The following is a 55,939-nucleotide window of genomic DNA, read 5'->3' as shown; positions in this document are numbered from 1 at the left end:
CGCGCCACACGAAGCCGGTGGAGCAAGTGTGCGGGCCGTACGGGCCGGAGACCCAGCGTGTGTACTTCACGTTGTTGTCATGGGTGGTCTGGTCCCGGATGGCGGGGGTGACGCAGACGAGGTCACTCGGCCGGGCCTCCCGCCAGACGAAGCCCTGCACGCAGGTGTCCGGGCCGGGGGCGTCGGCCGTGGCGGCGTCGGCGGGAACGGTCACGGCGAAGCCGGCGACGGCAAGAACGGCCAGGCCGAGGGAGGCGCGCTTCACGGTGCGGTTCAGGGTGCTGTCCATGCTGTGCTCCTGAGTGCGGATGCTGTCGATCCGGCCGTTTCCTCCGGGTCCTTGTGACTCAGTGATACCTCCGCCCGCTTGCCTGCCACTCGATCGGCGCTTGCCGTACGCCTTGCAAGCGTCGTGCAAGGGCGCAGGGCGCGGCGCACCATTCGGCCGCCGTCCATTCCCGAACAACTGCCCGCTTTCCACGTCCGGGGCGGTCGCCGCGTACAGCTGGGGCAGCGCACCCTGATCCGGGGGCTGGGCGGGCGGGGTGAGGATGCGGCCGGACAACACCTTCACCATGCCGATTCGGCCCCGCCTCCGGCTCCGGCCCCAAGATCAAGGACTCGCTGGCGGTGTTCACCGGCGGCATCAACATCGGCCCGTACGAGGCGGCCAAGCACATCGCCGGCATCACCGCCCGCGAGCTGTCCATGGTCCGCAACCGGCACATCAATCCGAAGAAGCCGAATGCCGCGATCGCCGACGTGGTCAACGCCTTCGCCGAACTGGACGTGGTCAAGGCCTGGGGCGACGGCAGCACGGTGACGGCCGACGGCACGCAGGTGGACACCTACATCGACGATCTCCTGGCCGAGACCAGCATCCGGTACGGAGGATTCAGACGTTCACAGCGGTGGCCGTCTCACCTCCGGCCGGCGACCGAGCCGGAGATCCCTGGAGACGTGAGGCTCGGCGAGTGTTCCGCGGCTGGGCCATGCGATGTCGTCAACCGCGAGAAACGGCTCGCCGGCCACGGTCGCGGGGGTTGCCCCGGTGAACGCCATGACGTCCCGATGCAGGTGGGACTGGTCGGCGTAGCCGGCGTCGGCCGCGACTTGAGCCGCGCCTTCACCCGCGACCAGGCGGTGGGCGGCATGGTCGAAGCGGACCAGCTTCACGGCGCGCTTGGGCGGCAGGCCGAGCTGCGACCGGAACCGGGACCACAGCCGCTTACGGCTCCACTCGACCTCGGCCGCGAGTCCGTCGACTCGGGCCAGGCCACGGCCGCCGACGATCCGATGCCAGGCCCAGGCCACCTCCGGGTCCACCGGCGGCCCCGCCTCATGCCGGCGGGCGAGCAGCGCGTCCATCAACGCGAAGCGATCCTCCCAGGAGGAGACATCGCCCAGTTGCTCACGGATCCGAGACACCTCCCGGCCCCACAGGTTCTCGAGGGCCACCACGGCGCCGTCCAGGTCGGCGGGGGAAACGCCCAGAACCGCGCGTGCGATCACCGGGGACAGGCGCACCTGCACGCACTCGACGTTCTCACCCCGCGCCCAGACCGCGCCTCCGGACCCGACCCCGGGCCCGGCCACGACACTTCCCCGCTGCTGCCGCCCGGCAACATCGTCCACGACGGGCGAACCGGCGCCGAACTCCAGAAGCAGCGTCACGGCCGGATGCGGGACCATCCGGAGCGCGTCCAGGTCACGGATACGGAACCCGGCCATGGTGACACCGGCCACCCGGCTGGGCCGCCGCGGGCACGCGACGCCCCACACAGCCGCATCATGCACGAACGTCCGCACCGTCCCATGCTAGCGAGCCGACGGAGGGGAACATTTGTCCAATCCACCGGCGCGCACCGGCGGCGACAGTGGGCTCATGACTATTCCTGACGGCGGACCGCACGTGAAAGGCGACGCCGAGGCCACCGAGAGTTCGACCCTGCCCCTGGACGGCGGCGACATCTACGTGTGCCAGGACGGCCCCCGCGACGCCCCCGCACTCCTGCTCATCCACGGGTCCGCCTCCTCGACCCGATCGTGGGACCCGCTGGTTCCGCTGCTGACCGGATCCCACCGCGTCATCCGGATCGACCTGCTCGGGCACGGCCGGTCGGCCAAACCGGCCGGCCGCGGCTACGCGCTCCCGGACCAGGCACACAGGATCGGCGCGGCCCTGGACCGGCTCGGCGTCGAGCACGCCATAGTCGTCGGCCATTCCAGCGGCGGCGCGGTCGCCACCGCCCTCGCCGAGCAACGACCCGACCTGGTGACCGCGCTCGCGCTCATCAACACCGGCCCCAGCCTGGACGCCTTCATCGCGCCGGAGTCCGCCGCATTCGGACCGTCGCAGTGGCCACCGACCGACGAGCAGCTCCGCCAGTTCGCAAGCACCGGTTTCAGCCGCGCGGGCTACCAGATCCCGCACGAGCTCCTGGACGAGGTGCGCGCCATGACCTACCACACGCTCACCACGACGATGCAGGCCACCCGTCACTACATGGAGCAGCAGACGCTCCCGGAGCGGCTGACGGTCCTCGGCAAGCCGCTACTGGTGATCTTCGGCGAGGACGACCGCAGATGGCGATCCTCATCCGCCGCCGACTACCGCGCCGTTCCGGGCGCGAAGGTCGAGTTGCTGCCCGGTCTCGGGCACTCGCCCCTGCTGGAGGATCCACCGCGGACCGCCACCCCTCTGCTGGCCTTCACCGCGATCCACGCCGTACGGGTGGACTGAATGAAAAGGAGGGGCGCCATGCGGATTCTCGTCTCGGGCGCCAGCGTCGCCGGTCCGGTCCTGGCCTACTGGCTCACGAGATACGGCTTCGAGGTCACCGTCGTGGAACGGGCCCCCGTGCTGCGCAAGACGGGCGGGCACGCGGTCGACCTGTTCCGGCCCGCGATGAACATCTCGGAGAAGATGGGCGTGCTCCCGCGCGTGGAGGAGCGGGCCACCGGCACCAACCGGATGACCGTCTACCGGGAGGGCGCACGGCGTCCCGTCCGGGTGGACCTCTCCAAGATCTTCAGCTCCACCTCCGACCGGCACGTCGAGATCATGCGCGACGACCTGAGCGAGATCTACTACGACGCCGCGCGCGACGACGTCGAGTACGTCTTCGGCGACTCGATCAGCTCGATCTCGCCCGACGGCGAGGTGCGGTTCGAGAACGCCGCGCCGCGCCGCTTCGACCTCGTCGTCGGCGCGGACGGGCTGCACTCCAACGTGCGCCGCCTCGTCTTCGGCAAGGAGTCCCGCTTCAGCGCCTTCATCGGGGCCTACCTCGGGGTGCTGACCCTGCCGAACGTCTCCGGGCTCGACGGCGAGCTCCTCATCCACGTCGGCGTCGGCCGTACTGCCGGCATGTACGGCGCGCGGCACCTCGGCGACGCGCGGGCGTTGTTCCTGTTCCGGAGCGAGCGCGAGCTCGACTACCACCACCACGACGTGCCCCGGCAGAAGGAGCTGCTGCGCGGTGCGTTCGACGGCATGCACCCCGACGTGGACCGCTGGCTGGACGAGCTCGACCGCACCCCGGCGTTCTACTTCGACTCGATCACCCAGCTCCGCATGGACACCTGGTCGCGGGGGAGGGTGACGCTCGTCGGCGACGCGGGCTACTGCCCCGGCCCGGCCGTCGGCGGCAGCACCAGCCTGGCCGTCGTCGGCGCGTACGTCCTCGCCGGGGAGCTGGCGCGGGCGGGCGGTGACCACGAGCGCGCCTTCCTCGCCTACGAGCGCGCGATGGCGGAGCACGTGCGCGGCAGCCGCGCGGCCGCGCTCAGCGCGGCGAAGACCCTGATCCCCACCTCACGCCTCGGCGTGCGGGGACTGGCCCAGGGCGCCCGCCTGATCTCCGCCCTGCCCGCGGGGCCCAGCCGAGCCCTCCTCCGCCTCACCACCAAGAGCGCACGCCTCTACAACTCCATGACCGTCGACGACTACTCGCCGTCGCCCGCCGCATCACGAGGTCGGGTCGGCCTCGCGGGCGGGCTCGGGGGCGGGCTCGGGGTGGAGTGAGGAGTGCTCGCCGCCCTGCTGCCAGCCCGGCTTGCGGAACTGGTAAAGAAATAGCTGAGACCATCCAACGTGCGCACACGCGGCGCATCACGTCGGGCCGTCGTCACTCCGGAGCACATCATCGTTGCCGTGCCCCACGTCGGCTGGGGCCGTATGATCGTCCTGGTCAGAGACATGACCGCCCCTTTCTCCCGTACCTGGTCCGCCCCCCTGGTGGGCGCGCTGCCGACAGCGAGCAGGACCGGCGCAGCCAGGGTCGGCAGACATCTGGTCATCAAGCCACTACCGCTTGTAGCGCCGACGCGCGATATGGACGGTGATGTCGGCGGCAAGCTCGACCGTCTCAGGCAGAACCTGCATGATCCGGCTGAACACCTCCTCTTGCTCCAAGGCCGGCAGTACGAGATAAGCCGAGATGGTCGAGAGATGGCCGATGTAGTCGCGGGCACTCAGGGTCAAGCGCCGCTCGATCACGGTCTGCTGGACATCGGCGAACCACTGCGACCGCTGGAGTTCCGTACCCGGCCACTGCATGTCGTTCTCCGAAGGCGTCCCATCGGGAGACGGAACCTCGTCGCTCGCCAAGAACGGCGACCGTGCCACGCGAACGGCTTCCTTCACAGCCGGGTCAGCTAGCTGGATCGGCCCGCCGAACGAGGCGAACACGCCACCCGGCTCCAGTAGCGCGGCCACGCGTGACCACCGATCCTGCGGGTTGGTCCAATGCAACGCTGCTGCCGCATAAACCAGCCCGTACCTCTCGCCCGGTCGCAGGTCCTCGAACGCGGCTTGCATGGTTCTAACGTTTGCCGGCACGTGCTTGCGCAGCTCGGCGAGCATGGCCCCATCGGGCTCGGTCGCGGTGACAGTGACTCCTCGTTGAGCGAACAGGCGGGTTGCTTTGCCTGTCCCAGCACCAATTTCGAGGGCAGTCTGAACCGGCTGTGCCGCGTACGCCATCACCATGTCGAAAAGCTCCACGGGATACCCCGGCCGAAACCGTTCGTACGCTTCCGCCATCACTCCGAAGCTCAATGCGCGATCAGACATGCCAAGCATCCTGACATGGCGGCGAGAGCTCGCACTCCCTCCCCGATCCACCTGGGATCTGCCTTTGATACAAGACCCACATGAAGACCGTCCTCGGCCGCAAGGCAAACACCGTCAACGCCCACCTCACCGCCCTGGACCACTTCTTCATCCAGCTCGGACCCGGCCCCGCGATCGTCCGCCGCGACGACGCCCCCAAGCTCGCGCCCTGCGCCCTGGACGCACGCCAGCAGAAGCGCTTCATTCTGACCTGCGTCGGATCGACATCGCGCGGCTGTTGACCCGTGGAGGCGACGGCGATGCCGCCTACGACATACTCACCCGGCTGTACCCCGCGGCGGTGAAGCGCGGTACAACCGGGCTCCTCGGCGATGCCGTGGCCCTGTCGGCGGTGACCAGCAACGACTGGGCCCCACACACACAGAACCCCAGGAAAGATCCCTTATCGTGCGTTGCGTATCCCGAGAATGTATGCCGCAGTAAGCACAACGGCGCGGTCTTCGTCATGTGACAGATCTGCGAGGGCACGTGACGCTGTGATTCCCGGGATATCCGCGAGCGCCTGTGTCAGCCGTCGACGTGCAGACGATTCAACGGTGCCGTGGGCGAGGCGATCAACGAGCCTGGTAGCGATCTGATCCGCCAACGCGGGACGACTCGCCAGCGCGCTCAGTGCATCGGCTGCATCGACGTCATTCGTCCCCTCGACGACCATATCGATGAGCGTCGGGACCGCGTCGGCTACTCCACGTGCCCCGACCGCCAGAGCCGCATACCTGCGGACCACGATGTCGGGGTTCGCAAGGGCGTCCTGCAGCAGTGCGGTCGCCTCACCGTTCGGAATCTCAGCGATGGACTGGACCGCACGTTTCCGCACCTCGGCCACTGGTGAGCCGAGACCCTCCGCCAACAGCGCCAATCCGCCATCGCCCAATTGCGCCAAAGCCCACCGAAGAGCTCCGGCGACGTTCGGGTCCGTCTCGCTCAGCGCTGCCTCGACCAGTGCTTCCACTGGCACCGGCACCTCTTCAACCGAGGACAAGGCCGCGCGCTGGCGCTTTCCGGCGTTCTTTGACCCCAACGCCTGGAGGAGTGCAACGGTCTGGAGGACGTCCTCCCAGCCGGCGGGTTCCGCAGCACCGATCCGACGCAGACGCGTGAGCAGCTCCGTCTCACCCGCAATGCGTTCTCGCGTCTGACGGATGAGGTCGTCGACGAGCTCTGAGGGTGTGAAGCCGGGATCATCGAGCGCGCGCCTGACTTCACGTAGCGACAGCCCCAATGACCGCAGGCTCTCGATATGGAAGATCCGCCGGATGTCCTCGCTGGAGTACTCTCGATATCCAGCGTCGGTACGACCCGTTGGCCGCACCAGGCCGAGCGAGTCGTAATGCCTGAGCATGCGGGCACTGACCCCGGACCGTCGTGCCACATCACCGATCAACACTGCCCATCACTCCTCCTGACTGGTCCTGCCGAGGGCTACGACGCGCTTCGCCTCCTCGATCGCGAACTCAAATCCGGCATCCGGGTCGCGCAACAGCCGTTCCGTGGCGACCGCGTGCGCGCGCACGCGAGGGTCGAGATCCGTCATCGCAGCGCGCAGAGTTGGCAAAATCACCTCACCGAGCGCGATCAGCGCCCGGCTGAGGCTCAGCTGCATCTCACGTTCGCCGCGCCCGAGCTGTGTCGACAATACTGCGGCCAATTCGGGCTCTTCACCTTCGGGCACGAGCACGACCGCTGCCCGCCAAGCGCTCCGCGCCACCTCATCGTCGGCGTCGGACAGAAGCGCCCGTGTGATCGCCGGCCACGCTTGCCGATCCCCGATCTTGGACAGCGTGTGCAACGCCTGACTTCGTGCCTGCGCACGCTCCGAGCGGACTTCATTGAGAAGCTCTGGGACCGTCATTGATGCCGAGTGGCGAGTGAGTGCCCACGTAAGCATGTCACGCACGTGGAATTCGGGTTCGATCGCGCATCGTTCGATGAGCTTGTCGATGAACCGCGGGTCGGGGGTCGTGCCGACCGCTAGCGCTGCCCGCAGCCGCACTGACGAGCGGCTGTCCTCCAGCCCCTGGAAAGCTCGAATCGTATCCGTGTCCTGTTGCGGCATGGCCATCGGGACCACCTCCTTGGCAACAGTGAAGACCTTGTCACCGTGTCAAGGTCAAGCGGGGCCACGCCGCGAGATCACCAGGCACCCTCTGTCCACCGAGCTCGGTGCTTGTCAAGTCATATGAGACGTACGTGCCGTTATGAGGCACGTACACGTGTACGCCGATATCACAAACGTCACGAATCACGAATGGCGATCCCCGCTCGCGCCGGCGGGTCCGGCTCGCCGCCATCCACTTTGCCACCTGGAACGCCGATCTGCTCGGCAACGCCAAGGAACGCCCGCTCATCAGCGGGTCTGGAGTTGCCCCGGTTCGGTAGACACATCAGGGCTTTCGGCTACGCGGCAGCATAGTCGTCTTCTTGAATGGGCTTGAGGGCTTGGCGTCGCTCATATTCGGCCGGGCTGAGCTGGCCGTTAGCGGAGTGACGGCGGCGTGGATTGTAGAAGCCCTCGATGTAGGCGAACACCGCGCGCCCGGCCTCTGACCTGGTGTGGAAAGCACGCCGGTCGATCAGCTCGCACTCCAGCGAGGCGAAGAAGCTCTCGGTGATCGCGTTATCAAAGCACGTGCCGGTGCGGCCGGTGGAGGGGCGCACGCCGGCCTGCGCACACCGCTGGCCGAACGCAATCGACGTATATTGACCGCCCTTGTCGCTGTGATGGATCACCCCGGCGTCAGGGCAGCGCTGACCAACCGCCATCGCCAGGGCATCGGTGACCAGTTCGGTGCGCATGTGCTCGGCCATCGCCCAACCAACGATCCTGCGGGAGAAGACATCCAAGACGACCGCGAGGTAAAGGAAGCCCTGCCACGTCGGCACATACGTGATATCGGCGGTCCAGATCCGGTTCGGCTCGTCGGCTTCGAACGTCCGCCTCACCAGGTCTGAGGCGGCAGCCGCCTTCCTATCCGTAATCGTCGTGCGACAGCCCCGACGCCGAGACACTCCGGCCAGCCCGGCCGCGCGCATCAGCCGGGCCACCCGCTTGCGGCCCACGTTGTCCCCGTCGATCTGGCGCAGGTCGGCGTGGATGCGCGGCGCTCCGTAAATCTCATCGGAGGCCTGATAGTGAGCGTGGATCTTCTCGGTCAGCTCCGCATCGCGACGGGCGCGAGCCGACGGGCCGCGCCCGGCCCAGGCGTAGTAGCCCTGGCGCGACACACCCAGCACCCGGGCCAGCAGGGAGACGCCGTGGTGGTCTTTCTCCGCATGAATCAGCCGGAATCTCATCTCGGCCGATCCGTCTCCCGCGCGAAGAAAACCGCGGCCTTACGCAAGATCTCCTTCTCCTCGCGCAGCAGCTTGACCTCACGACGCAGCCGGGCCAGCTCGTCTTTTTCGGCGCTGGTCAGCCCGTCTTGGCGGCGGCCGTCATCCAGGTCGGCCTGGCGCACCCAGACACGGATCGACTGCGCGGAGGGCTCGAATTCCTTGGCGAGCTCCTCCGGCGACCGTCCCGCGCGCACCAGCTCCACCATCTGCCGGCGAAACTCCGGCGGATAGTTGTTCGGCACAGTGGACTCCTTCTTCCGGGAACCAGGGTTCCTCAGAAATCAGGTGTCCACCAAACCGGGTCAACTCCAGGTCTGGGCCCCGAACACTTCTGCGAAAGTTTCCGTCGGCCCGGTTCCAACATCCAGACGAGCACCCGGAGATGTGACGATGTGATCGCACCCCTACGGCCGCGGCAGCCGCCGGAACGGATCGACGCCGCTGTCACCCGGCGCCGGTGGCAACCGGGTGTCTCGGCGTCCGGTGCGCCGTTGCCGCGCAATACGCCCCCATGTCTCACACAGTCCGCGATCGGATTCAACGCCTACGACAGCGTGGTTCCGACCAAAAAAGCACCACCGTCTAACGTCGAGCGATCCTTCTTGGAGAGTGAGCCTTCAGTCCTTTGTAAATGATCTTGAACTCGACCGAACGCCTTTACATTGTAGATTAATAACTTTAAGGCAGCGCCACCATGCGTCCAACTGAGCGCGGCACCGCCACTGTCGTGGACGAGGACGGCGTCCGAACCGCCAGACTGATGATCACGGTTGGACGGCGGGACGCCGCGCTCACCGCCCCTGTTGCCATCGTGCCGGCGGTCAGCCGGCCACCCCTCGCTTGCTCTCGACATCCTGTCGACCTCGGCCGGTCCCCCGGGAGCACCGGTGGTGCTCAGGTTGGTGAGATCGATCTGCGACAACTGCCGGCGATCCGTTGTTGTTCGACGTTTGGGTTTCTGGATGGATCAAAGGGCTGGGCCGTTGGCCTCAACGGCCACCTGGACAGGGGAACCCTGGTGACGTTCAAGCGTGCGGCCCCGGCGGAGGGTCACCGATCTTCTTGATCGGGCTTGCCGTGAGCCTCGGCCGAAAGGTCCTGCCAGTCGGCCCAGGTCTTGAGCCGGTCGGCGTAGGCCTGCTGGAGCATCGGGTAGAAGCCCAGGCCGAACAGCACCCGCAGGGGCGGGTTGCCGGAGTCGACGAGCTTGAGGAGTGCCTGGGCCGCGGCGGCCGGGTCGCCGGCGGGCTGCCTTCCGGCGAGCGCGCCGAGGCGCCGGCGGAGAGCGTCGTAGGCCGGGTCGGGCTGGGCCATGTGGCCGTTGGCCAGCGGATCGGGGTTCTTGCCGTCCCTGGTGGCGAAGCCGCCGGGCTCGATGATGGTCACCTTGACGCCGAAGTCGGCGACCTCGCCGGCGAGGGCTTCGTTCAAGCCCTCCAGGGCCCACTTGGAGGCGTGGTACGCGCCGCCGAGCGGCATGGCGATGACCCCGGCCGCCGAGGACAGCTGGATGATGTGCCCCGAGCGCTGCTCGCGCAGGTAGGGCAGCGCGGCCTGGATCACCCACACCGCGCCGAACAGGTTGGTCTCCGGCTGGTCGCGCAGTTGCCGCTCGGTCAGCTCCTCGATTGCGCCGATCTGGGCATAGCCGGCGTTGTTCACGATGACGTCCAGTCGGCCGAAGTGCTCCTTGGCCCGCTTGACGCTCTCGAAGACCGCGGCCTTGTCGGTCACGTCCAGCTGAAGCGGGAGCACCGCCTCGCCATGGGCGGCGACCAGGAAGACGTCCTCCAGGAAACCTGGCTGACGATGCGGAGTTCGCGGCGTTCCGCGGGCGTGGGCAGACCGCGTACGAGCACGCGTGGGAGATCCGTGACATCCACGGCTACCGCGCGCCGCCGCAACATCCGCGGCCGCTCGTCGATGAACAAGGCGGAACTCAAGCGCAAGCTCGGGCGCTGACACCGACGAGCAAACCCCCGGCCTCACTCGAACGGCCGAGCGGCTTGGCGCCAGGACGCACGTGGTCAGAAAGACTGGAGCCGGGCGTGCAGGAGGCAGAATTCGTTGCCTTCTGGGTCGGCCAGGACGTGCCGGCTCTCGGTGCCGGTCTGGCCGACGTCGACGGTCCTGGCGCCGAGAGCGAGCAGCCGCTCCAGCTCGGCGTCCTGGTCGCGGTCGGTGGCGTTGACGTCGAGGTGCAGTCGGAGCTTCCCGATCCGCGGGTCGCTGCTGGGGCTGAGGACGAGGGTGGGCTGCGGGCCGCCGAAGCCGGCCTCGGGCGGCCCGATCTCGATGCTTCCGTCGTCCTCCCGGCCGAGTTCGACGTAGCCGAGGACCTGGCTCCAGAATGCGGCGAGCCGGTCGGGGTCGGCGGCGTCGATGACCAGCTCACTGATGCGGCATGCCATGCCCGTCAGCGTACATAGACAATCTGAGAGTCGATCACCGGCCGCGTGCTGGAGGGCGACGCGCTACGCGATCGCGTTTTGCTCGGCGGTGTCGCTCTCGGATTGCATCCATGGCCGTCGAGCCATCGGGTGGCGAGAACCTGGCTCCCCAAGAGCCCCATCCTGGCCAAGCACCTGCACTCCTCCGACGTCTCGCCCAGTTGCTCGACGGTCTTGCCGATCCCGATCCTGTGGCTGCGCACGGTGTCGGGCGCGGATGCGCTGGATAACCGACAGTTATCACGTATATGAACCTGTGGTCATCATGAAATGTTCAGCATGGCCGTTGTGGTCCGAGTTGCCGGACGAGCATCCATTGGAAGCCTGGAGGATCCTTGGGGGTGAAGACCTTGGCCCATCCTGCCGGCGCGGCCGGCTCGTCGAGTACGACGATCAGGTCGGTTCTCTTCTTGAACCTGATCGGGGTCGTCTGTGCGTCCGGGGAGGGGTAGACGCCTGCAGGTCTGTTGTCGATCACATTGGCGCAGGTTGACGGGGTGAAAACTGAGGGGATCTTGCTGCCTCCACTGAAGACGACGATCGCGATCACTACGCTGACGGAGCCGGCCAGCCCACCACCGGTCCACCACAGGCCACTTCGTCGACGGGGTCGCCCCGGCCACGGCGTGCTCGTGTGAGCCTCGCGCCGACGAGCCCGCCCGTTCGCGGCCGCCTGTTTTGCTTCGTCTCGTGCGGCTTCGTGGAGTCGCTTCCATCGGCGCTTGCCATCTTTCTCGGCCGAGAGGTCGGGTTCCCGATCGAGGTCGTGGTCGGCGCCCAGCACCCGCACGAAGGTGAAGAACACCTCGAATTCCTTGGGCAGGGGTGGGAGCCCCACGGGCTCGTTCCGCCAGGGATCGATCCAGGACTGAGCCGTGCTCCGGGGAAGCGGGGGAGAAAGTTTCCATTCCTCTGCGCGGCGACACAGCGCCTGCCCTTGGGGCTTGTCATCGCCCTCCCATGCCACCCGCAAAGGTGCCCAGAGACGCTCCAGCGCGGGTCGCGGGAACTTCCTATCTTCCGCGTTCATACGCCGATATCTACCGGCTGATCGTCACATCGGAATGTGAATCTGGCATTTTGCTCCGCCAAGTCTGCCAGGTGCGCAGGGCGGTCCCGACGACCTGGCACGACCTGACATCTGGAATTTCCGTGGAGCGGCCCTCAGAGGCCAACCTCGAAGAGCAACGGGAAGTCACCCCGGCTTTCCCGAAGCGAGTTTTTCGCCGCATAAGCGGCGAAAAGCTCATATTCGACGATTGAGCGGAAGGGTTTCGATGGGCACCATTCCACCCCCGGATCCGGAGCAGGCGCCGCCCCCCGCACGGGAGCGACCGCCCGAGCCTGAGGCCTCTTCCTGGATCGGGGAGATCGCGCGGACGGTCCGGGAGTGTGTCGACAGCACACCCCGGACCGTCCGCCTGTGCGTCGTCATCGTGGTGGCCACCGCGTGCCTGGCCTACTTCAAACAGCTGCTGTGACGCGCAGATGATACCGAGACCCCAGGCCGGGCCACTCCCCCGGCGTCGGATACCCGCCTTCTCTAGATCACGGGGCCCCACCCGGAAGGAGGTGCTCCGGCCTGGGGCCTTCGCGTGCCGACCATCCTCCCGGCCGGGTTCCTGTTCACGAGACGACACCCCGGCTCCGGTCGGGCACACGTTTTTCGCCGGCCGACCCCGTCACCACCGAGGTCCACCTCCAGGTGCGCAACGGCCCGAAGACCACCATCATGTGCCTGGACGACCGCCTGCGCGTGGCGCCCTCCCGACTCTGACGGGCGACCTGAAGCAACTGCTGGAGCTCGTCTGCCTGAACGGATGACCGAATAGGACATTACCTATCCAATGGGAGAAGATGCCATGCTTGAGATCTACCAGCGTCTCGTTGACCTGGTAGGGCCCGAGCAGGCCCACGCGATCTGGACAGCGCTCATCGAGCACGCCCAATTCTGGGCCACCCTGCAGTGCGCCGGCACGGACACCCTGCCCGACCAGGCCTGGCTCCACCTCGACGACATTCCCGCCGACCTCCACGCCGCGATCCGTCAGATCCTCATCGACGCGCTTCACGCCGCCGATTGACGCCACACGCGAAAAGCGCCCGACATGATCGATGAGGAACCGCGGGCCGAATTGCTGCGCCGCAAGGATCTGCCGGCCATCGTCGCCCGGCTCTGCCCGGCTCACCCCGCCCTGCGGCGACGCCCCCGTGAAAGGGGTTAACACCAGGGTCGAACTCGTCGAAGCCAGGTGTACGGTCGAGTCCAGGGTCGGATACTCAGGCGAGGTAGCCGCCGTCGATGTTGAGGACGGTGCCGGTGATGAAGGACGCCTCCGGTCCAGCGAGGAACGCGATGCCCGCCGCCACCTCCTCCGGCCTTCCGAAGCGGCCCATGGCGTTGGCCGCGCGCTGGACGTCCGCGAACGGTCCCTCCGGGGAGTTCATGTCAGTGGCCACCGAGCCAGGTTGGACGACGTTGACGGTGATGCCCCGAGATGACAGGTCCCGGGCCGCAGCCTTGCTGTAGCCGACGACCGCGGCCTTGGTCGCGGCGTAGTCGGCGACACCGGCGAATCCGGGACGGGTGGCCAGATGGGATCCCACGGTGATGATCCGCCCATCGTTCTCCATGATCCGGGCGGCCGCCCGGATGCCCGCGGTGACGCCGCCGACGTTGACGGCGAGCTGCCGGTCGAAGGCCGCGAGGTCGCCGTCAACGTCGTCGACCCTGCCGGTGACGTACACCGCGGCATTGTTGACCAGGACGTCCAGCCGTCCGAAGTTCGACGCGACAGCACGCACAAGGTCGCCGACCTGTTGCGGGTCGGCCTGATCGGCTTGGTAGGCGGCGGCCGGCGCGCCGGCGCGTTCGAGCTCGGCTACCATCGCCCCTGCCTTGCTCTCGGAGGCGGCGTAACTGATCGCCACCGCGGCTCCCCTGGCGGCCAGCGCGCGGGCCGTCGCCGCTCCGATGCCGCGTGATCCGCCGGTCACCAGAGCGACCTTGCCCATCAGAACCTTGCCTGTAGCGTCATCCATGAATGTTCTCCTTGTATATCGATCGGGTGCGAGGAGGCGATCAGGCTGTCGCCGGCGATCCAGATCGGCCGGATCGGGGAAGCCCGCCGATGGCCTGACGGCGTCAGGTGTCGGCGGGTGCGGGGGTCATCCGGCTGTCGCGTCGCAGGATGTACATCGCGACGGCCAGGCCGGTCAGGGTCAGGACGGCGCCGACAAGGTAGATCGACCGCAGTCCCGGCCCGTCGCTGATGATCCATCCGCCCAGCCAGCCGGCGAACGCGGCGGCCAGTTGGAAGGCGGAGGCGTTGACCGCCACGGCCAGCGTGGGAGCCGCGTCGGCCGTGGTCAGGACGCGGGTCTGCATGCCGGGAATGATCGCGAACGCGAATACTCCGATGACGAATGTGAGGACCGCCGCCGGTACCTGCACGCCGCCGGCGAACCAGAAGAGGGCCAGCGCGCCGGCCAGCGCGGCGAGCAGGCCGGTCACTGACGGCATCAGCGCCTTGTCCGCCAACCACCCGCCGAGGAAGTTGCCCGCCACCGCGCCGGCGCCGTACACCAGCAGCAGCACCGGGACGGTTCCGGCGGTGAACCCACTCACCACGGTGAGCAGCGGTGCGATGTAGATGAAGACCGCCACGACTCCGACGTTGCCTACGGCGGTCAGGACGATCGCGAGCTGGACGTCACGCCTGGCGAACACGCGTAGCTCTCCGAGAACCGATCCGGTCGAGGCCGCCGGCAGGGCCGGGACGAACCGCAGCACCATCAGCAGGGCGGCGACGCTGGCCGCCGCGACCACCGCGAACGTCGCCCGCCAGCCCAGGTGCTGACCGATGAACGTGCCGATCGGAGTACCCAGGATCATGCCCAGGTTCATGCCCAGGGCCACCTTCGCCACGGTGGAGGCCTGTCTGCCTGCGACGGCCGTCGAGACGGCGGTGGCGATGGCGACGGCGAAGAACGTGGCCACGACCAGACCGGCGACGAATCGTGATACCAGGAGAGCGGCGTAGTTCGGCGCCAGAACCGAGCCCAGGTTGCCGGCCACGGATACCGCGATGAGTCCCACGATGAGAGGTTTGCGGGCCAGCCGCGCCGTCAGGGCGGTGACCAGGGGACCTCCGACGATCATGCCCAGTGCGTAGGTGGTCGCCAGCTGGCCCGCCGCCGACACCGACACCGACAGGTCGGCGGCCACGTCCGGCACGATGCCGGCGATCACGAACTCCCCGGTCGTAAGGCTGAAGACCACCAGCATGAGGGAGAAGACAGGAGGTGACACTCAGAAGCTCCAAATAATTCGAGTCTTTATTATATGAGTTGTAACTATAACAACTCGAAGCATGGACGCTACACTGGCGGCATGGCAAATCCGGACCTGTCGTCGGCCGCCGAGTTCGATCGAGACGTGTGCAAACTGGTCCACCAGGTCGCACAGACGCTTGATATCCATGTCCGGCGAGTCGCCGAGGAACTGGGCATCACCCCGACCCAGGTCGTCGCGCTCCGGGAACTGTCCGACCCGATCACCGCGCGCGAGCTGGCCGACAGAATGGTCTGCGAGCCCTCGAACGTCACGTTCGTGCTCGACCGGCTCGAACAGCAGGACCTGATCCAGCGTCGGCCGCACCCGACCGACCGGCGCGCTAAGCAGATCGTGCTCACGCCGGGTGGCCGGCGTTACCGGTCCGACGTGCTCGAACGGCTCAACGCCCAGTCCCCGCTGGCCCCGCTCACCGCCGTTCAGCAGGATTCCCTGCGCGACCTGCTACAGGCCCTCCTCGCGAAACGTTAGGCGCCACCAGCAATCGGGGCCCGCACCTCCCGAGCGGATCACCGCGGTGGCGGAGGGAGATGACCATAGGGAAGAGCATGTTCGGTTACCTCGCCGCGTGGGTGGCGCCGCTCGACGGCGTGCGCGAGCTGGAGACCGCGCCTGTGATCCGCACGGTCAAGCGAGCGGGCGCCCTCCTGTCCTGATGCTCAGCCCGCGTCCGGCCGATGCCTCGGATCCGGAGAGGCATTCACGCGGGCGCGGGTGGGGACAGAGCACGGACGGATCATCCCGCCTCACCGCCGGGCCACTCGGCGACCCGGCGTCTCTCCCCTTTTGGCCTCCCTGTAGTCCCAGGGAAATTTCCAACGGATTTGCCTGACCTGCACCGATGTAGGCCTGTTCCGCTTGTTGATCACTTCCGATACGGTTCGTACGGTCCTGACCGGCGGCCTCGGGTCTCGATGTGGTGAAGGTGCGGAGGGCGGCTGGTGTTGGTCTGGGACGATCTGGGACATGGCGCGTGGTGATGGTGGGCGGTAGGGACGGCCGGGGCGAGCCTGACTGGCGGCCGGTGAGCGACGTGGACATGATGACCGCGGTCGTGCTGGAGCAGTTGGGTGCCAACCGTGAGCAGGTGCGGGCCCTGGAGCCGGCGCGGCGCTCTCCGCATCTGCTGGATGACCACACCGTTGAGCGGATCAAGCAGGTGTTCGGGGTGCAGCGCGATGACCTGTGGCTGTGGGTCGAGACCGGCGAGCGCTGGCAGGCCCAGGACCTGGACGCGGCCACGGCCGCGAAGGTCGACCGGTACGTGGCGGCGGTGGAGGCGTTCGCGGCGAGCAACACGGTCATCCTGGCGCTGACCGATGAGCTGGCCGCGGGCACGATCGAGGCGACGCTGGCCAAGTCAGACCTGGAGCTGGGCATTGAGACATTGGCGGGGACCCTGGCCCGGCAGGCCAACCCGTTCCCGGACAAGACGCTGGTGCAGGTCCGCCACCCCCTCGCTGCAGACGACAAGGATGAGACGTCGTGGCCGTGGCTGCCGGGGCTGGTGCTGGGCATGGTCGCTCCGGGCGAGTGGAAGATCGTGGTGACCGATGACCGCCTGCTGGAGGGGTTGAACGCCGACGGGGACCCGGTCTACCCGGTCTGCTACCGCGCTGCCGAGGCGATCCGCCTGCGGTAGGCCCTGGCCGGGCCTTGAGGATGGGTCTGGCCGGTCAGGTCCGGGGTTGAGGAGCCGGCGGACAGCCGTTGGCGCTTTCCTCAACCCCGGTACGGCCCCAGGCGTCTCTGGTCACCGGAAGCGCGACGCGCAGGCGTCACTGGGCGTACGCCTGCGACCAGGTCAAGGTTGCGCGTGCCGGTCGAGGCCGAGCGTGGCGATGAGGTCTTCGTGGAGCTGGAACCAGACACGATGGCAGGAGTCGACGTCGGTGCGGTCCACCCAGGCGCCCTCCCCGGCTCGGGCGCGCGCCAGGGCTGCGGTGAATCGGGTGTCGTATCCGCCCAACCGTGTCAGGACGCCCCCGAGCCGGTCGGCCAGTGGCGTGAGCGCGCGGTCGATGTCGGCGAGCTCACGGAGGATTCTGGCGTTCCAGGCGGGATCGCAGTGGTCGTTGGCGGCGAGCCGGTCGCCGGCGGTGGGCCGGAGTTGCCAGTCGGTACAGGCCCGGAGCAGGAGGGTGTTCAGCGGGAGGAACTCGCGGTAGACGTCCAGGACCTCGTCGGCGCCACCGACGCGTGCGAGCTCGGCCGCGAGCCGGCGCTCGTTCTCGGCTCGGCCCGGTTCGGTCAGCGACCAGCCCGCGGTGCCGGCGAAGGCGGCGTGCCCGGCCCAGCCGCGCGCCTCGGCGTCGCGCAGCAGCTCCTCGGTCTGGGCCGCGTCGAGCCCGTACCGCTGCGCGATCATCGGGGTGTCCGCGAACCCGAGGATGCGCACCGCGTGCAGGACCAGCAGGCCGAACGGAGAATCGCGCGTCACGAGTCGGCGTCCTGTCGCGCTGTCAGGCGGGTGTAGTGCTGCTGGCACGCCTGGGGGGAGTTGAATCCCATCGTGTTCGCCATCTGCGCCCAGGTCAGCCCGACGCTGCGGGCGGTGAACAGCAGGGCGGATTCGAGTCCTTCGACTTCGGCGCGGGCGGCGGGCAGGAGAGCCAGCGCGCTCAGGACGTCCTCCGGGTCCAGGTCGGCGTTGCGCCAGACGGCGAACTGGACGAGGTCGACCGCCGACGGCGGGGCCGGCGAGGGGCGCCACGGACGGGCGTCGAGCGCGTCCGCGCCCAAGCGCAGAAGGCGTTCGCTCGCGTCGCGTTCGCGGTCGGCCTGGGCGTGGTCTGCGCGCCCGGTGTGAGTGATGTCCTGCTTGCGTGACATGCCTTCCATGATCCACAATCAATAAATTGTTGTCAATCTTTCATTGAAAGGCGGAGTGGATGATCGTACCCCTCATATCGGCTGCCGCCGACACCTGCGGAGGCAAGGCCGGCGCACTCGGCGCGCTGCTTCGCGCGGGACTACCGGTTCCCGACGGCTTCGTCGTCTCGTTCGCCGCTTACCGCGCCGCCGTCCGCGACCTGGACCTCGAGCGGTTCGCCGGCGAGCCGGACCATCTCGACGCCGTGCGGCGGGCGATCGAGGCTCGCCCGGTCCACGCCACCGTGATCGACGCGCTCGGACGCGCACTCGACGAACTCGGCGATCCGCCCGTCGCGGTGAGATCATCCGCCGCGCATGAGGACACCGGCCAGGCGTCGGCGGCCGGTCAGCACGACAGCTTTCTCGCCGTGCGCGGAATCGGCGCGGTCACCGACGCCATACGCGCCTGCTGGGCCTCGCTGTTCACTTCGCGCGCCATCGACTACCGGGGCGCCTCCGGCCGCGGCGGCCGGCCCTTCGCCGATCCCGTCATGGCCGTCCTCGTGCAACGCCATCTGGACGCCGAGGTGTCCGGGGTCATGTTCACCCCCGCGGACCCACACGACGCGATCCGCATCGAGGCGTCCTGGGGGCTCGGCCCCAGCATCGTCGGCGGCACGGTCACCCCTGACGCCTACCTCGTCACCGAGGACGGGTCGGTCACCCACACGATCGCGGACAAACGGACCCGCCTTGACCGGCGCGGCAGGCAACTTGTCGTGTCCGACGTGCCCACCGGTGCCCGCGACCGGCCGACGATCGACGACGCGACCGCCAGGCAGCTCGCCGAACTGGGCAAGGAGATCGCCGCCGTACGCGGTGGACCGCAGGACATCGAGTGGGCGATCGTCGACGGCCGCACCTGGATCCTGCAGGCACGGCCGGTCACCGCCGCACCCCCGGCGTGGCCCTCGCCTGCCGCTCACACCTCGGCGGCCGCGCCCACGCTGACCGGAGCACCGGGCAGCCGCGGGGTGGCGACCGGCCCCGCGCGGATCGTCCGCGGCCCCGGCGACTTCGCGCGCGTGCACCCGGGCGACATCCTCGTCTGCCCCTTCACCGACCCCGCCTGGACGCCGCTGCTGCGCATCGCGGCCGGCGTCATCACCGAAACCGGGGGCGTGCTCTCCCACGCCGCGATCGTCGCTCGCGAGCACGGCATCCCCGCGGTCCTCGGCATCCCGAACGCGACGAGCAGACTCCACGACGACAGCACCATCACCATCGACGGCGCCACCGGCACCGTCACGGCGGCCAACGCGTGACCGATCCTCTGCCTCTCCGGCCGGGGAGCCTTCACCCGACAGCCGCACCCACACCCACGTCACCCACGGATCGAAAGGAGACGGGAAGCGGGCCCACGCGGGCACCGCGCCCCAACTACTCATGACCACGCGACACCTCTACCTGGCACGCCACGGCGCGGCCGACGCATTCGGGAACCTCACCGACATCGGTCGCCGGCAGGCGGGCCTGCTGGGCGAACGGCTCGCCGGCCTACCGATCGACGCCGTGTGGCACTCTCCGCTACCACGCGCCGCAGCCAGCGCGCACGAACTCGCCCGGCACCTGCAGAACGCGCCCGTCGCCGAGGCCGCCGAACTTATCGACCATGTGCCCTACGTTCCCCAAGCTGCCGAAACACCCCCATCCTGGGCCGGCTTCTTCGACGGCTACGACGACGCCGAGGCGGCCTCGGGCCACAAGCTCGCCGAGGCCCTGGTCGGCCGGTTCGCGAAGTCCCCCGACACAACCGCGGCAGGAACCCGGCGCGACACTCACGAGGTTCTGGTGACACACGCCTACCCGATCGCGTGGCTGGTGCGCCACGCCCTGGACGCGCCGCCATCCCGGTGGCTCGGCCTGAACAGCGCCAACACCGCATTGACGGTCATCGACTACCGCACCGGTCTGCCGCCAACGCTCGTGATGTTCAACGACATGAGCCACCTCCCGGCCGACCTGCGCTGGACCGGGTTCCCCGACGGCATGAGGGCCTGAGGCGGCTCCTCAAGGCCCGTACGCGTCTGCCGGCTGGGCTCCGACGCCCCTCGGCCATGTCTGAGAGTCGATGGGAGGGGTCACCGAAGGCGGTGTCCATGGTCTGGGCAGCTTTGATGATCACGAGCCTGAGCAGGTGTTCAGGGACACTCAACTTGGTGATGAACGCGTCGTTCAGGATGGGGACGGGCAGGCGTTAAAAGACCTCGACAGGGTGAGCTGTCGGGGTCTTGGTGTGCAGGCTGACGGCCTGATGTGCATCATGCCCGTCGGGGTTCGGGTTGTCATCGGCCTCCGGGGGCGCGTCAAGCAGACGTCCTTAAATCTGGAAAGGCCTTGAGGGTGAGCCGGATCAGACCGGGTCTTGGGGCGCGTTGCGTCAGTTCCCGTACTGCTTGGTGTCCGGGTGCTCGATGAGCAGGACATGAGCGGTCTTGTCGGCAACGGGACGGTGCCGCATTCCCTTGGGAACGACGAACAGTTCGCCCGCCTTCAGCACCACCGGCTCTTTTCCCTCCAACTGGATCTCAAAGCTGCCGTCCCAGCACAAGAACAGCTCGTCCTCATCGTGGTAATGCCAGGGGAACTCGCCCTCCAATCGAGCCAGGCGCACGACGGTGGTGTCGTTCACCATCGCCAGATGGTGCTGCTGGAAGGGCCCTGGGAGCGCGGCGATGGCCTCAGGCACCGAGACCGCAGCAAGATGACGCGGATCTTCGTGTTGTGTGGTCATGCCACGATCCTTCTTCTCATAGTGGCCTGATGACAGAGCCAATACATGATAATTGGTCCTCTTGGCGGACCAATCACCTGAACATCATGCTCGGCCTGGTACTCGGGTCGGCGTCACCAGGGGCAAGGTGCTCGCCCGCGGCAGGTCCAACGGCGAGATCTGCGCGGAACTGGTGCTGAGCGAGAACACGGTGAAGTCGCACGTCCGGGCCGTCCTGCAGAAACTGAACCTGCGCGACCGCGTGCACGCGGTGATCCACGCGTACGAGAACGGGCTCGTGGGTCGCAACGATCTGCCTGACTGAGATTCCATCCTGCCGGGTGGTGCCGTCTCACCCCTCGGGGTGATGTCGGCCGGTGACGCCCGGCCTAGGTTCGACGTCGTGCATTTCCTACGTCTGCGCTTTCCTCGTGTGACCTCCCTCCTCGTCCTCGGCGGTGTGCTCGTCGCCGTGCTGCTCGGCTGGGCGGCACCGGCCCATGCCACCGGCGAACGACTGGTCGACGACTACCGCTCCGTCTACGGTACGCCGGGTGTCGCGGCGGCCGTGATCGACGGGTCGTCGGTCGAGACGATCGTCCGCGGCCGGGACGGGGGCGGCAACGCGGTGACGGCGCGGACCCGGTTCCGGATCGCGTCGATGAGCAAGTCGATGACGGCTGCGGCGATCATGCTGCTGACGGACCGACTCTCCGTGGACGACCCGGTCGTCAAGGTTCTCCCCGAGTTCAAGATGGCCGATCCGCGCTACACCAAGATCACCGTACGCTCATCGAGCTAGATCCTCGCGCCCGCACGAAACGAGGTCATCATGACTGCGTCCCCCACGCGCTCCAGTTCTGCCAGATCAACCATTATCGATGTCACGTGGTTTTTCGCGATCGCCGTCCTGCTGTGTTTCGCGTTGTCCGTTCCGATGATCTTCCGGCTCGTCCCGACGGACTTCTACAACCTGATCACTCCGATCCTGCAACTGACCCCGCTGCTCGCAGCGATCATCATGTGGCTTGCCCGACGACCCGGAACGTTCCGAGAGACGTTCGCCACCAGGTGGCGCGGCACACCCAAGTGGGCCAGCATCGGCATCGGCCTCATCGCCGCGATCGCCGCGATCCAAACCGCCATCGCACTGGCATTGGGAATCTGGCAGCTCAACCCGCTTGACCAGATCTTCGCGGCGACCATGTGGATCGTTCCGGTCTTCCTCATGCAGTCGGTCTTCGCCATCGGCGAAGAGTTCGGCTGGCGCGGCTGGCTGGCGACGTGCGCCGCGTCATGGGGATTCTGGCCGCTGGCCCTTGTCAGCGGTCTGGTCTGGATCGTCTGGCACCTGCCGGTCCTCGCCGTCATCGGTGATCGACCACCCTGGGACATCGTTATCTACTTCGCGGGCATGCTGCCATGGGCGCCGCTGTTGCTCGCACTTCGCTGGCAGTCGGGGAGTGTCTGGCCCGCGGTTTTGACGCACGGAGCGATCAACAGCGTCCGGGTGTACCTGCTGCAATCCGTCCCCAACGCAACGGATCACCTGCTCATCGAAGTGATCGGCTGGGTGCTCACGCTCGCCGCTGCCGTGTGGCTGATGCGCCCGAGCCGGGCGCAGCTCGTCCGCAGGTCTATTGAAGGTTAGGTTGATTCCTTGCTCGGGTTTGGCCGTTATCGGCCTGTCAGTAAGGATCCTGCTACCTGGTACACGCGACAGTCCTGACCGATCAGAACCCAAACTCTGTCCGGTTCCCGAGACGATGTCTGACCAGGTCGGCGCAGTGAGACCTCTGCGGGAACCAATCCGGCCCCACACCGGGCTCGGCTGTCCACAGCCGAAACCTCGACTTCCGCCTCCACCGCCCGACCAGCCCTGTTAGCCCTTTCCGGCTTACTTGGCCTCCGAGTAGGAGCGGAACAGTGAGCCGGGCTTACCGTCACATCAGTTGACAGTTGGGCCGATCGGCCCAACTCATGCCCCCTCTTGAGAGCAGAATCCAACGGACCTGCCGCTGACTTAGGCGGGCCGCGCCGAGCCGCAGACCGGACGACGCCCTCGTTAGTGCAGGTCAGACGATACATCGTTGGAAATTCCTTCATTGCTACCGGGACCCCGATCTGCCGCCGGTGCCGTCTGGGTTGGGTCGAACAACCCCGCACCGAGCCGTCGTATCAGCGGTGCGGGCTGGCTGGCGCCGGCCTGGCCGCGCTGCGTGTCGAGCACCCGGGCCTGTCCTGGCGCACCCTGGGCGGACACTTCCGCGAATCGCGGCCGTTTTGGGTCGCCGCCGGCGCCGGCGTCCCTGGCGGCTACCAGCAGCGCGAGCTCTGCCCCCACATCACCCGATACTGAACTGGGTGTCGGTCACCGGCGGGAGATGGGCCTGCGGCCGATGGGCGCGATCCGGGTCTGCCTGATCAGCTCGGCCGTCTGATCGGGATCGGCGGGTCTTCCCTCGACAGGCCTCCTGGCGTCGATGGCGATGAAGACATCGGGCGGTGATCCAGGGAGGGCCGCACCGCGGACGGCGTCGGCACACACCCGGCCGACCGATAGGCCTTGCCGTCCAGCTCGCCACGTTGCCCTGGTTGGGGTTCGTGCCGGATGAGGTGGGCGAGGCGCCGCCGGTGGCGGTGGCCCGGCTGGCCGAGCGACTGGGAATCGATCCCGACGTTCTGGCCGAGTACGGTCAGCGGGAGCAGACCCGCAGCGATCATCTGCGGTTGGTGGCCGGCCATCTGGGTTGGAAGAGCGCCCTGGCCGGGAGCACGGCGATGAAGAAGCTGGAACAGTTCCTGCTGGACCGGGCGATGGAGCACGACTCGCCGACGCTGCTGTTCAACCTGGCCACCGACTATCTGATGGCGACCAAGACGATCCGGCCGGGCGTGAGGACGCTGGCCAAGATGGTGGCCACCGCCCGGACCGGCGCCACCGCGCTGACCTGGGAGAGGGTCGCGCACCTGCTGATCGATCCCGGCGAGCCCCAGCTCGCACGCGAGCATCAGCCCGGTCGGCCCCGCCCCAGCGATCACTACCTGCGTATCGGTCATGGTCAACTCCTTGGTCATCCTTCAGTCGAATTGGTCAACCCACGCAGAGGGCGGAGACGCGTTCGCCGATCGCCACAGGACGTGTCACCTGCCGCGCCGCATCTGCAGCGGCGACTCCGCTTGCGCCAGACATGCGCGATCGCGACCTACTGCGCTGCGGCTTGCCGACTCCTACCGGCTGATCTGACGCGGAACCGTCAGCGCGAGGAGTTTGTCCGGGTTGCGGATGACGTAGAAGTTGGCGATCTTCCCGTCACCGACTTCGAACAGGCAGACGCCTACCAGGTGATCGCCGTCGTAGGCGGCCATCGCAGGCGCGTTGTTGCAGTTGACCATCTCGATCCGCGAGTCCGGCAACCGCCCCACGCGGAACAGTTCCATGACAAGCACGGCCACTTTCTCCGCGCCCACCACCGGCCGGCGCGCCGCGGTGACCTTGCCGCCGCTGTCGGCGGTCCACGTGGCGTCCGGCGCGAGCAGCGAAAGCAGCCCCTCCATGTCACCGGTCGCCGCCGCGGACATGAACTGCTCGGTGATCCGCGTGGTCGTCCCAGCGTCGACGGGGTCGAACCGTTTACGCCGCGCCTGTACGTGCCCGCGGGCGCGGTGCGCCATCTGGCGCACCGTCACCACGGACTTGCCCACCGCCGCGGCGATCTCGTCATAGTCGAACCCGAACACCTCGCGCAGCACGAACACCGCACGCTCATCGGGGGTGAGCGTTTCGAGCAGCACAAGCATCGCCATCGACACCGACTCGGCGAGCACCACATCGGCCGACGCGTCGTTCTCCTCCAGCAGCAGCGGCTCGGGCAGCCAGGAGCCGATGTACTCCTCACGACGGCGCGTGCTCGCCCGCAAGGCGTTGAGCGCCTGACGGGTCACCAGCCGCGCCAGATACGACTTGGTGTCCCGCACCACCGCGAGATCCACCTTGGCCCACCGCAGATAGCTGTCCTGCAGCACGTCGTCGGATTCGGTCGCCGAGCCGAGGATCTCGTACACGATTGTGAACAGCAGCGGCCGCAACACGGTGAATCGCTCGGCGTGCTCGTCGGTGCTCACGGGGAGGTGACCGCCCGCGCAGCGGAGGTCGGCTGTTCGGGGCGCGGGCCACCCTTGGGCCAGCCCATGGAACCGGGCGCGCCTGCCTCACCGCGGATCCTCTTCGACACCACGAACTTGCAGGTCACTTCCTTGATTATTGCGCCCATGCGACCGGGGATGTAGATGTTCACCGCGGTGTCGTCCTTACCGGCGATCTGTCTGATGCCGGCGTGCCGGCCGAGGCTGACGCACGCGCCCGTGAAGGCCAGGTCGATCACCGCCGGTTCGGTCCCCGCGATGCGGCTCAGCACGGTGTCGGCGGCCTGTGCCCCGAGCGGCCCGGCGGCGTAGCCGCTCATCCGTAGCGGCTGGCCCGACGGTGCGGCGGCGTCGCCTGCCGCGACGATGCGGTCGTCGTCGATGCTGGTCAGCGTCTCGTCGGTGAGCAGCCGGCCGAGCGTGTCGGTGCGCAGCCCGCTCGCCGCCGCCAGCTCCGGCAGGCCGAAACCGGCCGTCCAGATGGTCAGTGCGCTCGGACGCACCACACTGTCGGCAGAACCGTCGGCCAGGACGACCGCGTCCGGCCGGACCTCGGTCACCGCACCGCCCTCGAGCACGGCGACACCATGGCGGTTCAGCCATCTGGCGACGTATCGGCGCCCCCCTGTGCTCAGGTAGGGTGCCAGGGTCCGGCCACACACCAGCGTGACCTTGCGCCCTTGTTCGGCCAGTTCGGCGGCTGTCTCGACGCCGGTCAATCCGCCGCCGACCACGGTGACCGGAGCCTCGAAGGGCAACTCCTCCAGCCTGGCGCGCAGCCGCTGCGCGGACTCCAATTCCGCGATGGACCAAGCGAATTCGGCCGCGCCTGGCACCGAGGGGACCGCGCCGGTGCTGCCGACGGCGTAGATGATGTAGTCGTAGTCCAGCGCGCGGCCCGACGCCAGCCGCACGGTGCGGGCGGCGGTGTCAATGCGCGTTGCGCTGTCGACGACCAGTTGGATGCCCTCGCCGAGCAGCGTGCCGTAGCCGATCGTGGCGTCGCCGGTACGGGCCACGAACTGGTGCAGCCGGATGCGTTCGACGAACTCCGGGCGCGGATTGACCAGAGTGATGTCGACGTCGTCGCGCATCCGCAGACGGTTGGCCGCCAGCGTTCCGGCGTAACCGCCACCGATGACCACGACCTTGTGGGATGCGTTGTGTTCGATCATGCCCTCAAGACACCGGGGATCACAGCGACGTGACAGGACGCGACGTGACGTGCGTCACTCCACTCAAGCGCGCGGAACACGTGCTCGCGGCAGAGCCTTCGGCCCATCCCAGCTGTGACACAGAACTCACATCATCTGTCACATGGGCGGCCATCGGGCCGCGTCCGCCCAGCTCGGCGTTCGCCGCCACGACAGCGACTCGGCTAAATTATGTGTCACATCGCCTGCCCGGAGGACGTCCGTGTCCGTCATGTCCTTCCCCGGCATCTCGCGCAAGCCGGACGCACCGCGCCCGAACTGCAGGCCAAGAGCCGCCACCAGCACTTGGCCAGCCTCGGCCGCTATGTCCGCCTCGGCGAGGAGACCTCCGCCCGCGTCACCGCGGAGGCCGACCCCATCCAGCGGCGCCGCACCCGCTGACCGCACCACACCAGGGCGGCCGACCGCTCATCAGGCCGGCCACACCTGCAGAGCCTGCTCGTCCTCGGAGTCGGGCTCGGCCCGCATCCCGACCGCCCTCAGCGTCGCCGCATACGCGGCAACCTGCTCTCCGGTCCCGCTCTCGGGCCCAGCGAAAGCCATCAGGAAGGGGCGCCTGTGCCCCCGCCCTCCACCACGAACCCGGCCCGGCTGTCGCTGAACTCCATCGGCCCGGCAGCACGCAGTGCGTCCCGGATTTGCTCGGCATCGCGATCGCGCTCGCTCCACAGCGGCCGCCGTCCTTGGCCGTAGCCGAACCTCGGCTCGTCATCGCCCATGATCCCACCGTAGACGCCTCGCGACTGCCGTCCAGGCCCTGTGTATCGCCACAGGTCAGGCAAATCCGTTGGAAATTTCCCCGGGACTACAGCGAGGCCCTTTTGCATGGACACGATCAGCGGGAAGGTCTTCCGACCCGCCGGAGAGAACCGACCGTCAGCCGGTCCAGTGCCACTCGATCCGGCGCCACACCGATCCCCTGGCCGTCCGGGACTCCGATGGAGTCGCCGTCCAGCTCGAAGGCCGCGGTGACGTCCGAGTCGTAGTAGCGGGCGGTCGCCGAGATGTCGCCGGGCAGCGTGAAGCCGGGCAGCGCGGCGAGCGCCAGGTTCGCGGCCCTGCCCAGCCCGGTCTCCAGCATGCCGCCGCACCACACCGGCACGCCGTTGGCCTGGGCCACGTCGTGGATGCGCCGCGCCTCCAGGTAGCCGCCGACCCGGCCGGGTTTGATGTTGATGATCGAGCAGGCGCGCGCCCTGATCGCGGCGGCCGCGTCGCGGGCCGAGGTGATCGACTCGTCCAGGCAGATCGGCGTGTCCATCTTGGCCGCGAGCTCGGCGTGCCCGTGCAGGTCGTCGGGGTCGTAGGGCTGCTCCAGCAGGGCCAGGCCGTAGGCGTCGAGCCCGGCCAGATGCCGGGCGTCGGCGGGCGAGTAGGCGGTGTTGGCGTCGACCGTCAGCATGAGCGCCGTCCCGAACGTCTCGCGCACCAGCCTGACCGGTTCCAGGTCCCAGCCGGGCTCGATCTTCAGCTTGATCCGGGCGTATCCGGCGCTGATGTGCCGGTCAACGGTGTCGAGCAGCTCGTCCAGCGACCCGGCGATGCCCACGGAGACGCCCACGCGCACGCTGGGCCGTACCCCTCCGAGGTGCACGGCGAGTGAGGTGCCGCGCGCCCTGAGCACCGCGTCCAGCACGGCCATCTCGACCGCGGCCTTGGCCATCGGGTGGCCGCGCAGGTGCGCCAGCGCGGGCGCGACCCCGGCGGGATCGAGGTTCGGCACGGCGAACAGCGCGGGCAGCAGGAAGCGCCGGATCACCTCGGCCGCGCCCTCCAGGTACTCGGAGCAGTAGGTGGGCTCATCCTCGGCCACGCATTCGCCCCAGCCCTCCTCACCGTCCGCGCCGAGCACCCGCACGAGCAGCGCGTTGCGCACGGTCTGCGTGCCCAGCGAGGTGCGGAACGGCGTGACCAGCGGCAGCGCCACCGTGCGCAGCTCGGCTGCGGCGAGTTTCACAGTCCACGCTCCAACACGTACCAGCCGGACCTGGTGAAGCCGGTGATCCGATAGCCGTCATCGAGCGCGCCGCCCAGCGCGGCCCGCTGCGCGGCCCGCCACCTCCTGGCCTCCTCGGGATACTCGCGCCGCAGCCGTTCGACGTCGGCCGGAGTGGCGCAGCGCAGCACGGCGGAGCCGAGCCTCTCGCGCGTCACCCCGCCCTCGTCGAGGATCACCACCGCCTCTTCGGTTTCGGTACGGCGGGGCGGCACGGCCGGCGCGGACGCGACCGGCCAGTGCGCGAGCAGCCGGTCGGAGACGTCGCCGTCGTTGATGCCGTCGGTCATCGGACCGTAGAAGTCGGGCAGGTAGCGTTCGGCCGTGACGCCGAGCCTGCTCAGGTTGAAGTAGGCGTTGCGCCGCACCAGGGGATCGAAGGTCCACGAGATCGAGCTCAGGCCTCGCTCGGCGGCCCAGGCACGCTGGTGCGCCTTGATCGCCTGGCCGACCCCCCGGCCCTGCGCTTCGGGCGCCACCCCTGCGACGTGAGAGTGCAGGCCGGCTCCCGCCGCGAGGAGCCCGGCCGCGACGCCGACGAGCTCGCCGTGCAGGTAGGCGCCGCCGATGTAGCCGCCCGTGTGGTCGAGCGCGCACATGATGTCCAAGGCCAGCGGCGGGTCGTCGCCCGCCCGGGTGTTCCATATGCGGCGCAGCAGCCGGTCGGCGGCCTGGAGCTGGGAAGTGCCGTGCAGGGATATGACGTCTACCCCGGCTTCGGCTCGGGTGAGGAGTTCAGCCATGCGCCACAGCATCTCGCCGGAGCCGCCGTCGGGGCGTTGGCGTGGACGCCCAACTTCACTCGCCGGTGTTTGTGCCGCACGCCCGGGCCTCGCCCAGACGCAGCTGCAGAGCCAGGACCAGCCGGGTGTCCGGATCGTCCAGCGCGATCAGCTCGCCGATCCGGCGCAGCCGGTACCTGAGCGTGTTCGGGTGCAGCGACAGCGTCTCGGCCGCCCTGGGCACGTCGTAGTGCACCGCCAGCCAGATCCGCAGGCTGTGCAGGTAGTCGGTGCCGTGCTTCGCGTCGTGCTCGGCCACCAGCGACAGCGGCTTGCCCAGGAGCGCCGGGCTGGTCCGCATCGAGGCGGCCACGTCCATCAGGAACAGCGCGGCCGCCAGCTCCTCGTGTCCGCCCACCTCACCATCGGCGAAGGGCCCGCACATGGCACGCAGTGCCTCGTCCGCCTGCCTGGCGCTGAGCGGCGCCTGCGCCACGGACGCGACCGTCCTGCCGATGCCGGCCCGCCACTGGCCGCCGAGCCGGTCGGCGATCTGGCCGAGCGTGTCGGCGGTGATCCGGCGCAGCAACGGCGCGGTGGAGTCGGCCGCCACGACGGCGTAGGCCCGGCCGTCCACGGCGCCCACGGCCGCCCTGACGCGGTAGGCGGCGTAAGCGGTGCGCAGCAGATCACCGGCGTGGGTGGCGGCGAAGATATCGGTGGTCCCGCGCGCGGCCCCGGGGCCGGCCTGCCTGGTCCCTACCGTGACGACGGAGACCGGCTCGTCGGGGCGCAGCCCGAAGGAGGTGGCCAGTTCCTCGACGGGGCCGACGCCGCGCAGCAGCCAGCCGAGCCACTCGTCCCTCTTCCTGCGTGCCTCGTCGGCGGCCAGGCTGATCCGCGCCAGGTGCGGCGCGGCGGTCCTGGCCGCCTCGGCGAGGACACTCGCGGCGTCGGGCGCGAGCGGGCTGTCGGCCTGCAGCACCCAGATCGTGCCGAGCGCCTCGCCCCTGGCCCGTACGGCTATCGCCAGGCGGGGGAAGAACTCGCGCGGCTCGTAGCTCCACACGGCCTCGTCGGCGCGCAGGACCGCCGCGTACTCCTCGGCGTTGGTCGGATGTTCGGGCACTCTGCGGCCGAGGATGCCCTCCCTGCGCAGGTCGTCGATCTGCTGGCCGCCGACCGTCGAGTAGGCGAGCACGCGCATGGCCAGGTCCTCGATCGTGACGGCACCGCTGACCCTGGCGGCGACCTGGTTGGCCAGCGCGAACAGGTCGGCGGCCCGGCCCCCGCCCAGGTCGGCGGCGGGCGCGACGACCGCGAGCAGGGCGTCGACCAGCGCGTAGAGCTGTCCCCAGGACAGGCCGGGCGCAGCTTCGAGCAGCGCGATGCCGGCGGCCTCGGCCGCCTCGGTCAGCGGCTCGGGGCCGACCATCCCGGCCCGCACCACGACCGCGGCGGCGCCCGCCGCCGCGGCGCGGTCCAGCGCGGCGACGGTGGGCTTGCCGGTGACCAGCGCCAGGGCGCCGTCGAAGGTTGTCATCGGCTCGTCGGGGCCATAGATGACGGGTGCGCCGACCAGGGTCTGGCGGCCCGAGGGCAGGCACAGCGCGGTGACCGCCTCCGCGCCGAGGCTGTCCAGCAGCACCCCGAGCGTCACCCTGCCGTTAGCGCTCACCTGTGGTCTCCTCGCTCACGCACGGCCGCCGCGCAGGATGAGATTGTGCATGTACTGAGCCTTTCGTAAGGGGGACTCTGACCGCTTCGTCCTTAAGAACGAAGTTCGGCGGGTTTGTCGTTCTTGTGATCCGCGGGGTCGAGGTGCCGGGTGAGCCGCCCTGCGCCCAGCGGAGTGTGTCGCCGCAGGCGCAGGCGGGGCGCTACACCAGGCCAGGGGGGATGCCGACGGGCTCGGTGCCCTCGGGTTGCGCCAGAAAGCTCATGCGGCGCAGGCCGCCGCCGCTGAGCAGCAGGTCACCGCCCTCGTCGAAACGGAGGGTGAACGGCCCGGCCTGCCATGCCCCGGCGGGCGCGGGTACGACCGGGAGCCTCAGCGTGAGGCCGACGCTGAGCACGCCCTCGCGGTGTACGGCCAGCACTCCCAGCTCGTCACTGAGCCAGGCGCCCTCGGGGGCCGCGCCGTCCTCGGGCGCGGCGCAGGGTGTGAAGGCGACCGGCCTGCGCGCCGCCGACCGGGTGCCCCGCAGCAGCAGCCCCTCCTCGATCATCAGCCAGGTGCCCTTGGCCTCCCCCTGCCCGTGCCAGCGGCCGTCCTCCGCCAGGACCAGCTCCACCGGCACGCCGCCGAACCCGGCCTCGATCCGGCCGCCCTCGGCGGGCTCGACCGTGACCGTGGTGTCACCCACCTCGTCCTGCCAGTGCCCGAGCAACGGCCCCCTGGCCCGCTCGGCCACCGCCTCGTCCACAGCGGGGCCGGGCTTCGGCGGTTCCTGCCCGGTGAGCGTCAGGGCCAGGCGCTCGCTGAGCCCGACCGGGTCGAGCGCGCTCTGGTTGGTCAGCACCGCCACGCCGAGATCGGGGCCGGGCAGGTAGAGAAGGTTGGAGACGTAGCCGTGCATGCCACCCGCGTGCGCGTAGGCGGGCTGGTCGCCGATCATGGTGTGGTAGATCCCGTGGGCGTACGGCAGGACGCTGCCGTCGGCGAGCACGGCCCGCTCCAGCAGGGTGTCCCTGAGGTCGGCGCCCAGCACCCTGCCGTCGGCCAGGAAGCCGAACCAGGGTGCCAGGTCACCCACGCTGGTCACCAAGCCGCCGTCGCCGACCGCGCTCTCCTCGGTGTCGGCTCTGACGCCCCCGGCGTACCCGTAGGCCATCTTCGGCACCGGCGCGGAGGCGTCGTCCCTGAACGCCGTGCCGGTCATGCCGAGTGGGGTGAACAGCCGATCGCGGGCGAACTCGGCGAGCGAGTGCCCGGTGACCCGCCTGACCACCGCGGCGGCCAGGATGTAGCCGGTGTTGGAGTAGGAGAATTCGGTGCCCGGTTCGAACGCAAGCCTGCGGATCGCCCCGACGATCTTCATCAGCCGTTCCTCGTCCAGCATCTGGAGCGGCACGCCGGTGACGGCCTGCAGCGCGTACCACTCGGGCAGGCCGCCGGTGTGCTGCAGGCACTGGGTCAGCGTGACCGGCGCCTCCAGCCGCAGTTCCGGCACGTGCTTCCTGACGTCGTCGGCCATGCTCAGCTTGCCGTCCCCGGCCAGCATCAGCAGGCACGCCGCGGTGAACTGCTTGCTGGCCGAGGCGATGTCGAAACGGGTGGCGGCGTCGATGGGGACGCCGAACTCCACGGTGGCCACGCCCCTGGCCGCCGCGCTCAACACCTTGCCGTCGGAGTAGACGCCGACCGCGAGGCCGGGAGCGTCCTGCGCGACTCCGTCGAGGGCGGCGACGGCGTGTTTCACCTGTTCAAGATCCATGTCTCCAGTATCCGGACACGCGTGCGCGAACTTCTTGGTCACCACGACAAAGTCGCGGCAGGCGGCCTTGGCTTCCCGGCCGAGACCACGGCGGCGACCCCGACTCTGCGAAGACCCTGCGAACGGAGCATGGCGCAGGACCATCCAGATCAGGATCTGTGAACAGGCGCTAACGGCGGCCGTACAGGGCCATCCGGCTGATCATGGCGTCGGCGGCGAGGTGGGAGCAGACCGTCACGCAGCCCAGCGCCTCCGCGGGCGTGGCGAAGGTGCCGGCGAGCGTCTTGTCGGCGATCCTGCGCACGCCCGGGATCTGCGCCCCCAGCTCGGCCGCGGGCGTGCTCGGCATGTCGATCTCGAGCTCGAGCACCTCGGGCAGCCGCAGCGGCGTCAGCTGCCCGGCCCCCCGCACGGTCTCCGCCGCCGCCTCCCGGATCAGCCGCCTGGCCTCGGCCGGCGAGAGGCTGTCCGCGGCGGTGTGACCGTGCGCGATCTTGACGGCGACCGTGCGCACGCCGGGGAAGGCCTTCTCCGCGACGCCGCAGATGACGTCGTCGCCGGTGAGCAACCCCACCGGGACGCCGACCGCGGCGGCCTGCAGCGCGTTGACCTCGGCCTCCGACACCGGCCGGCCGTTGAGCCGTACCTCGTAGAAGTGCGAGGAGTAGGTGTGGGCGAGCACGCCGGGCGAGCCGGCGGCGGCGTGGTAGCCCAGGAACATGGCCACGTCGTGCTCGGCCGAGATGCCCTCGGCCATGCAGTCCAGCTTGGGAGTGCCGAAGATCAGCCGGGCGCGTGGATCGAGTTCCTCGTGCAGCAGGTTGTCCATGGTGCCGTGGCTGTCGTTGACCAGGACGCTGTCGGCTCCGGCCTCGAACGCGCCCTGGATGGCGGCGTTGGCCTCGGCGGTCATCAACCGTTGCGACCGCGGATACCCGTGGCCGCCGCGGACGACCTGGTCCATGGTGGCGATGCCCGTCACGCCCTCCATGTCGATGGAGATGTAGACCCGCACCGGCTACTCCTTTCTCTGGCTTTTCTCTGGCTTTTCCTTGGCCGCCGTCCCAGGGTGTCACCCCTGGGGGACGACGGGCTTTGTCGTCGGGGCCGAAGCCGGGTGCCCGCCTTGGGCGTTTCGCACAGCTGCGGGAACCACGAGGGCGGCGCCGACGGCGAGCAGGCCGAGCACCGCCGACAGCAGGTAGGTGGCGACGAAGCCACGTTCCGCGGGGACCCCGGCCACGCTGCCGGCCGCCAGCACCATGCCGCCGAACTGCGCCCCGAAGGTGCCGCCGATGCTCTTGGCGACGAAGACCACGCCGCTGACCCCGGCCGCCCGCTCGGCGGGCACGTCGGCGGCCACGACGTTGAGCCCGGAGGTGAGGCCGATGGAGCCGCCCAGCCCGATGACCGTCACCCCGGCCACGATCTGCCATGGGGAGGAGTGCCAGAAGGCGAGCGCGGCGGTGCCGGCCGAGACGAGCGCGCTGCCGAGCGCCAGTACGGTGCGCCGCCCGAGCAGCCTGGTCATCGGCCCGACCAGCGGCGCGACCAGGGTGCCCGCGATGCCCATCGGGAACATGTAGAGCCCGATCCGCAGGGTGTCGGCGCCCAGGCCGTACCCGGTCTCGGCGGGCAGCGACAACATCATCGGCAGCGCGACGACCAGGCCGAAGGAGGCGAAGCCGAACACGAAGCCCATCGCGGTCACCCCGGCCGGGGAGCGCCCCGCCAGCAGCCGCAGGTCCACGAGCGGGTCGTCGGTGCGGAGCTCGACAACCGTCCACAGGCCCAGCGTCAGCGCCGCGGCCGCGAACAGGGCGAGGGTGGCGGGGGCCGCCCAGCCCCAGCTCAAGGAGGTGGTCAGGCCCAGCATGAGCAGGGCGAGGCCGCCGCCGAGCAGCAGCCCGCCGGCCCAGTCGACGCGCCCGGAGGCCGCGCGGGGCGTGGCGGGCACCGCGTACCAGGCCCAGAGCGCGGCCACCAGCGCACCGGCCAGGGCCAGGAAGAACAGCCACCGGTAGCCCAGCGCCGAGGTGAGCGGCCCGGCGAGGATGAGGCCGAGCGCGCTGGCCAGGGCGGCGACGCCGATGACCAGGCCGTTGCCGGTGGCGCCCCGCTCCGGTTCCAGGGTGTCGCGGAACAGCCCGACGGTCAGCGGCAGCACGCCCAGCCAGACGCCCTGCACCGCCTGGCCGGCGATCAGCACGAGCACGTTGGGCGCCAGGCCGGAGACGAGGGTTCCGGCACTGCTGATCGCCATCAGGGTGAGCAGCAGGGTGCGCTTGTCGTAGATGTCGGCCAGGCGGCCGACGGTCGGGGTGCTGATCGCCGAGCTGATCAGCCCGCCCGTGAAGATCCACGCGATCTCGCCGGGCGAGGCGGCCAGCTCCCGCTGGATGAGCGGGAGCGCCGGAGACATCATCGTCTCCAGCAGTTGGAAGACGCCGATGAACAACACCGGCGCGCCGATGATGCCGAGACCTAATCTGGGCATGGTCGTGCCTTTCGGGTGGGGGGTGATGGTGTACGGCCGCGCGTTCCCCCGAACCCGCGGTCCGGCTAGAGCGGGCCGAGCACCTTGGGCGTGACCAGGGCCTGCGCGACGTCGGCGAAGTATTCCTCGGAGCCGCCGTGGACGCCGAGCACCACGGCCTGCCCGAGCCCGGACAGCAGCGCCTTGAGCGCGCGGGCCAGGCGCACGGCCTGCTCGCGCGTGACGGGCGCCCCGCCGTACTCGCGGCCGGTGAGGTGCGCCGCGAGCCGGACCTCCCAGTCGTTGATCGCCGCGTTGAGCTTGGCCAGCAGCTCCGGGTCGGCCAGCACGAGATCCATCACGCGGATCTCGAACAGCAGCTGTCCGGCGGCCTCGGGGTCGGCGGACATCCGCCAGTACTGGCGGGCGATCGCGGCCACGACTTCCTCCAGCGTGAGGCCGGGCCCGGCGGCCCCGATCGGCTGAAGGTCGAGCGGCCCCACATAGTCGTCGACCATCGCGACCATCAGACCGCTCTTGCCGCCGAACAGCGAGTAGACGGCCCCCGTCGTCAGGCCGGCCAGCTCGGCGATGTCCTCCAGTCTTGCCTGCGCGCCCTCCTTCCTGACGATCTCGCGTGCCGCGTCGATCAGCGCGCGTTTGTTGACGGCCTTGCTCTCCGCCCTGGTCAGCCGCATGGCGTTGAAGTCTCCCGTTTCGAGGGTTGGCAAAACGATAGTATGAATTATTAGAATAATCCAGATTACTAGTTCAGGTATGGAGGCCACGATGGATGTCGACCAGCACATGAACCTGGTACCCGACTATGCCGCGTTCCCGACCGTGGATCAGATGCACGCCGAGCTCGACGAGCTCGCCGCCGCCCACCCCCAGCTGGTAAGGCTGCGCCGCATCGGCACCTCGCGCCTGGGCGAACCACTGCGCGTGGCCACGATCGGCACCGGCCCCCACGACGCGGTGATCATCGGCGGCCCCCACCCCAACGAGCCGATCGGCGCGCTCACCGTGAGCAGCCTGCTACGCCAGCTCATCGACGACGCCTGGCTGCGCGAGGAGTTCGGCTACCGCTGGCACCTCATCCCCTGCGTCGACCCCGACGGCGCCCGTCTCAACGAGGGCTGGTACGTCCGGCCCGGCGACCGCCGCGCCTACGTCGAGCACTTCTACCGCCCGTGCGAGGCCGACCAGGTCGAGTGGACGTTCCCGCTGACCGGCGAGGGCTACACCTTCGACCGCACGCTGCCGGAGACCGAGGCTCTGATGCGGCTGATGGACGAGGTCCGGCCGGCCTTCGTCTATTCGCTGCACAACGGCGAGCTTCAGGGCGCTTTCTCCTACCTCAGCCGCAACGAGCCCGACCTCGCCGCCGACCTGGCCGCCATCGCGGCCGGTCAGGGTCTGCCGCTGCACATGGGCCCGCCGGAGGTCCCCAGCGCGGTGCAGATCGGCCCGGCCGCGTACCTGACGCCGCGCGGCGCCGAGCTGGCCGAGATCTACGGCATCGGCGGCGGCAGCGTCGACTACGCCGACCGCTTCGACGCCCTGCACCTGGTGACCGAACTCCCGTACTGGGCCGACCCCCGCGTCTCCGACGAGACCCCCACCGACCAGGTGTACAGCGAGGTGATCAAGACCCATCTCGCCGACCAGCGCGCTCTGATCGCCACGCTGAACCGGTCCCTGGCGAAGGTCGGCTCCGAGCTGACCGTACGGTCACCGTTCCGCCGCGCCCTGGAGGACTTCATCGGCGCCCACGACGACTACATCTCCGAATGGGAGGACCACCCCGGCGCCGACCGGCCCGCCACGGTGGCCGAGGTCATCGGCACGGAGCAGCTCAAGCACAGCATGCGGCTGAGGTACGGCGGGATGTACCTGCGCCTGCTGGACGCCGAGCTCGCCGCGGGAAACCCGACCCCGGCCATCCGGGCCGAGCGCACCGGCATGGGGGCGCTCTTCGACGCCTGGTTCGCCGAAGCCGAGACCGGATTCACCGCCACGCCGATCCCGATCCGCACCCTGGTCGCCGTCCAGCTCGGTGCCGCCCTACTGGCAGCGGAGGCGGCGAAGGGACCCAAGGACACGGTCCGCGACGGGCTTGAGCTGGTGCGGCAGGAGATGTCACCCTGATCGGTCCGGGCGAGCCCGATCCGGTGGCAGGGCCCTACCTGACCGCCTGAGCGACCGGACCGACACGGCTCGCCGTGGCGGTGGGCCAGTAGCTTGCCGCATGGGCCAAAGCGCGGCCTTCGAGCAGCGCGACCAGCTTCTCGAAGAGGGCCCCTGCGGCCGGTGCCGCCCAGTCGTCGGGAAGGAGTTCACGCGGCAGGCCGGGGTCGCTGAAGGGCAGCTTCCGCCAGTGATCGATGACGGCAAGGTATGACACGAACGCGTGTTGCCCGTCGATGACCCCTGAGCGCTCCAGCACGTGCGCCTCGTCTTCGTGCCTGTCGATGAACTCGCGGTATCGATGGTCGATTCCCTTGAGGTCCCAGCAGGTGTGGACCATCGTTCGAAGGTCCTGGCCTGCGACATAGTCACCGACGAAGACAGCGCAGTGGCGCATGAGATCGAGTTCGCCGATGGCGTGCTCAGCGGCCGGCGACATGCGTGCCGGAGCGATCCAGACCGCCGAGCTGATGTTGCCGAACCCGAGCGATGACAGGTGGGCGCGGAGCTGGTTCCGCTTGCCCCGGGTCGACTCGGGCACCGAGAAATTGACCACGCACCAGCCGTCGGAGAGATCCGCCGGCTGCCGGGCATGCCAGATGATCTTGTCGCCGTCGGCGAGGGACTCGAGCGCCTCTGCGGTCAAGGAGTAGCCGCGGGTCCCCTCGCGCCTGTCCGGGATCAGCCAGCCCCGTTGCTTGAGCCGGAAGACGCCGGTGCGAACGCTTGATTGGTCCAGGCCGAACTGGCCGAGCAGTTCGACCGTGCCCGCGATCGGCATCCAGTTCCCCATCCGTCGCACGATGGCGCCGAGAAAACCGACGAGCACGGTACGTGAATGGTGGGACGGGGTGGTGGTGTCCACCGGTTCGGTGTTGCTCATCTGACTCATGATGCCCGATCCACGTTGCCGGCCCGGTTACGGGACGCCGAGCGCTGTCAGCCACGACCGTGGCCACGGCGCGCTCTTGCCCGTGTGAGGATCGAGGTGGACCGTGACGAACCGTCCGTGTGCGGCGCGGGTGCGGGGGCGCCCGGCGAACGGCTCGCCCCAGAGCTCGAACGCGAACGTCATCGAGGTCGTGCCGATGCGGACGACTTCGACGACGGCGGTGGCCTCCTGCTCGAAGCGAAGCGGGGACTCGAAGTTCAGCTCGTATCGAACGCGCGGGGCCGAGGAGAAGTAGCCGCCGAGGCCGCGCTCACGCATGAGCGCGGCCTCTGCGGCCTCGACGAACCGCACCACGGCCGTATTGTGGTAGATCCCTGCGGCGTCGGTGTCGATCCACTCCACTCGCGTACGGTGAACGCCGACCGCCCCGGTGTTCGGCGGAGTCGTCACGGGCTCACGGTGACGCGGTCGGGAGTCCATCGCAGATGCACGTTGTCCGCCTCCGGGGCGCGCAGCAACGCCAGGCGCGGCGGGATCTTGTCGGTGCGTGAGCTGGGCGGCTTTCGGCGGCCGGCTGCGAACTGCTCCGGCCACGGCGCGCCGGGGCCGCGATACTCCTGCTCGGCGGCGGCCTGAAGCGTCCACTGCGAGTTGTAGAGGTGGGTGCGACCCAGCGCGCACAGGTCGGCGCGGCCGGCGAGGAGGATCGAGTTGACGTCGTCGTAGGACGAGATCGCACCGACCGCGATGACCGCGACACCCGCGGGGCCGGCGACCTCGTGCCGGATCCGGTCGGCGAACGGAGTCTGGTAGGACCGCCCGAAGGCCGGTTTCTCGGCCTTGGTCACCTGTCCGGAGGAGACGTCGATGGCGGCGGCACCGTGCTCGATGAACGCGCGGGCGATCTCCACCGCGTCGTGCTCGGTGTTGCCCTCCGGCGCCCAGTCGGTCGCCGAGATGCGGACCGTCACCGGAGTCGGGGCGGGCACCACCGCGCGGACGGCGTCGAAGACCTCGAGCGGAAAGCGCAGCCGGTTCTCCAGGGACCCGCCGTATTCGTCGGTGCGGCGGTTGGCGATCGGCGAGAGGAACGAGGAGAGCAGGTAGCCGTGGGCGGCGTGAACCTCGATCAGGTCGAAGCCCGCCTCGACGCCGCGGCGAGCGGCCACGAGGAAGTCGGCGACGACCTTGTCCATGTCGGCCCGGGTCATCTCACGCGGCACATGGCAGCCGGGTCCGTAGGGCAGCGCGGAAGGACCGATGACCTCCCAGTTGCCCTCCTCCAGGGGGTTGTCGAGGCCCTCCCACATCAGCTTGGTCGAGCCCTTGCGGCCGGAGTGGCCGAGCTGGAGCCCGATCTTGCCGGTGGTTCGGGTGTGGACGAAGTCGGTGACCTTCCGCCACGAGTCGCGCTGCTCGTCGTTCCACAGCCCGGTGCAGCCCGGCGTGATCCGTCCCTCGGGCGAGACGCAGACCATCTCGGTCATCACCAGGCCGGCGCCGCCGAGCGCCTTGGAGCCGAGGTGGACGAGGTGGAAGTCGCCGGGGACGCCGTTCACGGCGGAATACATGTCCATCGGCGAGACCACGACGCGGTTCTTCAGCTCCAGCCCGCCGATCCGTGCCGGCTGGAACATCGCCGGCGCGACCTGTTCGAACCCGTTGGCCTTCGCGAACTCCGTCTCGATCAGGTCGGCGAACCCGGCGTCGCGCTCCTTGAGGTTCTCGAAGGTGATCCGTCGCGACCGGGTCAGCAAGTTGAAGCAGAACTGCGCAGGCTCCTGGCCGGCGTACATCCCGATGTTCTCGAACCATTCCAGCGACGCCTGCGCCGCACGCTGGGTCGACTCGACGACAGGCTTCCGCTCGGTCTGGTAGGCCTCGAGAGCCTCGGCCACCGTCGGGTGCTCGTGCAGGCAGGCGGCCAGCGCGAGCGCGTCCTCCATGGCGAGCTTGGTACCCGAGCCGATGGAGAAGTGCGCGGTGTGGGCGGCGTCGCCCAGGAGCACCACGTTGCCGGCGTACCAGCGCTCGTTGCGGACCGTCGTGAAGTTGATCCACTTGGAGTTGTTCGTGAGCACGGTGTGGCCGCGCAGCTCGTCGGCGAAGATCTCCCTGATCCGCGTGACCGCGTGGTCGTCGGACACCCCCGGCGGGAAAACCTCATGCTCGGTCGCGTCGAAGCCGGCCCGGCGCCACACCTCCTCGTGCATCTCGACGATGAAGGTCGAGCCCGCGCGGGAGAACGGGTAGCCGTGGATCTGCATGGTGCCCCACTCCGTCTGCTTGACGAAGAACTGGAACGCCTCGAAGACCAGGTCGGTGCCGAGCCAGATGTACTTGTTCCTGCGTACGTCCAGCGACGGCTTGAAGACGTCGGCGAATCTGGTCCGGATGGTGGAGTTGAGCCCGTCGGAGGCCAGTACCAGGTCGTACGTCGCGCGCAGCTCCCCGACGTCGGGCGCCTCGGTCCGGTACCGGACGATCACGCCGAGCTCGGCGGCCCGCTTCTGCAGGATGTGCAGCAACTCCTTGCGGCTCATCGCCGCGAAGCCCTGCCCACCGACGGTGAACGCGGTGGCGTTGAACTCGATGTCGATGTCGGTCCAGCGGGCGAACCGGCCCTCCATCTGCCGGTAGATGACCGTGTCGGCGTTCTCGATGCCGCCGAGGGTCTCGTCGGAGAAGACGACACCGAAGCCGAAAGTGTCGCCGGGGGCGTTGCGCTCCCAGACGGTGACCTCATGGGCCGGGTCGAGCTGCTTCATCAGCGCGGCGAAGTAGAGTCCGCCGGGGCCACCGCCCGCGATCGCGATCCTCATGACGGGTTCCTCTCCGAGGCGCGGACCATGCCTTCCTGCACGACGGTGGCCAGATGACAACGGTCGCGGGTGAAGAAGCGACCGATGCCGAGGCCGCGGCCGTCCTCTGCCGCCGCCGCGTCCTGGACGTAGAGGAGCCAGTCGTCGATCGTCCCGGATGCCGGGGGGCGGTGAAACCACATCGCGTGGTCGAGGCTGGCGGTGACGAGCCCGGGCTCGGCCCAGGACAGCCCGAGCACGCGCAGGACGGGTTCGAGGATGGTGTAGTCGCAGACGTAGGCGAGCGCGGCGAGGTCACGCTGCTCGTCGGAGAGCGCCTCGACACTGCGCAGGGTGTCGAACGGCTTGACCCAGACGGCCTGGTGCGGGACCCGCTCGCCGTCGACGGTCAGGTAGACCGGGCCGGGGACATGACGCATGTCGAAGCTACGGCCGGCAGACCAGTAGGCCTTGGACTCCTCGGTCATGGTTCCGCCGCTGCGGCCTTCGAGGTAGGCCGCGGTGCTGGGCAGCTCCTCGGGGTCGGGGACGCCGGCGGGGAACCCGGCGGCGAAGGTCCCGCCGGGCTCGCCTGCCGCGAAGCCGGCCAGGCACACGTAGAGTGGCTTGCCGTTCTGGTAGCCGCGGACCTGGCGGGTGCTGTAGCCCCGGCCGTCGCGCAGCAACTCGACCTCATAGCGCACGTCTGCGCCGATGTCGGCGGGGCGCATGAAGTAGCTGTGCATCGAGTGCAGCCTCTTGCCGTCGGTCACCGACCGCATCGCCGCGGCCGCGGCCTGGGCGACCAGGTCACCGCCGTACGCTTTGGGCCACGGGCACGGTTGGGTGACGGCCGTGAACGCGAGGTCGAAGTGTTCCGGCTCGGCCTCGGCGAGGGTGACCGCGGCGGAGAAGATCGCCGAAGTCGGCGACGTCTGTGCTGTCATCGACGTTCCGGTGGTCATCGGTCGAGCCAGTTCGGCAGGTCGGTGTCCTGGACGTCGGGCAGGTTGACGACGATGTTCTCCGGCGTGCGGGTCGTCATCCAGGTCAGCGGCTTGTTGCGGTCCAGGTTGCACTCGACGTGGGGCATGAACGGCGGGACGAAGACCCAGTCGCCCTCCTCGAGGTCGGCGTAGTCCTCGAACCTGTCGCCGAAGTAGATGCGGGCGCGGCCCGAGAGCACGTAGCCACCGGTCTCGGCCTCGCCGTGGTGGTGCGGGACGGAGCGGTAGCCGGCCTCGTTGCTCACCTTGCCGAACCAGAGCTTGGTGGCCGGAGTGTGCTGGATGCTGACGCCGGAGATGCGGGTCGCGCCGGTGGACTGCCCGGTGTCGCCGGCCTCAAGGCCGCCGCGGGTCACCACGGGGACGACCAGGCCGCTCTCGGTGGCGTACATCGAGTTGTCGCCCTCGAGGACGTACTTGCTCAGGTCATGCTCCATGACTGGCTCCTGGGTTGTCATTGGTGAGCGGGGCCGGCGTGGAAGGCCACGGCGTTGCGCAGCGTGCCGATGCCGGGGATCTCGGTCTCGACGACGTCGCCGTCGACGAGGTAGCGGGGCGGTTTGCGGCCGGCTCCGACGCCGCCCGGGGTACCGGTCAGCACGAGGTCACCTGGACGCAGGACGGTGAAGGTGGAGATGTAGGCGAGCAGGTCGGCGGGGTCGAAGACCAGCGTGCGAGTGCTGCCGCGTTGCACTTCCTCACCGTTGATCCGGCAGATGACCTCGACCCCCGCTCCCACGTCCACCTCGTCGGGGGTGACGATCACCGGGCCGATCGGTGTCGACCGGTCCCAGGCCTTGCCCTGCAACCACTCGCTGGTGCGGTTCTGCCAGTCGCGCACCGAGATGTCGTTGGCGACGGTGTAACCGGCGATCGCGGCGGCGGCGATGTCGCGATCGGCTCGCCGCAGCGTGGTCCCCACCACGACGGCGAGCTCGGCTTCCCAGTCGACCTTGAGGCCGGCCGGCAGTTCGATCGGCTCGCCCGGGCCTATCAGCGTGTCGGCGTACTTGGTGAACAGGGTCGGGTAGGTCGGGAGCTCACGCCCCATCTCGAAGATGTGATCGCCGTAGTTCAGGCCGCAGCAGATCACCTTGCCGGGAGAGGGCAGGGGCTGAACGGGGACGGCCTCGGGGATCGGGTCGGTGAGGTCGTCGAGGCGGACCGGGCCGACGGCCATCAGCGCCGACAGGTCCGAAGCGGGCAGCCGACGCCAGAGACCGGCCTCGTCCAGCGCGGCGGCGGTCGATCCAGCTTCGGTCGTCACGGTCGCAAGCCGCATACGTACCTCCCAGACTCTCTTTGCTGTCACAGAATATTAACGAGCGTCTAGAATACGCAACATAGATGCGCTTAGATGTGGGGGCGGCCAAACTCGCGACCGAGGAGGAATCCGTGGCCCCCGATGCCATCAACCCCGCTTCCCTGCCGACGCCGAGCGGTTACTCCCACGGCACGCTGACGGGTAACACCCTGTATCTGGGCGGCCAGACCGCCCTGGACGCCGACATGCGGATCGTTCCCGGAGGGATCGTGGAGCAGTTTCGGCAGGCGTTCGGCAATGTGCTGGCCACGCTCGCCGCAGCAGGCGGGGTGCCCGCGGACCTGGTCAGTATCACGATCTACCTGACCGACATCCCGGACTACCAGGCGCACGGCAAGGAGATCGGCCGAGTCTGGCGAGAACTGGCCGGCCCGGTCTATCCGGCGATGGCGGGAATCGGCTGCACGGCGCTCTGGCAGCCCGAGGCCATGATTGAGATCCTCGGTGTCGCGGTGATTCCCGACGAGCGGCTCAAGCGCCCGGAGGCTTGACCGGGAAGCGCCGGCCTGATGTCTTACACAATCTCGACGAGCGCACTTAAAGAGAAATTTAGATACGACGTCGCCGGCCGAGGGTCAAGGCATCTTTCATTCTCATGACGACCGTCACGATCGCGACATTCAGGGAAGGAGCCCGGCGTGGCTGAGAGCCCGTACTGGAACCCGAAGACGGAGACGCTCGCCCGGGACGACCTGCGCGCCCTGCAGTTCGCGAAGCTGCGGCGCGTCGTTGAGTGGGCCGAGGCCCGCAGCCCGTTCTACCGCCGCACGTGGGCGGCGGCCGGGTTCACGGCGGACCGGCTGAGGAGCTGGGACGACTACGAGCGCATCCCGTTCCTCACCCGGGACGAGTGGATGGCGAACCAGGCGGAGCTGCCGCCCTACGGCGACCTGCCCGTGACCGGCGCCGCGGGCGCGATTCGCATGCACACCACGAGCGGCACTTCGGGGCGCACGCCGCTGCGGGCGCTCGACAGCCGCAAGGACTGGTTCTGGGCGGCCGAGATGTGGTGCTATGCCCTGTGGGGCATCGGGATTCGACCGGCCGACGTCGGCTACCTGGCCTTCGGGTACGGCTCCTTCATCGGTTTCTGGGGCCTGCACAACGGATTGGAGAAGATCGGGGCGTTGACCATCCCCGGCGGCGCGCAGACCACCACGCAGCGAGTCAAGCAGATCGTCGACTTTGGCTGCACGGTGGTCGCGACCACGCCGACGTACGCGTTCCGGATGGCCCAGGAGGCGCGCGAGCTGGGAATCGACCTTCCAAGCTCGGCCGTGGGCACGGTCGTCCTCTCAGGTGAGCCCGCAGGGATGATTCCCGAGACGAAGGCGCTCATCGAGGCCGAATGGGGCGCGAAGGCGTTCGACACCGCGGGGATGACCGAGATCTCAACGATCTTCATGTTCGAACCGGCCGATCAGCCCGGCGGCTGCCACATCATCGAGGATCACTTCATCGAGAAGGTCTACGACCCGCAGACGCTCCAGGAGCTTCCGTACGGGGAGCGGGGTGAGCGCGTCACCACGTCGTTCGGCCGCAGCATCATTCCGCTGATCAAGTACCGCACCGCGGACGCGGTCGTGAAGGTGCCCCATACGACCACGGCCAACGGCCGCACCTTCGACCTCTACGAAGGCGGCATTCTCGGCCGCGTGGACGACATGAAGCTGGTGCGCGGCACCAACGTGTACCCGCGGGCGGTCGAGGCGATCGTCCGTGGCTTCCCGATCGAGGAGTTCCAGATCCGAATCCAGAAAGTCGAACTGCGCGATGAGATCTTCCTGGCAGTCGAGCCAGCGCCGACCCTTGACGACGACGCGTGGGCGGACATGGAAGGCCGGCTGCAGGCCAAGCTCGCCGATGCCCATGAGGGCCTGCGTTTCCTCATCGAGCGTGCGGCCCCCAACTCACTGCCTCGCTTCGAGCTGAAGGCCAAGCGCCTTCAGGACCTGCGCTGAAAGGTTGATCTCATGGCTGCCGATCTCCTCAACGCTTCCTTCACCGGCCAGGAGGCCAAGCTCGTCGCCGCCTACGAGGCTCTCAAAGAGCTTGCCGGCGATGACCTGCCGCCGTGCGCGGCCAGCAACGTCCGGGTCGCACTCGCGGCGCTCGGCGTCGCCGTGATCGACCTCGGCCTCGTGTACGAGCACCTCACCGACTACGGCTGCTGAGGTCCGTTCCGCCTCGCACCGGCACGGTGACCGGCCGCCTGCCGCCGGAGCACCCGCGCTTCACCCCGACCCGGGGCATCCTGGCTCGTTCAGGTCGTGGGCAGGCGCCAGGAGAGCCGCCCCTCGCGACGATCCCGCGACCTCGATCACCTGTCGTGGCCGAAGCCGTCCGGCCTGGGCGGATCGCGGGCGCGGCCGGGGCGGGTGAGGTCAGGAGGGCGGGGCGGGGGTGGACTGGTAGAGGTCGCCGTGGCCGGTGAGGAGGAGGGTGGGGACGCCGGCGGGGACGAAGGCGGCGGTGCCGGCGGTGAGGGTCAGGGCGTGCTCGCCCCGGCCGACGGTGATGGCGCCTGACAGGCAGAGGAGGATACGGGGGCCGTCCGAGACCAGGTCGGCGCGCGGGTTCTCGGGGGTCAGGGTCGCGCGGGTCAGCTCGAACTCGCGGACCGGGGGCGACCAGCGGACGACGCCGGGGGCTATCGGCCGGGGAGATATGACCGGCGTCTCCAGAGGTTGGAAGCGGACCACCCGCAGGAGTTCGGGGACGTCCAGGCGCTTGGGGGTGAGGCCGCCGCGCAGCACGTTGTCACCGGCCGCCATCACCTCGACCCCCAGGCCGCGCAGGTACGCGTGCGGGTTCCCGGCGGGCATCCAGATGGCCTGACCGGGCGCGAGCCGTACGTGATTGAGCAGGAGGGAGACGACCACGCCCGCGTCGCCGGGGTAGTGGACGGCCAGGCGGGCGGCGACCTCGTAGGCCGGGTCCACGTCGCCGAGCTCGGCGCACGCGGCCGCGACTTCGACGACCAGGGCGGTGCGGGCCGCCGGGGAGAGGGTCAGGGTCGCGGTGAACGCCTCGCGCAGGCCCTCGGGGCCGCGCAGGAGGGCGGCGATGGGCCGCAGCGCGGGGACGTCGATCCGGTCGAGCAGGTCCGCCGCCGCCTCGGGGGCCCGGAAGCCGCACAGCGCCTCGAAGTCCCCCACGGCCATGAGCAGCTCGGGCTTGTGGTGGGGGTCGCGGTAGTTGCGCAGCTCCGGGGGCGACCCCGCCGCCTCCTCGGCCGCGAAGGCCGCGCGCGCGTGCTCCGCGTCCGGGTGGGCCTGCAACGACAGCGGCTCCTCGGCCGCCAGCAGCTTCATCAGGTACGGCAGGCGCGGCCCGAACTCGGCGGCGACGGCGGGCCCCAGGACGCCCCGGGGGTCGGCGGCGACGATCTCGTCCAGCGGCCGGCCGGCGATCCGGGACGGGGCGCCGGGGTGCGCGCCCAGCCACAGCTCGGCCTCGGGTTCCGGGCTCGGCACGGGGCGGCCCTGGACACCGGCGATCGCGCTGCGGGATCCCCAGGCGTACGTGCGCACGGTCCCGTCCAGCCGGTACGCCCCGGGCGGCAGGGCGCTCACGCCACCGCTCCCGCCGCCGGGACGGACGGCCAGGTCAGCGCGGCGGCCCCGACCAGCCCGGCGTCGCCGCCGAGCGCGGACGGGCGCAGCCGTACGCGCCGCAGGAAGTCCAGCCCGGCCAGCCGCTCGAACCAGGTGCGCAGCGGGGCGAACAGCACGTCCCCGGAGCGGGCGACGCCACCCCCGACCACGACGAGGTCGAGGTCCACGACGGCCGCGGTGGACAGCAGCGCCCCGGCCAGGGCGCGGGCGGCGCGGTCGAACGCGGCGGTGGCGACCGTCTGGCCCTCGCGGGCGTCGGCGGCCAGCACGACGGCGTCGGCCTCCGGCTCCCCGGCTCGCCACCCCTGACCGCGCGCCCAGCGCACCATGCCCGGCCCGGAGGCGTACGACTCGACGCAGCCGCGCGAGCCGCACGCGCACGGCTCGCCCCCGGGATCGACGATCATGTGGCCGACGTGCCCGGAATTCCCGGAGGGCCCGAACCAGGGCGCGCCGTCCAGCACCAGGCCGCCGCCGACGCCTGTGGAGACGACCACGCCGAGCAGCGCGCGCGACCCGGCGCCGGCCCCGGCGAAGTGCTCGCCGAGCGCGAAGCAGTGCCCGTCCCCGGCCAGCACCGCGGGCCGGTCGAGCGACTCGGCGAGCCGGTCCACGAGCGGGAACGCGCGCCAGGCATGGATGTTGACCGGGCTCACGGTGCCGGCGCGCGGGTCCAGCGGACCGGCCGAGCCGACGCCGAGCGGCGCGTTCCGCGCGATGTCCCCGGCGGTGGCCGCGACGCGCGCGGCGAGCCGCGCCACCGTCCGGAACACCTCCTCGGGGTCGTCGGTGCGCGGCGTGGGATGGGTCCGGCGGTGCGAGACGACGCCGCGGGAATCGACGAGCGCGGCGGCGATCTTGGTGCCGCCGATGTCGACGGCCAGGGCATGGGTCACGGGGGTTCTCCGTCAGTGGCGATGGTGGTTGTCGGGCTGCGCGGGGTCGCCGGGGTGCTCCAGCCCCGGCACCAGCCGCAGCCGGTGGGCGCGCGCGTGGTCGAGCCACCGCACGAACGCCAGCCGGCGCGCGGCGTCGAGGAGGCCGTCCGCGGGGCCGGGCGGGTCCGGCTCCGGCTCGCGGCGGGCGACGAGGGTGGCGGTCCAGGGGCCGGCCGTCACGGTCTGGCTCGGTACGGCGGAGCCCAGCGCCCCGGCCAGGTCCGCGGGCAGCGAACCCGGCTCGGCGTCGAATTCGCCGTCCGGCGTGCGCAGCCGCCAGACCGGCCCGGCGGGCGGCCGCGCGGTGGACTCCCGGTAGGCTGCCGCCTCCGCCGGGGCGACGGCGACGCCGGCGGTGACGGCCTCGTACACGGCGCGGACGGCCGCGTTGCCCTCGTACGCCGCCGCGGCGATGGAGCCCAGCTCGACGGCGGCCCGCTGGTCGAGCCGGACCGGCGGGGCGCCCCCGGGGTCGAGCCCGCGCGCGGCGGCCTCGGCGGCGCACAGCTCCTCGGTCAGCACGACCTGGGCCACCCAGCGCGTGAGCTGCCGGTCCTCGGCCGTGCCCGGCGCGGGGAGCGCCGTGGACCGGGGCCCGGCCCGCAGGGCGCCGAGCCGCCGGTCCAGTTCGGCGCGCGGGAGGGGGTTGCCGTCGAGCCAGCCGAGCAGCGGACCCACGCCGGGCGCGACCGACTCCCCGGTGACGGGCGCGTACCCGGGGACTGGATGCCCGTGCCCGTGCCTGCGCCCGTGGTGGTGACCGCTCGTCACGGGGCCACCACCAGCTCGACGGTCGGGGCGTACTGGCAGCGGCCGTACCACATGACCTTGACCAGGGCCCAGGAGGAGCCGGGGTCGGCGTCGCGCGGCGCGGCCACCTCGAACTCGGCGGTGGCGGTCTCCCCCGCCGCGAGGACGAACCCGCGGACCGGGTCGGCGATCAGGTCCCAGGTGCCCCAGGGTGAGACGAGCTGAAGTTCGCCGCGGATCTCGCCGCAGGTGCGGTTGCGCAGCGTGAGCCCCAGCACGGCCCGGCCGCCGGGGGCGACGCGCACCGACTGCGCGGTCGCATCCACCGACAGGCCGGTGTCGCGGCCGGGGTTGTCCTTGCCGCCCTGCGCGGCCACCCAGTCCTCGGGAACGTCGCCGGGCACGGGCAGCACGCCGGGCAGGTCGCCGACCGCGATCGTGACCACGTCCTCGACGGTCTGGCCGTCGTGCTCGAGCCGGGCGGCGGCGAAGTACATCCCCGGCTCCACGCCCTCCGGCGGGGTGACCGTCACCGGGAACCGCAGGTGTCCGCCCGCCGCCAGCCGGTACGGCCGCCGCGTCAGGCTCGCCGTCCAGCCCTCGGGCGCGAGGATCTCCACGGCCCCCTCCACCTCGGCGTCGAGCAGGTGCGAGGAGAGCACCACCGACACCTCGGCCGGCTCCCCCTCGGTCCGCACGAGCCCCGGTGAGGCCGCGACGCTCACCGGAAGGTACCCCATCGGCGCCGGCCCCCGGTTGTGCAGCCAATATCGCGAGTGCACCGGCTGCGCCGCCTCTGCCACCGGCCCCAGCACCGCCCCGCCGTACGGCGGCACGCCCGCGTCGGCGGCGGCGTGCGACGGCAGGCCGGGCACGGCGATCACGGTGGCGACTTCGGCGCCGGTCAGCGCGATGGCGCCCGGGACGGGTTCGCCCCGGCGTTCGAGCAGGTCGGCACGGTACGCCTCGGTGAGGGCGAGCGCGCCGGAGAGGGTGGCGTCGCGGCCGTGGCCGGTGGACTCCATCAGGCGGACGGTCACGCCGGACGCCGGGTCCGCAGCGGCGGCCGATCCGTGCGCGGTCGGGTTGCCGACCGGCTTGAGGGTACCGACCAGCACCTCGCGGGCGGGCTGGACCCGCAGGTACGACCGGGCCGGCCGCAGCGGGCCCGGGTGCGGCTCGGCGACCACGGCGTACAGCGGGTGGTTGAACTCCTGCCCCTGGGCGGGCAGCGTCAGCGTGCGCCAGTCGCCCTCGCCGGAGACCAGCGCGTAGCGGAACTCGTGGGTCCAGTGCATGAGCTGGAAGCCCGCGCCGTCGGGCAGCGTACGGCGGGGCGGGTCGATCCACACGCCGGACGGCCAGCCGGTGCACGAGCGCATCAGCGACAGGTGCAGCGTCCCGGCCGGATCGACGGCGAAGCCCGGCAGGCCGTAGGTGAGCAGCGCGACGGTGTGGTCGGTGAGCAGCTCGGACTCCGGGACCTCCCCCGGGCAGGCGACGCTCACGCGGGCGTCGGCGAGGTCGGCGGTCAGCGCCGCGGGGTCGGTGGTGACCAGGGCGGGCAGTGCGCGCAGGTCGCGCAGGTCGGCGTTGGGCCGCCAGACCTCGCGCAGCGGCCGCGCGGCCGGCACCCAGACGCGCCCGTCCCGCTCCAGGGCCTCGGCATAGGCCGTCCCGGCGCTCTCCAGCAGCTCGCGCACCGCGTCGTTCTCCTCCGGCCCGCCGATCATGATCCGGAAGTCGGGGAGGTTGGAGTCCACGTCGAGCCAACCGTATCGGGACCAGTCGGCGCTCGCCGTGGTCGCGGTGACCCCGGCCCGGACCAGCGCGACGAGCAGGTCGCGGACGCCGGCGGCGTCGTCCAGCGCGGGCACGACCACCTCTGCGACCCCGAGCGCCCGGTCCCCCAGGGAACGGCCGTCGGTGCCGGTGAGGGTGACGCGGGCGGTGGAGCCCAGGCCGAACCAGGTGTTGGCGGGATTGTCGAGGGTCCACGGCGCCTCGGCGGCGTCCACGTCGGGCAGGGCGAACCCGCGCCCGACCACGGCCCCGGCCACCTCGCTCACCGGGAGCGCGCCGGGAAGGTCGGCGGGGAAGCTCAGCCGCAGCAGCCGGTCCGCCCCGCTGTAGTCGAGGACGCGGGTGCCGAGGTCCACCCGGTCCACGCCGTCCCAGAGCGTGACGGTCTGCTCGTAACCGATGCCGTCCACCGTCCCGGTGATCACCAGGCGCTCGCCGAGCGGGCAGGTCTCGCGGCGCACCCGGGCGGCGCCCTGCGCCGCGCCGACGACCGGGCCCTTGGGCACCAGGTGCCAGGGGCCCTCACCGAAGTCGGGATGGGCCGGGTACTCCTCGTAGACGCGCAGCTCGTTGCCGACGCATCCCTCCCGGACCAGCTCTCGCCCCGCCTTCTTGTCGAACACCCCGGACAGGCCGCCGCCGCGCTCGGGGTCGGCGGTGACGCGGTAGCGGGCGTTCTCGATCGTCACGCCGGCGGCGGGAGTCCACACGGGCTCCGCGCCCGGCGAGCCGGGCAGCAGCCGCCAGGTGCGCCAGCCGGTCGCGGGCACGTCCTCGGCCAGGAACCGCAGGGTCCCCCGGTCCATGACGCACGGCACCTCCGCGCCGGCGTCGTCGAGCACCCGTCCGCCGTCGAGCCCGGCGGGCAGCCGTACGGCCACCGGCGCCGACCGGTCGAAGGACAGGGTGTTCGCGACGACGACCGCGACGCCCTCGCCGGTGGTGTCCACGCGGGCGACCAGCGACTCGAGCGAGGCGTCCAGTACGGCGGTCGCCAGGTCGTACGCCTCGCGCCAGCCCGACAGCAGGTCGATGTAGACCTGGTCGGACTCGCTCCCGGTGATCGCGTCGTGGTGCGCGCCGTAGGCGAGCTGCCGCCAGACCTTGTCCAGGGCGGCCTCGGGGTAGGTCCCGAACCCTTCGAGCGCGGCGAGGGTGGCGAGCTTCTCCGCGTCCACCGCGGCCACCTCGCCCGCCCGCTGCGCCTGCTTGGTGTCGATGTAGGAGACGTCCTTGCCCGTGTAGATCGGGTTCATGTCCCGGGTCTGCGGGCTGGGCCGCCGCCCGGAGGCCGCCAGCTCGGCCCGGACCGCGTCGAGGAAGTCGCGCGGGGTGGCGCAGACGAAGCGCGGCCAGACGTAGCGGGCGTTCCAGGAGCGGTGGATCTCGGTGACCCACTTGTTCGGCGGGGTGTAGTCGGTGCCCACGGGCAGCAGCAGGTTTCTCGTCGCCCCGACCGGCTTGAGCTTGCGGTACAGCTCGTAGACGGCCTGCTCGGCGGTGGCCAGGTCGGCGGAGGAGTCCATCCACCAGCCCGCCGAGTAGTGGTGCGGCATGAAGTGCGTCAGCACCCCGAGTCCCGACGGGGAGATCCACTCGAACTCGCTCGGGAACTGCATGACCGTGGCGTCGTCCTTGGCCTCGCGGAAGTTCTTCTGGATCGGCCCCCACTGGTGGAACGGCCCGCGCGCCCAGGCGCTCCCGGTCAGCCCGGCCGCCGCGAGGTATCCCGGGAACTGCGGGTCGTGCCCGAACGCGTCGAGCTGCCACGCCGTCGCCGGCTCCCCGCCCAGGATGTCACGCTGGTAGCCGATGCCGTACACGATGTTCCGGATCGTGGTCTCGGCCCCGGTCAGGTTGGTGTTGGGCTCGTTGTACGTCCCACCGACCAGCTCGACCTGCCCGCGCTCCATCAGCAGCCGCAGGTCGGCGCGGCGCTCGGGGTGCACGTCGAAGTACGGCTTGAGGTAGTCGATCTCGGCCAGCACGAACTTGTAGACCGGGTCGCGCAGCGCCAGGTCCAGGTGCGCGTCCACCAGCGCGAAGCCGTTGCGCTCCCACAGCGGCCGGGTGGTGGCGTCCCCCGACAGCAGTTCCCAGGGCGAGGTGTATGCCGCCTGCGTGTTCCACCACACCGGGTCGTAGTGGAAGTGCGAGACCATGAACATCGTCCAGCCGGGCTCGGTCACGACGACCACGCCCTCGGCGCGCGCGTCGCCCGCCGTCACCATGACCGGCAGCCGGGCCCCCGAGACCGGGTCGGCGATCTCCAGGGGGACCTCGACCTCGCCGGAGCCCTCGGCCTCGCCCGTCACGCCGGGGCCGGTGACGGCGACCCGCGCGGGCGGGCCGTCGAGTGTCACGCGCAGCACCTGGCGCGGGGCGTCCTCGGTGCCCGCGAACAGGTCCGTGGACTCCACGGAGACGATGGTGACTGACACGGGATTCCTCTCTGCGGGTCGGTGACCCACGTGGTCGGCGGCCGGTCGCACCGCCGGGAACCCGGCGGTGCGACCGGCCTGATGGGGCACGTTACCGCGCTACTTCCCCCACGCCTCGAACTCGTAGATCCGGGCGGCGGAGTCGGTGTTCTGGGTCGGTTTGGTGATGGACAGCCTGACGTGGCGGGCGGTGAGGGTGACCGGGTGGGTGGTGGTGGCCGCCGTGTTGCCGGTGACGGTCACCGCGGTCTTCCACTCCTCCGAGGCGGCGGAGCGCACCTGGATGGTGAAGTCCCGGGTGTTGAACGCCGCGGACTCCCCGCCGGCCTGCGCGTGCCGGACCACGAACCGGGTCAGGGAGCGGGCCTCGCCGAGGTCCACCTCCAGCCACCTGTCCGCGGTGAGCGTGCACCACTTGTCAGAGTTCCCGCCGGTGACGCTGCCGTTGACGGCCTTGGCCGGACCCTCGTTCGCGTTGCACTGCCCGGAGGCGGTCGCCGGACGGCCGAGCGCGCGGTTCTCCTCCCCCGGCTCACCCGACCAGGCGACCGTCGCGGTCGCGGCGGCCGACCGGCCGTACTCGGTGGAGACGGCCTCGACCTCGATCGTCGTGCTGGTCTCCGCGCCGGCTCGGTCGAGCTGCGGCACGAAGTACGCGTCGTTCGGGGTCGCACCCAGGTACGTCCGGGAGCCGTCGGCGTTGCGGCGATAGACGTCGTAGTGGTGGACCTGGCCGGATCCGGGACCGGCGGCGGTCCAGGCCAGGCGCAGCGACTTGCGGGAGGGGGACACGTCGGTCGTGCCGAGCACCTGGAGACCGGAGGGCGCGGCGGGCGCGTCCACGGCTCCGTCGTACACGGCGAGCTGCCCGACCCGGATGTCGTAGGAGGCGGCGGAGCCCTCGGCGCGCAGGCCGAGCTGGGCGATGGTCTTGCCGGCGTGCGCCGACAGGTCCAGCGTCTTCCGCTCCCAGCCGGTGCCGCTCGTGGACCCCAGGTCGAACGTGGTGAAGGTGCCCGGCGCGTCGGTGAACGCGACGGCCGCCTTCAGGTGGGTCGGGCCCGCGGCGGGCGTCTTGACCACGACGGACAGCTTGGTGTCGGCCGTCACCGGCAGCTTCGCCTGGTAGAGCCGCACGGTGTTGGCCGCGTCGAGCTTCCCGGTGAGCCGCAGCGAGGAGCCGCCCTCGTACGCGTCGCCGTAGTCGATGGACGGCGTGAGCCGGGTCCCGGTGGAGTTCACCACCCACTGATAGGTGGGGGGCACGTCCTGCACCGACAGGTTGTTCCAGCCGCCGGCGCGCACGCGGGCCCCGCCGACGTTGTAGAAGTCGCCGTGCCCGGTGTTGAACCCGGTGACGAACGGCTTCGCGGTCACGGCCGTGGACTCGGCGATGTAGTGCGCCAGGCCCTTCCAGGAGGAGGAGGTCGCGGTGTTGGACGGGTCGGCGTTCGCGCCCACCCAGTACCGGGAGTCGCGGGTGCGGAAGTCGGCCGGGCCTGAGGAGGATTTCCACGTCCACTCGGGCCGGTAGATGCCCAGCGAGGTGACGTGCGGCTGACCGGCGGGGAACACCGCGTCCCAGCTCACCCCGGTGTTGTACCCGTTGGCCTCGGTGTCGATGCCCGCGTACAGCTCGTGCTCGTCCCGGCCGAGGGAGCGGGCCAGGTCGCGCGACGACCCCAGGTCGCCCGCGCCCCAGCCGAAGTCCAGGAACATCGAGTCGGAAACCCGGGCGGGGTCGCTCAGGAAGGCGTCGTTCGCCGTGGTGAGCGCGTCCTGCCAGGCCACCGAGCCGCTCTCGGTCATCGCGTCGTACCACATGAACTCGACCTGGCCCTTGGCCCGGGCGTACTTCATCAGCGAGCGGATCTCGGTCGCCAGGGCGGCGTCGCCGCCCGCGGTCTCCTGGTTGATGAACCAGCCGTCGAACCCGTAGTGCTGGGCCACCTGCACCAGTTTGTCAGCGACCGGGTAGTTCGAGCCGGACTTCTGCGCGAAGTCGCGCACCCACTGGATCTGCCCGCCGTACGCCGTGGGCGGGAAGAACACGGTGCCGTAGACCTTGACCCCGTTGCGGTGCGCGGCGTCGATCACCGTCGCGTTGGGGGCGAGGATGAGGCCCTCGCTCGCCGAACCGCCCCAGAAGACCAGGGTGTCGATGTACTGCCAGTAGGTGAAGGCGTAGTAGTTGGGGTCGAGGGAACCCTGCGACGGGTTTGCGGAGGTGGGCCCGAACGACACCAGCGAGGCGACCTTGCTCTCGCCGGCGCGCGCGTTCGGGTTGGCCTTGAGCGCGGGGTCGGAGGCGCGGGGCCGCAGCGGCACCCGCGACCGGTTGAACCGCGCGTCCGGGTCCGTCCCCGGGTCCCAGTTCAGGATCGTGTTCGGGTGCCAGTAGGAGGCGTAGGGCTGGTCGCCCGCCGCCCGCACCGCCGCGCGGCCCGACCGGCCCGGCGCCGCCGGGGTGGACGAAGCGGACGAAGCGGACGGGGCGGCCGAGGGGGACGGGTCGGCGAGCGAGGAGGGGGACGGGGCGGCGGGCGGGGAGGTGGGCCGGGCCGCGAGGTCGGCCAGGGCGGGCTGGGCGGCGAGGGCCGTCGCGATCAGGGCCCCGCACAAGGCGGGTAACACGCGGTGTCGCATCTGGACTCCCTCTCATTCCTGAGTGAGGACGGTGTCGATTCCCCGAGTCGTGAGGTGGCCCGGGTCGGCGGCGCGGTCGCCGGCGACGATGGCCACCGGTCCGGTCTGGCGCAGCCGGACCCATTCGGTGTGGAAGGCGCTGCCGGGCGCGACCTCGGCCCGGCGGCCGGGCTCGGTCCGCAGGTCCACGTCGCACCGCAGGGCGGGACGCCTTTCCCCGGTACGGCGGCGGCGCTCGCCGATGATCGCCGCGAGTTCCTTGGCCGCGGGCTTGGGGTGGTGGTCCACGGTGAACAGGCCCAGGTCGTACTCCCGCTCCGGGAAGTCGGTGAGGGAACGTTCCAGGTCGTGGGAGCACCACCAGGTGACGCCCCACAGGGCGGGGTTGGCGGTCACCGTGTCGAGCGTGCGGCGGACGAATTCGGCGGCGTGGGCGTCGGGCACGTCGGGCAGGGGCACGCCGATCTCCTGCAGCCAGACGGGCCGGGCCGGGTCGAGCGAGGTGGCCGCGGCCAGTTCGACGAGGTAGTCGGCGTGGCCGACGGTGGCCGGGCCGAGCGGGCCGTCGATCGCGGAGACGCCGTTGAACACCCAGGAGTGGACCGTGGTCAGGTCGCCGAGGTCCACGTTGTCGGCGGGATGGAACGGGTGCTCCGGGTCGTACCACGTGGCGTC

55 protein-coding genes and 3 pseudogenes (2 of these 58 only partly in view) are annotated in these 55,939 nt (G+C 70.1%); 20 read left to right on the top strand and 38 right to left on the bottom strand.

Features of this window, described 5'->3' with window-relative positions; all coding sequences use genetic code 11:
• Nucleotides 1-289, bottom strand: the 5' end (the start) of a protein-coding gene (locus ACQPYK_RS22235; protein WP_433258033.1) for a hypothetical protein. It extends 443 nt beyond the left edge of the window; 289 of the gene's 732 nt are visible here — the first part of the coding sequence; it begins with the start codon at nt 287-289; the stop codon falls past the left edge of the window.
• A gap of 293 nt (nt 290-582) precedes the next feature.
• Between ACQPYK_RS22235 and ACQPYK_RS22230 the strand changes: the two are divergent.
• A pseudogene (locus tag ACQPYK_RS22230) lies at nt 583-894 on the top strand (Tn3 family transposase); the annotation flags it as partial.
• A gap of 9 nt (nt 895-903) precedes the next feature.
• Here the strand turns inward: ACQPYK_RS22230 and ACQPYK_RS22225 are convergent.
• Complete coding sequence (locus ACQPYK_RS22225) at nt 904-1,809, bottom strand: helix-turn-helix domain-containing protein (RefSeq protein WP_433258031.1); 906 nt, start codon at nt 1,807-1,809, stop codon at nt 904-906.
• A gap of 76 nt (nt 1,810-1,885) precedes the next feature.
• Here ACQPYK_RS22225 and ACQPYK_RS22220 point away from each other — a divergent pair, with 76 nt between their 5' ends.
• On the top strand, nt 1,886-2,743 hold the full coding sequence (locus ACQPYK_RS22220) for an alpha/beta fold hydrolase (protein ID WP_433258029.1): 858 nt from the start codon (nt 1,886-1,888) through the stop codon (nt 2,741-2,743).
• An 18-nt stretch (nt 2,744-2,761) separates the two neighbouring features.
• Nucleotides 2,762-4,027 carry an FAD-dependent monooxygenase gene (locus ACQPYK_RS22215; RefSeq protein WP_433258027.1) on the top strand — a complete coding sequence of 422 codons (1,266 nt, stop codon included), beginning with the start codon at nt 2,762-2,764 and terminating at the stop codon, nt 4,025-4,027.
• Between the two features lie 282 nt (nt 4,028-4,309).
• Here ACQPYK_RS22215 and ACQPYK_RS22210 read toward each other — a convergent pair whose 3' ends face one another.
• Entirely contained in the window at nt 4,310-5,077 is a 768-nt protein-coding gene (locus ACQPYK_RS22210; RefSeq protein WP_433258025.1) for a class I SAM-dependent methyltransferase, read from the bottom strand.
• Between the two features lie 80 nt (nt 5,078-5,157).
• Between ACQPYK_RS22210 and ACQPYK_RS22205 the strand changes: the two genes are divergently transcribed.
• Nucleotides 5,158-5,358: a hypothetical protein gene (locus ACQPYK_RS22205; RefSeq protein ID WP_433258023.1), complete on the top strand. Its 201-nt coding sequence runs from the start codon at nt 5,158-5,160 to the stop codon at nt 5,356-5,358.
• Nucleotides 5,359-5,519: 161 nt separating this feature from the next.
• Here the strand turns inward: ACQPYK_RS22205 and ACQPYK_RS22200 are convergent, their stop codons facing one another.
• The 6 genes from ACQPYK_RS22200 to ACQPYK_RS22175 form a co-directional block, all read right to left on the bottom strand.
• Nucleotides 5,520-6,524 carry a MerR family transcriptional regulator gene (locus tag ACQPYK_RS22200; protein WP_433258022.1) on the bottom strand — a complete coding sequence of 335 codons (1,005 nt, stop codon included), beginning with the start codon at nt 6,522-6,524 and terminating at the stop codon, nt 5,520-5,522.
• A 6-nt stretch (nt 6,525-6,530) separates the two neighbouring features.
• The gene (locus ACQPYK_RS22195) at nt 6,531-7,199 is read right to left on the bottom strand and encodes a HEAT repeat domain-containing protein (RefSeq protein ID WP_433258020.1); all 669 of its coding nucleotides are present in this window, start codon (nt 7,197-7,199) and stop codon (nt 6,531-6,533) included.
• Nucleotides 7,200-7,534: 335 nt separating this feature from the next.
• A protein-coding gene (locus ACQPYK_RS22190) for an IS3 family transposase (RefSeq protein WP_433258866.1) occupies nt 7,535-8,679 on the bottom strand; the annotation gives its coding sequence in 2 pieces (ribosomal slippage) (nt 7,535-8,466 and nt 8,466-8,679; 1,146 coding nt in all).
• Between the two features lie 844 nt (nt 8,680-9,523).
• Nucleotides 9,524-10,252 (bottom strand): SDR family NAD(P)-dependent oxidoreductase, encoded by a 729-nt coding sequence (locus tag ACQPYK_RS22185; protein ID WP_433258877.1) that lies wholly within the window; start codon nt 10,250-10,252, stop codon nt 9,524-9,526.
• 248 nt (nt 10,253-10,500) lie between these two features.
• A complete protein-coding gene (locus ACQPYK_RS22180; RefSeq protein ID WP_433258019.1) occupies nt 10,501-10,884 on the bottom strand; it encodes a VOC family protein in 384 nt (127 codons plus the stop codon).
• Nucleotides 10,885-11,197: 313 nt separating this feature from the next.
• Nucleotides 11,198-11,761, bottom strand: a complete 564-nt coding sequence (locus tag ACQPYK_RS22175; protein WP_433258017.1) for a hypothetical protein — start codon at nt 11,759-11,761, stop codon at nt 11,198-11,200.
• Between the two features lie 439 nt (nt 11,762-12,200).
• Here ACQPYK_RS22175 and ACQPYK_RS22170 point away from each other — a divergent pair, with 439 nt between their 5' ends.
• Complete coding sequence (locus tag ACQPYK_RS22170) at nt 12,201-12,404, top strand: hypothetical protein (RefSeq protein ID WP_433258016.1); 204 nt, start codon at nt 12,201-12,203, stop codon at nt 12,402-12,404.
• 381 nt (nt 12,405-12,785) lie between these two features.
• Nucleotides 12,786-13,007, top strand: coding sequence for a hypothetical protein (locus ACQPYK_RS22165; protein WP_433258014.1), 222 nt, complete (start codon nt 12,786-12,788; stop codon nt 13,005-13,007).
• Between the two features lie 196 nt (nt 13,008-13,203).
• Here the strand turns inward: ACQPYK_RS22165 and ACQPYK_RS22160 are convergent, their stop codons facing one another.
• Complete coding sequence (locus ACQPYK_RS22160; protein WP_433258012.1) at nt 13,204-13,965, bottom strand: SDR family oxidoreductase; 762 nt, start codon at nt 13,963-13,965, stop codon at nt 13,204-13,206.
• Nucleotides 13,966-14,068: 103 nt separating this feature from the next.
• Entirely contained in the window at nt 14,069-15,235 is a 1,167-nt protein-coding gene (locus tag ACQPYK_RS22155) for an MFS transporter (RefSeq protein WP_433258011.1), read from the bottom strand.
• A gap of 81 nt (nt 15,236-15,316) precedes the next feature.
• On the opposite strand from ACQPYK_RS22155, the gene ACQPYK_RS22150 reads away from it, so the two are divergent.
• The 3 genes from ACQPYK_RS22150 to ACQPYK_RS22140 all read left to right on the top strand — a co-directional run bounded on the left by ACQPYK_RS22150 (nt 15,317) and on the right by ACQPYK_RS22140 (nt 16,919).
• Complete coding sequence (locus tag ACQPYK_RS22150) at nt 15,317-15,748, top strand: MarR family winged helix-turn-helix transcriptional regulator (protein WP_433258009.1); 432 nt, start codon at nt 15,317-15,319, stop codon at nt 15,746-15,748.
• A gap of 59 nt (nt 15,749-15,807) precedes the next feature.
• Entirely contained in the window at nt 15,808-15,933 is a 126-nt protein-coding gene (locus ACQPYK_RS22145; protein WP_433258007.1) for a hypothetical protein, read from the top strand.
• Nucleotides 15,934-16,256: 323 nt separating this feature from the next.
• Entirely contained in the window at nt 16,257-16,919 is a 663-nt protein-coding gene (locus ACQPYK_RS22140; RefSeq protein ID WP_433258005.1) for a hypothetical protein, read from the top strand.
• 162 nt (nt 16,920-17,081) lie between these two features.
• Here the strand turns inward: ACQPYK_RS22140 and ACQPYK_RS22135 are convergent, their stop codons facing one another.
• A complete protein-coding gene (locus tag ACQPYK_RS22135) occupies nt 17,082-17,717 on the bottom strand; it encodes a transcriptional regulator (RefSeq protein WP_433258003.1) in 636 nt (211 codons plus the stop codon).
• Nucleotides 17,714-18,109 (bottom strand): DNA-binding protein, encoded by a 396-nt coding sequence (locus tag ACQPYK_RS22130; RefSeq protein WP_433258001.1) that lies wholly within the window; start codon nt 18,107-18,109, stop codon nt 17,714-17,716. The genes ACQPYK_RS22135 and ACQPYK_RS22130 overlap by 4 nt, the downstream gene beginning before the upstream one ends.
• Nucleotides 18,110-18,168: 59 nt before the next feature.
• On the opposite strand from ACQPYK_RS22130, the gene ACQPYK_RS22125 reads away from it, so the two are divergent.
• Both ACQPYK_RS22125 and ACQPYK_RS22120 read left to right on the top strand, forming a co-directional pair.
• Entirely contained in the window at nt 18,169-19,416 is a 1,248-nt protein-coding gene (locus tag ACQPYK_RS22125; RefSeq protein WP_433258000.1) for a PEP/pyruvate-binding domain-containing protein, read from the top strand.
• Nucleotides 19,417-19,537: 121 nt separating this feature from the next.
• Nucleotides 19,538-20,152: a histidine phosphatase family protein gene (locus tag ACQPYK_RS22120; RefSeq protein WP_433257999.1), complete on the top strand. Its 615-nt coding sequence runs from the start codon at nt 19,538-19,540 to the stop codon at nt 20,150-20,152.
• 379 nt (nt 20,153-20,531) lie between these two features.
• Here ACQPYK_RS22120 and ACQPYK_RS22115 read toward each other — a convergent pair whose 3' ends face one another.
• Complete coding sequence (locus tag ACQPYK_RS22115) at nt 20,532-20,885, bottom strand: cupin domain-containing protein (RefSeq protein ID WP_433257997.1); 354 nt, start codon at nt 20,883-20,885, stop codon at nt 20,532-20,534.
• Nucleotides 20,886-20,946: 61 nt separating this feature from the next.
• On the opposite strand from ACQPYK_RS22115, the gene ACQPYK_RS22110 reads away from it, so the two are divergent.
• The 4 genes and pseudogenes from ACQPYK_RS22110 to ACQPYK_RS22095 form a co-directional block, all read left to right on the top strand.
• Complete coding sequence (locus tag ACQPYK_RS22110) at nt 20,947-21,189, top strand: response regulator transcription factor (RefSeq protein WP_433257995.1); 243 nt, start codon at nt 20,947-20,949, stop codon at nt 21,187-21,189.
• 78 nt (nt 21,190-21,267) lie between these two features.
• Nucleotides 21,268-21,666 carry a serine hydrolase domain-containing protein gene (locus ACQPYK_RS22105; protein WP_433257993.1) on the top strand — a complete coding sequence of 133 codons (399 nt, stop codon included), beginning with the start codon at nt 21,268-21,270 and terminating at the stop codon, nt 21,664-21,666.
• A gap of 30 nt (nt 21,667-21,696) precedes the next feature.
• Complete coding sequence (locus ACQPYK_RS22100) at nt 21,697-22,515, top strand: CPBP family glutamic-type intramembrane protease (protein WP_433257991.1); 819 nt, start codon at nt 21,697-21,699, stop codon at nt 22,513-22,515.
• Between the two features lie 854 nt (nt 22,516-23,369).
• Nucleotides 23,370-23,732: pseudogene (locus tag ACQPYK_RS22095) on the top strand (DUF4158 domain-containing protein); the annotation flags it as partial.
• 114 nt (nt 23,733-23,846) lie between these two features.
• On the opposite strand, the pseudogene ACQPYK_RS22090 reads toward ACQPYK_RS22095, so the two are convergent.
• From ACQPYK_RS22090 to ACQPYK_RS22080, 3 genes and pseudogenes are all read right to left on the bottom strand, one after another.
• Nucleotides 23,847-23,924: pseudogene (locus ACQPYK_RS22090) on the bottom strand (FAD-dependent monooxygenase); the annotation flags it as partial.
• A 171-nt stretch (nt 23,925-24,095) separates the two neighbouring features.
• Complete coding sequence (sigJ, locus tag ACQPYK_RS22085; protein ID WP_433257989.1) at nt 24,096-24,989, bottom strand: RNA polymerase sigma factor SigJ; 894 nt, start codon at nt 24,987-24,989, stop codon at nt 24,096-24,098.
• Nucleotides 24,986-26,185 (bottom strand): NAD(P)/FAD-dependent oxidoreductase, encoded by a 1,200-nt coding sequence (locus ACQPYK_RS22080; RefSeq protein WP_433257988.1) that lies wholly within the window; start codon nt 26,183-26,185, stop codon nt 24,986-24,988. The genes sigJ and ACQPYK_RS22080 overlap by 4 nt, the downstream gene beginning before the upstream one ends.
• Before the next feature lie 210 nt (nt 26,186-26,395).
• Between ACQPYK_RS22080 and ACQPYK_RS22075 the strand changes: the two genes are divergently transcribed.
• On the top strand, nt 26,396-26,605 hold the full coding sequence (locus ACQPYK_RS22075) for a hypothetical protein (RefSeq protein WP_433257986.1): 210 nt from the start codon (nt 26,396-26,398) through the stop codon (nt 26,603-26,605).
• Nucleotides 26,606-26,635: 30 nt separating this feature from the next.
• Here ACQPYK_RS22075 and ACQPYK_RS22070 read toward each other — a convergent pair whose 3' ends face one another.
• From ACQPYK_RS22070 to ACQPYK_RS22030, 9 genes are all read right to left on the bottom strand, one after another.
• Nucleotides 26,636-26,767 carry a hypothetical protein gene (locus ACQPYK_RS22070; protein ID WP_433257985.1) on the bottom strand — a complete coding sequence of 44 codons (132 nt, stop codon included), beginning with the start codon at nt 26,765-26,767 and terminating at the stop codon, nt 26,636-26,638.
• On the bottom strand, nt 26,767-26,943 hold the full coding sequence (locus tag ACQPYK_RS22065; RefSeq protein ID WP_433257983.1) for a hypothetical protein: 177 nt from the start codon (nt 26,941-26,943) through the stop codon (nt 26,767-26,769). The genes ACQPYK_RS22070 and ACQPYK_RS22065 overlap by 1 nt, the downstream gene beginning before the upstream one ends.
• Before the next feature lie 116 nt (nt 26,944-27,059).
• Nucleotides 27,060-28,181: an o-succinylbenzoate synthase gene (gene menC / locus ACQPYK_RS22060; RefSeq protein ID WP_433257982.1), complete on the bottom strand. Its 1,122-nt coding sequence runs from the start codon at nt 28,179-28,181 to the stop codon at nt 27,060-27,062.
• A complete protein-coding gene (locus ACQPYK_RS22055) occupies nt 28,178-28,963 on the bottom strand; it encodes a GNAT family N-acetyltransferase (RefSeq protein WP_433257980.1) in 786 nt (261 codons plus the stop codon). The genes menC and ACQPYK_RS22055 overlap by 4 nt, the downstream gene beginning before the upstream one ends.
• Nucleotides 28,964-29,018: 55 nt before the next feature.
• Nucleotides 29,019-30,620, bottom strand: coding sequence for a PucR family transcriptional regulator (locus tag ACQPYK_RS22050; RefSeq protein ID WP_433257979.1), 1,602 nt, complete (start codon nt 30,618-30,620; stop codon nt 29,019-29,021).
• Nucleotides 30,621-30,822: 202 nt separating this feature from the next.
• Entirely contained in the window at nt 30,823-32,379 is a 1,557-nt protein-coding gene (locus tag ACQPYK_RS22045; protein ID WP_433257977.1) for a serine hydrolase domain-containing protein, read from the bottom strand.
• A 169-nt stretch (nt 32,380-32,548) separates the two neighbouring features.
• Entirely contained in the window at nt 32,549-33,394 is an 846-nt protein-coding gene (locus ACQPYK_RS22040) for a M55 family metallopeptidase (protein ID WP_433257975.1), read from the bottom strand.
• Between the two features lie 57 nt (nt 33,395-33,451).
• Complete coding sequence (locus tag ACQPYK_RS22035) at nt 33,452-34,876, bottom strand: MFS transporter (RefSeq protein WP_433257973.1); 1,425 nt, start codon at nt 34,874-34,876, stop codon at nt 33,452-33,454.
• Between the two features lie 65 nt (nt 34,877-34,941).
• Nucleotides 34,942-35,586, bottom strand: coding sequence for a TetR/AcrR family transcriptional regulator (locus ACQPYK_RS22030; protein ID WP_433257971.1), 645 nt, complete (start codon nt 35,584-35,586; stop codon nt 34,942-34,944).
• A 58-nt stretch (nt 35,587-35,644) separates the two neighbouring features.
• On the opposite strand from ACQPYK_RS22030, the gene ACQPYK_RS22025 reads away from it, so the two are divergent.
• Complete coding sequence (locus ACQPYK_RS22025) at nt 35,645-37,006, top strand: M14 family zinc carboxypeptidase (RefSeq protein ID WP_433257969.1); 1,362 nt, start codon at nt 35,645-35,647, stop codon at nt 37,004-37,006.
• A 34-nt stretch (nt 37,007-37,040) separates the two neighbouring features.
• Here the strand turns inward: ACQPYK_RS22025 and ACQPYK_RS22020 are convergent, their stop codons facing one another.
• The 6 genes from ACQPYK_RS22020 to ACQPYK_RS21995 are packed head-to-tail and all read right to left on the bottom strand — an operon-like array spanning nt 37,041 to nt 43,027.
• Complete coding sequence (locus ACQPYK_RS22020) at nt 37,041-37,928, bottom strand: PaaX family transcriptional regulator (RefSeq protein WP_433257967.1); 888 nt, start codon at nt 37,926-37,928, stop codon at nt 37,041-37,043.
• A 36-nt stretch (nt 37,929-37,964) separates the two neighbouring features.
• Nucleotides 37,965-38,387, bottom strand: a complete 423-nt coding sequence (locus tag ACQPYK_RS22015; RefSeq protein ID WP_433257965.1) for an acyl-CoA thioesterase — start codon at nt 38,385-38,387, stop codon at nt 37,965-37,967.
• Nucleotides 38,384-40,759, bottom strand: a complete 2,376-nt coding sequence (locus ACQPYK_RS22010) for a bifunctional salicylyl-CoA 5-hydroxylase/oxidoreductase (RefSeq protein ID WP_433257964.1) — start codon at nt 40,757-40,759, stop codon at nt 38,384-38,386. Before ACQPYK_RS22010 ends, ACQPYK_RS22015 begins: the two co-directional genes overlap by 4 nt.
• Nucleotides 40,756-41,685: an acyl-CoA thioesterase gene (locus tag ACQPYK_RS22005; RefSeq protein ID WP_433257962.1), complete on the bottom strand. Its 930-nt coding sequence runs from the start codon at nt 41,683-41,685 to the stop codon at nt 40,756-40,758. The genes ACQPYK_RS22010 and ACQPYK_RS22005 overlap by 4 nt, the downstream gene beginning before the upstream one ends.
• 14 nt (nt 41,686-41,699) lie before the next feature.
• Complete coding sequence (locus tag ACQPYK_RS22000; protein ID WP_433257960.1) at nt 41,700-42,182, bottom strand: cupin domain-containing protein; 483 nt, start codon at nt 42,180-42,182, stop codon at nt 41,700-41,702.
• 17 nt (nt 42,183-42,199) lie between these two features.
• Entirely contained in the window at nt 42,200-43,027 is an 828-nt protein-coding gene (locus ACQPYK_RS21995; RefSeq protein WP_433257958.1) for a fumarylacetoacetate hydrolase family protein, read from the bottom strand.
• A 65-nt stretch (nt 43,028-43,092) separates the two neighbouring features.
• Here ACQPYK_RS21995 and ACQPYK_RS21990 point away from each other — a divergent pair, with 65 nt between their 5' ends.
• The 3 genes from ACQPYK_RS21990 to ACQPYK_RS21980 all read left to right on the top strand — a co-directional run bounded on the left by ACQPYK_RS21990 (nt 43,093) and on the right by ACQPYK_RS21980 (nt 45,243).
• Complete coding sequence (locus tag ACQPYK_RS21990) at nt 43,093-43,560, top strand: RidA family protein (protein WP_433257956.1); 468 nt, start codon at nt 43,093-43,095, stop codon at nt 43,558-43,560.
• Nucleotides 43,561-43,707: 147 nt separating this feature from the next.
• The gene (locus ACQPYK_RS21985; RefSeq protein ID WP_433257954.1) at nt 43,708-45,030 is read left to right on the top strand and encodes a phenylacetate--CoA ligase family protein; all 1,323 of its coding nucleotides are present in this window, start codon (nt 43,708-43,710) and stop codon (nt 45,028-45,030) included.
• A gap of 12 nt (nt 45,031-45,042) precedes the next feature.
• The gene (locus tag ACQPYK_RS21980) at nt 45,043-45,243 is read left to right on the top strand and encodes a hypothetical protein (RefSeq protein ID WP_433257952.1); all 201 of its coding nucleotides are present in this window, start codon (nt 45,043-45,045) and stop codon (nt 45,241-45,243) included.
• Nucleotides 45,244-45,453: 210 nt separating this feature from the next.
• On the opposite strand, the gene manA is transcribed toward ACQPYK_RS21980, so the two are convergent.
• The 6 genes from manA to ACQPYK_RS21950 form a co-directional block, all read right to left on the bottom strand.
• Complete coding sequence (gene manA / locus ACQPYK_RS21975) at nt 45,454-46,644, bottom strand: mannose-6-phosphate isomerase, class I (protein WP_433257950.1); 1,191 nt, start codon at nt 46,642-46,644, stop codon at nt 45,454-45,456.
• The gene (locus ACQPYK_RS21970) at nt 46,641-47,582 is read right to left on the bottom strand and encodes an ROK family protein (RefSeq protein WP_433257949.1); all 942 of its coding nucleotides are present in this window, start codon (nt 47,580-47,582) and stop codon (nt 46,641-46,643) included. Before ACQPYK_RS21970 ends, manA begins: the two co-directional genes overlap by 4 nt.
• A gap of 12 nt (nt 47,583-47,594) precedes the next feature.
• Nucleotides 47,595-48,395 (bottom strand): DUF7158 domain-containing protein, encoded by an 801-nt coding sequence (locus ACQPYK_RS21965; RefSeq protein ID WP_433257947.1) that lies wholly within the window; start codon nt 48,393-48,395, stop codon nt 47,595-47,597.
• The gene (locus tag ACQPYK_RS21960) at nt 48,392-52,618 is read right to left on the bottom strand and encodes an NEW3 domain-containing protein (protein ID WP_433257945.1); all 4,227 of its coding nucleotides are present in this window, start codon (nt 52,616-52,618) and stop codon (nt 48,392-48,394) included. The genes ACQPYK_RS21965 and ACQPYK_RS21960 overlap by 4 nt, the downstream gene beginning before the upstream one ends.
• A 99-nt stretch (nt 52,619-52,717) precedes the next feature.
• The gene (locus tag ACQPYK_RS21955) at nt 52,718-55,264 is read right to left on the bottom strand and encodes an endo-beta-N-acetylglucosaminidase (RefSeq protein ID WP_433257943.1); all 2,547 of its coding nucleotides are present in this window, start codon (nt 55,262-55,264) and stop codon (nt 52,718-52,720) included.
• A gap of 12 nt (nt 55,265-55,276) precedes the next feature.
• A protein-coding gene (locus ACQPYK_RS21950; protein ID WP_433257941.1) for a glycoside hydrolase 5 family protein crosses the window boundary here: on the bottom strand, nt 55,277-55,939 show its 3' portion. Its footprint extends 558 nt past the window's final position; only the last 663 of its 1,221 coding nucleotides appear in the window; the start codon falls outside the window, past its right edge; its stop codon occupies nt 55,277-55,279.

This window comes from Streptosporangium sp. CA-135522, assembly GCF_050949235.1.
Taxonomy (GTDB): domain Bacteria; phylum Actinomycetota; class Actinomycetes; order Streptosporangiales; family Streptosporangiaceae; genus Streptosporangium.
Note: the sequence above shows the minus strand (reverse complement) of the source record. Positions and strands in the feature narration are given on the sequence as shown.

Coding starts and splice junctions, on each gene's coding strand:
- ACQPYK_RS22220 (WP_433258029.1), top strand. CDS start 1,886: ATGACTATTCCTGACGGCGGACCGCACGTGAAAGGCGACGCCGAGGCC.
- ACQPYK_RS22215 (WP_433258027.1), top strand. CDS start 2,762: ATGCGGATTCTCGTCTCGGGCGCCAGCGTCGCCGGTCCGGTCCTGGCC.
- ACQPYK_RS22210 (WP_433258025.1), bottom strand. CDS start 5,077: ATGTCTGATCGCGCATTGAGCTTCGGAGTGATGGCGGAAGCGTACGAA.
- ACQPYK_RS22205 (WP_433258023.1), top strand. CDS start 5,158: ATGAAGACCGTCCTCGGCCGCAAGGCAAACACCGTCAACGCCCACCTC.
- ACQPYK_RS22195 (WP_433258020.1), bottom strand. CDS start 7,199: ATGGCCATGCCGCAACAGGACACGGATACGATTCGAGCTTTCCAGGGG.
- ACQPYK_RS22180 (WP_433258019.1), bottom strand. CDS start 10,884: ATGGCATGCCGCATCAGTGAGCTGGTCATCGACGCCGCCGACCCCGAC.
- ACQPYK_RS22170 (WP_433258016.1), top strand. CDS start 12,201: ATGGGCACCATTCCACCCCCGGATCCGGAGCAGGCGCCGCCCCCCGCA.
- ACQPYK_RS22165 (WP_433258014.1), top strand. CDS start 12,786: ATGCTTGAGATCTACCAGCGTCTCGTTGACCTGGTAGGGCCCGAGCAG.
- ACQPYK_RS22160 (WP_433258012.1), bottom strand. CDS start 13,965: ATGGATGACGCTACAGGCAAGGTTCTGATGGGCAAGGTCGCTCTGGTG.
- ACQPYK_RS22150 (WP_433258009.1), top strand. CDS start 15,317: ATGGCAAATCCGGACCTGTCGTCGGCCGCCGAGTTCGATCGAGACGTG.
- ACQPYK_RS22145 (WP_433258007.1), top strand. CDS start 15,808: ATGACCATAGGGAAGAGCATGTTCGGTTACCTCGCCGCGTGGGTGGCG.
- ACQPYK_RS22140 (WP_433258005.1), top strand. CDS start 16,257: ATGGTGGGCGGTAGGGACGGCCGGGGCGAGCCTGACTGGCGGCCGGTG.
- ACQPYK_RS22130 (WP_433258001.1), bottom strand. CDS start 18,109: ATGTCACGCAAGCAGGACATCACTCACACCGGGCGCGCAGACCACGCC.
- ACQPYK_RS22125 (WP_433258000.1), top strand. CDS start 18,169: ATGATCGTACCCCTCATATCGGCTGCCGCCGACACCTGCGGAGGCAAG.
- ACQPYK_RS22120 (WP_433257999.1), top strand. CDS start 19,538: ATGACCACGCGACACCTCTACCTGGCACGCCACGGCGCGGCCGACGCA.
- ACQPYK_RS22115 (WP_433257997.1), bottom strand. CDS start 20,885: ATGACCACACAACACGAAGATCCGCGTCATCTTGCTGCGGTCTCGGTG.
- ACQPYK_RS22100 (WP_433257991.1), top strand. CDS start 21,697: ATGACTGCGTCCCCCACGCGCTCCAGTTCTGCCAGATCAACCATTATC.
- ACQPYK_RS22080 (WP_433257988.1), bottom strand. CDS start 26,185: ATGATCGAACACAACGCATCCCACAAGGTCGTGGTCATCGGTGGCGGT.
- ACQPYK_RS22075 (WP_433257986.1), top strand. CDS start 26,396: ATGTGTCACATCGCCTGCCCGGAGGACGTCCGTGTCCGTCATGTCCTT.
- ACQPYK_RS22070 (WP_433257985.1), bottom strand. CDS start 26,767: ATGGCTTTCGCTGGGCCCGAGAGCGGGACCGGAGAGCAGGTTGCCGCG.
- ACQPYK_RS22065 (WP_433257983.1), bottom strand. CDS start 26,943: ATGGGCGATGACGAGCCGAGGTTCGGCTACGGCCAAGGACGGCGGCCG.
- ACQPYK_RS22055 (WP_433257980.1), bottom strand. CDS start 28,963: ATGGCTGAACTCCTCACCCGAGCCGAAGCCGGGGTAGACGTCATATCC.
- ACQPYK_RS22045 (WP_433257977.1), bottom strand. CDS start 32,379: ATGGATCTTGAACAGGTGAAACACGCCGTCGCCGCCCTCGACGGAGTC.
- ACQPYK_RS22035 (WP_433257973.1), bottom strand. CDS start 34,876: ATGCCCAGATTAGGTCTCGGCATCATCGGCGCGCCGGTGTTGTTCATC.
- ACQPYK_RS22025 (WP_433257969.1), top strand. CDS start 35,645: ATGGATGTCGACCAGCACATGAACCTGGTACCCGACTATGCCGCGTTC.
- ACQPYK_RS22020 (WP_433257967.1), bottom strand. CDS start 37,928: ATGAGCAACACCGAACCGGTGGACACCACCACCCCGTCCCACCATTCA.
- ACQPYK_RS22010 (WP_433257964.1), bottom strand. CDS start 40,759: ATGAGGATCGCGATCGCGGGCGGTGGCCCCGGCGGACTCTACTTCGCC.
- ACQPYK_RS22005 (WP_433257962.1), bottom strand. CDS start 41,685: ATGACAGCACAGACGTCGCCGACTTCGGCGATCTTCTCCGCCGCGGTC.
- ACQPYK_RS22000 (WP_433257960.1), bottom strand. CDS start 42,182: ATGGAGCATGACCTGAGCAAGTACGTCCTCGAGGGCGACAACTCGATG.
- ACQPYK_RS21995 (WP_433257958.1), bottom strand. CDS start 43,027: ATGCGGCTTGCGACCGTGACGACCGAAGCTGGATCGACCGCCGCCGCG.
- ACQPYK_RS21990 (WP_433257956.1), top strand. CDS start 43,093: ATGCGCTTAGATGTGGGGGCGGCCAAACTCGCGACCGAGGAGGAATCC.
- ACQPYK_RS21980 (WP_433257952.1), top strand. CDS start 45,043: ATGGCTGCCGATCTCCTCAACGCTTCCTTCACCGGCCAGGAGGCCAAG.
- ACQPYK_RS21955 (WP_433257943.1), bottom strand. CDS start 55,264: ATGCGACACCGCGTGTTACCCGCCTTGTGCGGGGCCCTGATCGCGACG.